Origin of the sequence: Brevibacillus sp. JB24b, assembly GCF_051713385.1 — a bacterium.
GTDB classification, from domain to species: domain Bacteria; phylum Bacillota; class Bacilli; order Brevibacillales; family Brevibacillaceae; genus Brevibacillus_B; species Brevibacillus_B laterosporus.
In genome coordinates this window covers 3,472,988-3,530,658 of sequence record NZ_JBNVQV010000001.1, presented here as the reverse complement: position 1 = coordinate 3,530,658, position 57,671 = coordinate 3,472,988, and the positions used below count along the sequence as shown (strand labels likewise).

At 39.3% G+C, this 57,671-nt stretch carries 49 protein-coding genes, 8 pseudogenes and 1 other annotated feature (2 of these 58 running past the window's edge); of the genes and pseudogenes, 37 read left to right on the top strand and 20 right to left on the bottom strand.

From position 1 onward, the window contains the following. Window positions 1–278: the 3' portion of a DeoR/GlpR family DNA-binding transcription regulator gene (locus ACQV1I_RS16445; RefSeq protein ID WP_236645704.1), read on the top strand. Its footprint begins 538 nt before the window's first position; 278 of the gene's 816 nt are visible here — the last part of the coding sequence; its start codon lies beyond the left edge, outside the window; it ends in the stop codon at window positions 276–278. 4 nt (window positions 279–282) lie between these two features. Here ACQV1I_RS16445 and ACQV1I_RS16440 read toward each other — a convergent pair whose 3' ends face one another. Next, window positions 283–1,215 carry a GNAT family N-acetyltransferase gene (locus ACQV1I_RS16440; protein ID WP_116333311.1) on the bottom strand — a complete coding sequence of 311 codons (933 nt, stop codon included), beginning with the start codon at window positions 1,213–1,215 and terminating at the stop codon, window positions 283–285. A gap of 657 nt (window positions 1,216–1,872) precedes the next feature. On the opposite strand from ACQV1I_RS16440, the pseudogene ACQV1I_RS16435 reads away from it, so the two are divergent. Continuing rightward, window positions 1,873–2,389: pseudogene (locus ACQV1I_RS16435) on the top strand (DinB family protein). 91 nt (window positions 2,390–2,480) lie between these two features. Beyond that, window positions 2,481–2,848 (top strand): annotated as a pseudogene (locus tag ACQV1I_RS16430) (IS200/IS605 family accessory protein TnpB-related protein); the annotation flags it as partial. Between the two features lie 69 nt (window positions 2,849–2,917). Here the strand turns inward: ACQV1I_RS16430 and ACQV1I_RS16425 are convergent. Continuing rightward, window positions 2,918–3,148: an FMN-binding protein gene (locus tag ACQV1I_RS16425; protein ID WP_116333310.1), complete on the bottom strand. Its 231-nt coding sequence runs from the start codon at window positions 3,146–3,148 to the stop codon at window positions 2,918–2,920. 248 nt (window positions 3,149–3,396) lie between these two features. Next, window positions 3,397–6,348, bottom strand: a complete 2,952-nt coding sequence (locus ACQV1I_RS16420) for an NTTRR-F1 domain (RefSeq protein ID WP_201747388.1) — start codon at window positions 6,346–6,348, stop codon at window positions 3,397–3,399. A 418-nt stretch (window positions 6,349–6,766) separates the two neighbouring features. On the opposite strand from ACQV1I_RS16420, the gene ACQV1I_RS16415 reads away from it, so the two are divergent. From ACQV1I_RS16415 to glnA, 9 genes are all read left to right on the top strand, one after another. Continuing rightward, on the top strand, window positions 6,767–7,588 hold the full coding sequence (locus ACQV1I_RS16415; protein WP_116333309.1) for an AraC family transcriptional regulator: 822 nt from the start codon (window positions 6,767–6,769) through the stop codon (window positions 7,586–7,588). 353 nt (window positions 7,589–7,941) lie between these two features. Then, entirely contained in the window at window positions 7,942–8,496 is a 555-nt protein-coding gene (locus tag ACQV1I_RS16410; RefSeq protein WP_026315348.1) for a sigma-70 family RNA polymerase sigma factor, read from the top strand. After that, the gene (locus ACQV1I_RS16405; protein WP_236645702.1) at window positions 8,487–9,890 is read left to right on the top strand and encodes a YcdB/YcdC domain-containing protein; all 1,404 of its coding nucleotides are present in this window, start codon (window positions 8,487–8,489) and stop codon (window positions 9,888–9,890) included. Before ACQV1I_RS16410 ends, ACQV1I_RS16405 begins: the two co-directional genes overlap by 10 nt. A gap of 266 nt (window positions 9,891–10,156) precedes the next feature. Next, window positions 10,157–11,131, top strand: coding sequence for an AAA family ATPase (locus ACQV1I_RS16400; RefSeq protein WP_018673949.1), 975 nt, complete (start codon window positions 10,157–10,159; stop codon window positions 11,129–11,131). 227 nt (window positions 11,132–11,358) lie between these two features. Continuing rightward, window positions 11,359–12,648, top strand: a complete 1,290-nt coding sequence (hflX, locus tag ACQV1I_RS16395; RefSeq protein ID WP_116333308.1) for a GTPase HflX — start codon at window positions 11,359–11,361, stop codon at window positions 12,646–12,648. A gap of 19 nt (window positions 12,649–12,667) precedes the next feature. Beyond that, a complete protein-coding gene (locus ACQV1I_RS16390) occupies window positions 12,668–13,936 on the top strand; it encodes an aminotransferase class I/II-fold pyridoxal phosphate-dependent enzyme (protein ID WP_094701869.1) in 1,269 nt (422 codons plus the stop codon). Between the two features lie 191 nt (window positions 13,937–14,127). Beyond that, window positions 14,128–16,518: a peptidoglycan D,D-transpeptidase FtsI family protein gene (locus ACQV1I_RS16385; RefSeq protein ID WP_116333307.1), complete on the top strand. Its 2,391-nt coding sequence runs from the start codon at window positions 14,128–14,130 to the stop codon at window positions 16,516–16,518. A gap of 204 nt (window positions 16,519–16,722) precedes the next feature. Next, window positions 16,723–17,130 carry a MerR family transcriptional regulator gene (locus tag ACQV1I_RS16380; protein WP_094701867.1) on the top strand — a complete coding sequence of 136 codons (408 nt, stop codon included), beginning with the start codon at window positions 16,723–16,725 and terminating at the stop codon, window positions 17,128–17,130. A 48-nt stretch (window positions 17,131–17,178) separates the two neighbouring features. Beyond that, window positions 17,179–18,513, top strand: a complete 1,335-nt coding sequence (gene glnA / locus ACQV1I_RS16375) for a type I glutamate--ammonia ligase (protein WP_094701866.1) — start codon at window positions 17,179–17,181, stop codon at window positions 18,511–18,513. Between the two features lie 112 nt (window positions 18,514–18,625). Here glnA and ACQV1I_RS16370 read toward each other — a convergent pair. After that, window positions 18,626–18,973, bottom strand: a pseudogene (locus ACQV1I_RS16370) (site-specific integrase); the annotation flags it as partial. A 152-nt stretch (window positions 18,974–19,125) separates the two neighbouring features. On the opposite strand from ACQV1I_RS16370, the gene ACQV1I_RS16365 reads away from it, so the two are divergent. The 4 genes from ACQV1I_RS16365 (at window position 19,126) to ACQV1I_RS16350 (ending at window position 22,971) form a co-directional block, all read left to right on the top strand. Next, window positions 19,126–20,106 carry an ETX/MTX2 family pore-forming toxin gene (locus ACQV1I_RS16365; protein WP_116333305.1) on the top strand — a complete coding sequence of 327 codons (981 nt, stop codon included), beginning with the start codon at window positions 19,126–19,128 and terminating at the stop codon, window positions 20,104–20,106. Between the two features lie 667 nt (window positions 20,107–20,773). Beyond that, the gene (locus tag ACQV1I_RS16360; protein WP_116333304.1) at window positions 20,774–21,211 is read left to right on the top strand and encodes an Rrf2 family transcriptional regulator; all 438 of its coding nucleotides are present in this window, start codon (window positions 20,774–20,776) and stop codon (window positions 21,209–21,211) included. A 79-nt stretch (window positions 21,212–21,290) separates the two neighbouring features. Further along, window positions 21,291–21,968, top strand: coding sequence for a DsbA family oxidoreductase (locus tag ACQV1I_RS16355; RefSeq protein ID WP_116333303.1), 678 nt, complete (start codon window positions 21,291–21,293; stop codon window positions 21,966–21,968). 73 nt (window positions 21,969–22,041) lie between these two features. Next, window positions 22,042–22,971: an MBL fold metallo-hydrolase gene (locus ACQV1I_RS16350; RefSeq protein WP_116333302.1), complete on the top strand. Its 930-nt coding sequence runs from the start codon at window positions 22,042–22,044 to the stop codon at window positions 22,969–22,971. Between the two features lie 338 nt (window positions 22,972–23,309). Here the strand turns inward: ACQV1I_RS16350 and ACQV1I_RS16345 are convergent, their stop codons facing one another. Together ACQV1I_RS16345 and ACQV1I_RS16340 are read right to left on the bottom strand one after the other, a co-directional pair. After that, on the bottom strand, window positions 23,310–23,504 hold the full coding sequence (locus tag ACQV1I_RS16345; protein ID WP_116333301.1) for a tyrosine-type recombinase/integrase: 195 nt from the start codon (window positions 23,502–23,504) through the stop codon (window positions 23,310–23,312). Between the two features lie 455 nt (window positions 23,505–23,959). Then, the gene (locus ACQV1I_RS16340) at window positions 23,960–24,235 is read right to left on the bottom strand and encodes a hypothetical protein (protein WP_116333300.1); all 276 of its coding nucleotides are present in this window, start codon (window positions 24,233–24,235) and stop codon (window positions 23,960–23,962) included. 658 nt (window positions 24,236–24,893) lie between these two features. Here ACQV1I_RS16340 and ACQV1I_RS16335 point away from each other — a divergent pair. From ACQV1I_RS16335 to ACQV1I_RS16320, 4 genes and pseudogenes are all read left to right on the top strand, one after another. Then, on the top strand, window positions 24,894–25,337 hold the full coding sequence (locus ACQV1I_RS16335) for a hypothetical protein (protein ID WP_094701860.1): 444 nt from the start codon (window positions 24,894–24,896) through the stop codon (window positions 25,335–25,337). A gap of 1,154 nt (window positions 25,338–26,491) precedes the next feature. Beyond that, window positions 26,492–26,770, top strand: a pseudogene (locus tag ACQV1I_RS16330) (phage terminase small subunit P27 family); the annotation flags it as partial. A gap of 625 nt (window positions 26,771–27,395) precedes the next feature. Beyond that, window positions 27,396–27,479, top strand: coding sequence for a putative holin-like toxin (locus tag ACQV1I_RS16325; protein ID WP_116333299.1), 84 nt, complete (start codon window positions 27,396–27,398; stop codon window positions 27,477–27,479). A 375-nt stretch (window positions 27,480–27,854) separates the two neighbouring features. Continuing rightward, window positions 27,855–28,028, top strand: a pseudogene (locus tag ACQV1I_RS16320) (YolD-like family protein); the annotation flags it as partial. 100 nt (window positions 28,029–28,128) lie between these two features. On the opposite strand, the gene ACQV1I_RS16315 reads toward ACQV1I_RS16320, so the two are convergent. Continuing rightward, window positions 28,129–28,362, bottom strand: coding sequence for a spore coat protein (locus ACQV1I_RS16315; protein WP_116333297.1), 234 nt, complete (start codon window positions 28,360–28,362; stop codon window positions 28,129–28,131). Between the two features lie 362 nt (window positions 28,363–28,724). On the opposite strand from ACQV1I_RS16315, the gene ACQV1I_RS16310 reads away from it, so the two are divergent. The 5 genes and pseudogenes from ACQV1I_RS16310 (at window position 28,725) to ACQV1I_RS16290 (ending at window position 32,185) form a co-directional block, all read left to right on the top strand. After that, on the top strand, window positions 28,725–28,898 hold the full coding sequence (locus ACQV1I_RS16310) for a DUF7667 family protein (RefSeq protein ID WP_438769532.1): 174 nt from the start codon (window positions 28,725–28,727) through the stop codon (window positions 28,896–28,898). A gap of 350 nt (window positions 28,899–29,248) precedes the next feature. Then, window positions 29,249–29,653: a DUF3221 domain-containing protein gene (locus tag ACQV1I_RS16305; RefSeq protein ID WP_116333296.1), complete on the top strand. Its 405-nt coding sequence runs from the start codon at window positions 29,249–29,251 to the stop codon at window positions 29,651–29,653. A gap of 576 nt (window positions 29,654–30,229) precedes the next feature. After that, window positions 30,230–31,363, top strand: a pseudogene (locus tag ACQV1I_RS16300) (glycerol dehydrogenase). A gap of 276 nt (window positions 31,364–31,639) precedes the next feature. After that, on the top strand, window positions 31,640–31,900 hold the full coding sequence (locus ACQV1I_RS16295) for a hypothetical protein (protein ID WP_116333295.1): 261 nt from the start codon (window positions 31,640–31,642) through the stop codon (window positions 31,898–31,900). A 147-nt stretch (window positions 31,901–32,047) separates the two neighbouring features. Then, window positions 32,048–32,185: a hypothetical protein gene (locus ACQV1I_RS16290; protein ID WP_161555059.1), complete on the top strand. Its 138-nt coding sequence runs from the start codon at window positions 32,048–32,050 to the stop codon at window positions 32,183–32,185. Window positions 32,186–32,216: 31 nt separating this feature from the next. On the opposite strand, the pseudogene ACQV1I_RS16285 reads toward ACQV1I_RS16290, so the two are convergent. Further along, window positions 32,217–32,312: pseudogene (locus ACQV1I_RS16285) on the bottom strand (DUF3221 domain-containing protein); the annotation flags it as partial. A 237-nt stretch (window positions 32,313–32,549) separates the two neighbouring features. Between ACQV1I_RS16285 and ACQV1I_RS16280 the strand changes: the two are divergent. The 3 genes from ACQV1I_RS16280 to ACQV1I_RS16270 all read left to right on the top strand — a co-directional run bounded on the left by ACQV1I_RS16280 (window position 32,550) and on the right by ACQV1I_RS16270 (window position 34,672). Further along, on the top strand, window positions 32,550–33,314 hold the full coding sequence (locus ACQV1I_RS16280; RefSeq protein ID WP_116333294.1) for an SDR family oxidoreductase: 765 nt from the start codon (window positions 32,550–32,552) through the stop codon (window positions 33,312–33,314). 224 nt (window positions 33,315–33,538) lie between these two features. Next, window positions 33,539–33,721 (top strand): hypothetical protein, encoded by a 183-nt coding sequence (locus ACQV1I_RS16275; RefSeq protein ID WP_141213077.1) that lies wholly within the window; start codon window positions 33,539–33,541, stop codon window positions 33,719–33,721. Window positions 33,722–33,910: 189 nt separating this feature from the next. Beyond that, a complete protein-coding gene (locus ACQV1I_RS16270) occupies window positions 33,911–34,672 on the top strand; it encodes a LolA family protein (protein ID WP_094701854.1) in 762 nt (253 codons plus the stop codon). A gap of 1,207 nt (window positions 34,673–35,879) precedes the next feature. Here ACQV1I_RS16270 and ACQV1I_RS16265 read toward each other — a convergent pair. After that, complete coding sequence (locus ACQV1I_RS16265; RefSeq protein ID WP_116333293.1) at window positions 35,880–36,866, bottom strand: iron-hydroxamate ABC transporter substrate-binding protein; 987 nt, start codon at window positions 36,864–36,866, stop codon at window positions 35,880–35,882. Window positions 36,867–37,284: 418 nt separating this feature from the next. After that, window positions 37,285–37,689, bottom strand: a complete 405-nt coding sequence (locus ACQV1I_RS16260) for a DUF3221 domain-containing protein (protein WP_018674162.1) — start codon at window positions 37,687–37,689, stop codon at window positions 37,285–37,287. A gap of 177 nt (window positions 37,690–37,866) precedes the next feature. On the opposite strand from ACQV1I_RS16260, the pseudogene ACQV1I_RS16255 reads away from it, so the two are divergent. After that, window positions 37,867–37,993 (top strand): annotated as a pseudogene (locus ACQV1I_RS16255) (YolD-like family protein); the annotation flags it as partial. Between the two features lie 340 nt (window positions 37,994–38,333). On the opposite strand, the gene ACQV1I_RS16250 reads toward ACQV1I_RS16255, so the two are convergent. Beyond that, window positions 38,334–38,783, bottom strand: coding sequence for a GNAT family N-acetyltransferase (locus ACQV1I_RS16250; RefSeq protein ID WP_116333292.1), 450 nt, complete (start codon window positions 38,781–38,783; stop codon window positions 38,334–38,336). An 81-nt stretch (window positions 38,784–38,864) separates the two neighbouring features. Further along, a complete protein-coding gene (locus tag ACQV1I_RS16245; RefSeq protein WP_094701851.1) occupies window positions 38,865–39,425 on the bottom strand; it encodes a TetR/AcrR family transcriptional regulator in 561 nt (186 codons plus the stop codon). A gap of 144 nt (window positions 39,426–39,569) precedes the next feature. Between ACQV1I_RS16245 and ACQV1I_RS16240 the strand changes: the two genes are divergently transcribed. Then, the gene (locus tag ACQV1I_RS16240; protein ID WP_116333291.1) at window positions 39,570–40,682 is read left to right on the top strand and encodes an alpha/beta fold hydrolase; all 1,113 of its coding nucleotides are present in this window, start codon (window positions 39,570–39,572) and stop codon (window positions 40,680–40,682) included. A gap of 321 nt (window positions 40,683–41,003) precedes the next feature. On the opposite strand, the gene ACQV1I_RS16235 is transcribed toward ACQV1I_RS16240, so the two are convergent. From ACQV1I_RS16235 to ACQV1I_RS16225, 3 genes are read right to left on the bottom strand one after another with little or no spacing between them, the layout of a single operon-like run. Further along, entirely contained in the window at window positions 41,004–41,660 is a 657-nt protein-coding gene (locus ACQV1I_RS16235; RefSeq protein ID WP_094701849.1) for an ABC-2 transporter permease, read from the bottom strand. Further along, window positions 41,650–42,516, bottom strand: coding sequence for an ABC transporter ATP-binding protein (locus ACQV1I_RS16230; RefSeq protein ID WP_094701848.1), 867 nt, complete (start codon window positions 42,514–42,516; stop codon window positions 41,650–41,652). Before ACQV1I_RS16230 ends, ACQV1I_RS16235 begins: the two co-directional genes overlap by 11 nt. Continuing rightward, window positions 42,513–42,896, bottom strand: coding sequence for a GntR family transcriptional regulator (locus ACQV1I_RS16225; protein WP_116333290.1), 384 nt, complete (start codon window positions 42,894–42,896; stop codon window positions 42,513–42,515). Before ACQV1I_RS16225 ends, ACQV1I_RS16230 begins: the two co-directional genes overlap by 4 nt. Before the next feature lie 320 nt (window positions 42,897–43,216). Here ACQV1I_RS16225 and ACQV1I_RS16220 point away from each other — a divergent pair, with 320 nt between their 5' ends. Then, window positions 43,217–44,089: a DMT family transporter gene (locus tag ACQV1I_RS16220; RefSeq protein WP_116333289.1), complete on the top strand. Its 873-nt coding sequence runs from the start codon at window positions 43,217–43,219 to the stop codon at window positions 44,087–44,089. Window positions 44,090–44,627: 538 nt separating this feature from the next. Here ACQV1I_RS16220 and ACQV1I_RS16215 read toward each other — a convergent pair. Beyond that, a complete protein-coding gene (locus ACQV1I_RS16215) occupies window positions 44,628–45,341 on the bottom strand; it encodes a hypothetical protein (protein ID WP_116333288.1) in 714 nt (237 codons plus the stop codon). A 227-nt stretch (window positions 45,342–45,568) separates the two neighbouring features. After that, window positions 45,569–45,709, bottom strand: a complete 141-nt coding sequence (locus ACQV1I_RS16210; RefSeq protein ID WP_376786032.1) for an antibiotic biosynthesis monooxygenase family protein — start codon at window positions 45,707–45,709, stop codon at window positions 45,569–45,571. Between the two features lie 186 nt (window positions 45,710–45,895). On the opposite strand from ACQV1I_RS16210, the gene ACQV1I_RS16205 reads away from it, so the two are divergent. From ACQV1I_RS16205 to ACQV1I_RS16195, 3 genes are all read left to right on the top strand, one after another. Beyond that, window positions 45,896–46,171, top strand: coding sequence for a hypothetical protein (locus ACQV1I_RS16205; RefSeq protein ID WP_201747387.1), 276 nt, complete (start codon window positions 45,896–45,898; stop codon window positions 46,169–46,171). Continuing rightward, a complete protein-coding gene (locus ACQV1I_RS16200; RefSeq protein WP_094701843.1) occupies window positions 46,164–46,394 on the top strand; it encodes an ATP-binding protein in 231 nt (76 codons plus the stop codon). Before ACQV1I_RS16205 ends, ACQV1I_RS16200 begins: the two co-directional genes overlap by 8 nt. 181 nt (window positions 46,395–46,575) lie before the next feature. Further along, complete coding sequence (locus ACQV1I_RS16195) at window positions 46,576–47,295, top strand: SDR family NAD(P)-dependent oxidoreductase (RefSeq protein ID WP_116333286.1); 720 nt, start codon at window positions 46,576–46,578, stop codon at window positions 47,293–47,295. A 377-nt stretch (window positions 47,296–47,672) separates the two neighbouring features. Here the strand turns inward: ACQV1I_RS16195 and ileS are convergent, their stop codons facing one another. Then, the gene (gene ileS / locus ACQV1I_RS16190) at window positions 47,673–50,753 is read right to left on the bottom strand and encodes an isoleucine--tRNA ligase (protein WP_116333285.1); all 3,081 of its coding nucleotides are present in this window, start codon (window positions 50,751–50,753) and stop codon (window positions 47,673–47,675) included. Between the two features lie 69 nt (window positions 50,754–50,822). Continuing rightward, window positions 50,823–51,079, bottom strand: a binding site (T-box leader). A 276-nt stretch (window positions 51,080–51,355) separates the two neighbouring features. Beyond that, on the bottom strand, window positions 51,356–51,703 hold the full coding sequence (locus tag ACQV1I_RS16185; protein WP_104150178.1) for a hypothetical protein: 348 nt from the start codon (window positions 51,701–51,703) through the stop codon (window positions 51,356–51,358). A 1,237-nt stretch (window positions 51,704–52,940) separates the two neighbouring features. Between ACQV1I_RS16185 and ACQV1I_RS16180 the strand changes: the two genes are divergently transcribed. The 3 genes from ACQV1I_RS16180 (at window position 52,941) to ACQV1I_RS16170 (ending at window position 55,563) form a co-directional block, all read left to right on the top strand. Further along, entirely contained in the window at window positions 52,941–53,792 is an 852-nt protein-coding gene (locus ACQV1I_RS16180; protein WP_236645701.1) for an alpha/beta fold hydrolase, read from the top strand. 348 nt (window positions 53,793–54,140) lie between these two features. Continuing rightward, window positions 54,141–54,767: a TetR/AcrR family transcriptional regulator gene (locus tag ACQV1I_RS16175; RefSeq protein WP_116333284.1), complete on the top strand. Its 627-nt coding sequence runs from the start codon at window positions 54,141–54,143 to the stop codon at window positions 54,765–54,767. A gap of 97 nt (window positions 54,768–54,864) precedes the next feature. Then, the gene (locus tag ACQV1I_RS16170) at window positions 54,865–55,563 is read left to right on the top strand and encodes a YqeB family protein (protein WP_116333283.1); all 699 of its coding nucleotides are present in this window, start codon (window positions 54,865–54,867) and stop codon (window positions 55,561–55,563) included. A gap of 360 nt (window positions 55,564–55,923) precedes the next feature. Here the strand turns inward: ACQV1I_RS16170 and ACQV1I_RS16165 are convergent, their stop codons facing one another. After that, window positions 55,924–57,671, bottom strand: partial view of an ADP-ribosyltransferase gene (locus ACQV1I_RS16165; RefSeq protein ID WP_116333282.1) — the 3' portion only. 145 nt of this gene lie beyond the right edge of the window; only the last 1,748 of its 1,893 coding nucleotides appear in the window; the start codon falls outside the window, past its right edge — the gene reads right to left on this strand; it ends in the stop codon at window positions 55,924–55,926.

The window sequence follows — 57,671 nt, the reverse complement described above, 5'->3', positions numbered from 1 at the left end:
CTGGAGCTATCAGTTTACAAGGTGTTAGCACTCCAACACCAGAAGTAGCCAGTTTTAGCCGTGCTGTTTTGGAGGTTTCTCGACGTCGTTTTATTTTAGCGTCTCATGAGAATATGGAGCATGATGCCTTTTCTAAAATAGGTCCCCTCAACAGCTTTCATTTACTAATCACTGACGAGGGAACACCAAAAGAGTTGCGAGATCAAATTGAAAAGCAAGGATTAGAGGTAACGGTAGCCAAAGGAAGCTACCCGGTCGCTGTTCCTGATTATTTGTGATTTTTTACATTTTTGTTTCCTGGTCACCTAACTCTTCATACGAAAGCTGAAACAAGCCCTCGAGTTGCGAAGTGGCCAGGATATAATAATCATTGGCAGTTACTTCTTTAAAACCACAACGGTTATATAGTTTAAGCGCATTTTTGTTCTTCGTCTCTACCTCTAGGACGATTGAAGGTGATTGTTCTTGGATTAATTTGTTTACCACTCTTGTCAAAATCTCTCTCCCATATCCTTTTCCTTGTAAGGCTGGCATGACTGCAAAGCCGTAAATAAAATCTATATCCTCACTTCGTTGATGACTAATTTTTCCTATAAATTCGTTATGATGAAAAGCCACTATAAGATGTCGATCAGGTTCTTCAACTCCTGTTGACGCATATTTTTTTGCATCCTCTTTCGATAACCCAAAGGACTCCATATCAATTTGGACGAGTAAGGGAAGGTCATCTTTCGTTGCTTCTCTAAGAAGAAGAGAGGGTACTATTGGCTCAGTGGGAGAGGCTTCTAATTCCATCCAATATTCTGAGAAGGAATAGGTACTTCCCAGTGCTTCTAAGAATGCCTTACCAGATGCAGATTTTTCTTGTGACATGAAAATAAGTTTTGGCAACTGACGACGTTCAATTTCTGGGTAAGCGAGTCGAAGCAAAGAAGAAAAGATGCCATTACGTCTATGAGCCGGATCTACCATTCCGCTGATTTCTACCTCCCGACTATTAAAAATATACAAGGCAAGATAGCCAATGATTCGGTTATCTTTTGCAAAATAAAAATCCTGAATTTGGTCAGTAGGTCTACAGTTAAGCATGTCCAGATTTAACTTAATTTCAATTTGGTCATATTTATTACAAACCTGTAAAAGCTCCTTTATTTGAGTAAGTTCTGTTGCTGTAAGTCCTGCAGCGGCATAAACGCCGTTTGGCTGTCTTAGCACATTTATTCACACCTTTCGAGTACTGCTAGCTACATATAAATGATTCTTGACGCTAACGTATTATAATTAATTATAAAAGAATTTGAAAATTACGCACATTAAAAATTGCGTGTTATGTAGTATAAATTGCGAACGTTGATTTTACTGTTTACACAGGCGTTTGTGCATTTGAATTTTTACCCATTATTGCAAATTTTTTTGACGCTCCCTGACAGACTCTTGGAATCCTTTTTTTGTGGATGTGTTTACCACGCATGAATAAGTGTAACAGCTGATGTGGTACGCGTGGGATGGGAGCAGATGGTACATAGGTCTATTATGAGAATTATAGGCTCTGAACTGAAGGAAAATTAGGACGTTCCCAAAAGCATAAGGAGGGGAAATGATGGGATATGACCTTTGACTATTTTCGGCTCTTTTTCTTTTCCCTACTACGCATATAATCTACTACATTATGGGGGCTGATACAATGATCTATAACATGGATTCATAGCCGGAGCAAAACACACCTACAAGACGAATTTATTAATCTACTCATTGCTGATCCTCCTTAGGGGCACTACGCTGGTTCTGGGTCTTGTTTAAATTTTTTCAGGAACATACGTTCGACTATAATTAAGTAGAAGTTATATCGAACATGAAAAGGAGAAATTTTATATGACACATCTTGCACTACAGTTGTATGAATATAACGTATGGGCAAATAAACAAATTTGTAACCGACTAAAAGAGCTTCCAAAGGAAGTTTATCGTCAAGAGGTTCAAAGTGTGTTTTCATCGATATCTAATGCATTGGCCCATATTTATCTTTCTGATCTTGGATGGATAGAAGTTTTTTCTGGTAAAAGTATGAACCATGCATTGGTGTTAGCTGAACAACTAAAAGAACAAACAGAGTTAAAAGGAATAGAGGAAATGGAAATAATGTTTTGTGAGTTAGCCGAGCATTACAAATCGTTCCTTAATCAAAAAGAAAATATAGATAAGTCTCTTGTAATTGAGCATCCGTCTGGTGACTTAATGAAAACTAGTGTATCCGATTTAGTGCTCCATGTTGTGGAATCATGGAACATATCATCGTGGCAATATCACAGCTATGTTACGACAAATAGGTTACACTTCTATCATGACAGATTATGGTTTTTATTTATATTTAAAAACAAAGGGAAAGTAACTGAGGATTAAAAGCATCAGAAAACCCAGCATTCTGTACGAGGCGGCTGTTTGTGCTGTCTGAATAACCCAAAACAGCCTTCAACTAGAAGGCTCCCGTTAGAAAAAATCCTTCTGGCAAATACTTTGTATCTGTTCTTTGCGAAACAGAGATTCAACCACTAGTAACAGCAGGAAAGACCGTAGGAATTGACCTTAAATGATCAAATACTTTGCCATTCTTTTGACAGGTGTGAAAATAGCCAATCCTGGGATTCTTCGTCAATACGAAAAGAAGCTTGCTACTTGGCAACAGAAACTGTCAACTCAACTGATTCGTGAAAATCAAACGATTTGCTTGGAAGGCTTACGTGTGGAAAACATGATCAAGAACCACAAGCTTGCGAAAAGAATTGCGGATGCGTCATGGTCAGCATTCAGAACCATGCTAGAATACAAAGCAGCTTGGTATGGAAATACCAACTAAGCCCATAACAGTTTTTTTACCCCATTTATTTTCCTCTAAGTTATACTTTAGTCTAATATGCTTTCATTCTTCATCTGCTTGCCAAAATTCAACTTCTTCTGCAATAACTCTATACAAAGTCCAAGAGGGAGACACTAAAGTTGGATTCTGACGTATACTATGGAGTTGCTTTGTTAGAGCGTCATCGAAATCACTTTGCTTTTCTAATATTGAATTTTGTTTGTCAATTAAAGTTATTGCTCGAGCTACGGTTCCGCGATTTAAGAAGTCTTTGGCATTGATTTCTTTAGCCATCTTACTTGCTTTTCCACGTATTGTAACTTGTCTTCCAATTAATGAAGAAAGTCGTCTCCCTTAATTAAGGAAACGACTTTTTCTTATGCAAACATTGCAAACCAATTTCAAGGGACGTAAATGAATATAAAGGGGAGTTGTTGACGAACTGTTGACCAAGTCCGTCAACACGCTTCGGAAATCAATCAAAATAGCACGTAAATAAGAGGAGAAAAAGTTGTTTAATCGTAATTAATCACACGATATGACTATAATAAAGCGCCAGTGAAAGTGATTCCTCCTATTGCGGTAACTGTACCACTACCAATAATTTGGCCGACTAATGTGTACGTAACATTACCGACCCCAGGAGTTAAATCAACATGATTTATACTCGTAGAGCCAAACGCACTTGTTCCAGTTCTCTGATCGTTAATACTAAAAATGACAGTAGTTCCTCGCAGAACTTGGAATTCGATTTCTGGATTACCTGCTCCATTTTGCCAACCAATTATTCCACTTAACCAAATACGGTTTGTAGCGGTACTTCCCGATACTGTGATGGTTTTTAATGTGGTTTGGGTGCTACTTATTACTATAGCGGAGCTACCACTGGTATTCGGAATGTTTTCGGAGACCTGGAAATTTAAAAAGGTTCCAGAAGAGCCCGTGGAACCAGTAGCCCCCGTAGCGCCGGTGTCACCCGTAGCGCCGGTGATTCCGGTAGTGCCAGTGATCCCTGTAGCGCCAGTAATGCCAGTAGCGCCAGTGATTCCGGTAGCGCCAGTAATCCCAGTAGCACCGGTAATACCAGTAGCACCAGTAATGCCAGTAGCGCCGGTGATTCCGGTAGTGCCAGTGATCCCAGTAGCGCCAGTAATCCCAGTAGCGCCGGTAATACCCGTAGCCCCAGTAATGCCAGTAGCGCCGGTGATTCCGGTAGTGCCAGTGATCCCTGTAGCGCCAGTAATCCCTGTAGCCCCAGTAATGCCAGTAGCGCCAGTGATCCCTGTAGCGCCAGTAATCCCTGTAGCGCCGGTAATACCAGTAGCCCCAGTAATGCCAGTAGCGCCAGTGATACCCGTAGCACCAGTAATGCCAGTAGCGCCGGTAATACCCGTAGCACCAGTAATGCCAGTAGCGCCGGTGATTCCGGTAGTGCCAGTGATCCCTGTAGCGCCAGTAATCCCTGTAGCGCCGGTAATACCCGTAGCACCAGTAATGCCAGTAGCGCCAGTGATACCCGTAGCACCAGTGTCACCAGTAGCACCGGTGTCTCCGGTAGCGCCAGTGTCTCCGGTAGCGCCAGTAATACCAGTAGTACCGGTGTCTCCGGTAGCGCCAGTATCACCCGTAGCGCCGGTAATCCCGGTAGCGCCAGTAATCCCAGTAGCGCCGGTAATACCCGTAGCACCAGTGTCACCAGTAGCGCCAGTAATACCAGTAATACCAGTAGCACCGGTGTCTCCGGTAGCGCCGATAATGCCAGTAGCACCGGTGTCTCCGGTAGCGCCAGTAATACCAGTAGTACCGGTGTCTCCGGTAGCGCCAGTAATACCAGTAGCGCCAGTAATACCAGTAGCGCCGGTAATACCCGTAGCGCCGGTAATACCCGTAGCACCAGTGTCACCAGTAGCGCCAGTAATACCAGTAGCACCAGTGTCACCAGTAGCGCCAGTAATACCAGTAGCGCCAGTGATCCCAGTAGCCCCAGTAATGCCGGTAATACCAGTGTCACCAGTAGCGCCGGTAATGCCGGTAGCGCCAGTGTCTCCTGTAGTGCCAGTTATTCCAGTAGCGCCGGTAATCCCAGTAGCACCAGTAATGCCAGTAGCGCCAGTAATCCCAGTAGCGCCGGTAATCCCAGTAGCACCAGTGTCCCCAGTAGCGCCAGTGTCCCCAGTAGCGCCGGTAGCGCCGGTGTCTCCTGTAGTGCCAGTTATTCCAGTAGCGCCGGTAATACCAGTAGCGCCGGTAATACCAGTAGCACCAGTAATACCAGTAGCGCCAGTAATACCAGTAGCACCGGTAATACCAGTAGCGCCGGTAATACCAGTAGCGCCAGTGATCCCAGTAGCACCAGTAATCCCAGTAGCACCAGTGTCACCAGTAGCGCCAGTGATACCAGTAGCGCCAGTGATACCAGTAGCGCCAGTGATCCCAGTAGCACCGGTGTCACCAGTAGCGCCAGTGATCCCAGTAGCACCAGTGTCCCCAGTAGCGCCGGTAATGCCGGTAGCGCCGGTAGCGCCAGTGTCTCCTGTAGTGCCAGTTATTCCAGTAGCGCCGGTAATACCAGTAGCGCCGGTAATACCAGTAGCGCCGGTAATACCAGTAGCGCCGGTAATACCAGTAGCACCAGTAATGCCAGTAGCGCCAGTGATTCCGGTAGCGCCAGTAATACCAATAGCGCCGGTAATACCAGTAGCACCAGTAATGCCAGTAGCGCCAGTGATTCCGGTAGCACCAGTGATGCCGGTAGCGCCAGTAATACCAGTAGTACCTGTGTCTCCGGTAGCACCAGTGATGCCGGTAGCGCCAGTAATGCCGGTAGTGCCAGTGCCACCCGTAGCGCCGGTAATACCAGTAGCACCAGTAGCGCCAGTAGCGCCAGTGATACCGGTAGCACCAGTAATGCCGGTAGCGCCAGTGTCTCCTGTAGCGCCGGTAATACCAGTAGCACCAGTAATGCCAGTAGCGCCAGTAGTACCCGTAGCCCCAGTAGCCCCGGTATTTCCTATTGTCCCTGCTCCAGTTTGTACTAATACAATGTCATCAACGACTATATCTGAAGTTGATGGAGAAGGAATCTTATGAATAATGACCATTGCATGAGTAGCCGTTGCAGGTACAACGGAAGATATTTCGTAGATGGTACTCCAGTTATTATTCAGATTATCGGGAAGATGGTCTATTGGAAGTATAATACTCATCCCAATACTGATAGGGGTAGAAGCTACATTTAAATAAATAAGGGCAATATTTACTTGCGGGCTTGGTAAATTTCCTATTTTTGCGATCGATAGAAAGAATTCAAAACTATCTCCAACTGTTACAGGTACTGCTTGAAACATTAAACTGTTAGCTGCATTTCCAAATAGTAGTGCACTATAAGAACCTGTGTGACTTTGTAGGTTACTGATTACTACATTGGAAGAACTCCATGGGATCAGGCTGCCGGTTTCAAAATTACCATTTACAATTTTGTTGCCAAAAGGCAATTAAATCACCACTTCCATAAATAGGTTTTTTAGAGCTAATGCATTATATGGTGACTCTTCTATTTTTGAAAGGGTAAATACCAGTGGCTAAAAATACAAAATTTGAATAGAATAGATCGTTATGGAGTACGAGATAGAAATACTCAATCAAACAAAAATCCAGAAAAGCAGATCCAAACGCGAGATGTGATTGAATATGTTCAGGGATGGATAGATAAATATGTTAGTACAGTGTATACAGATTAACGCTTTTCTATTTTTTTCATTATGTTAGACTATTTGTAAAAGCGTCTACTTTCCTATTATGACGTCGTTATGTCTGCTTAATTAAGTAAAGATACTTTTAAGAATCAGAAAATTGCACACATTAAAATTGTGTCTTAGTTAGCATTTATTGTGTTGGGGGAAATATGAATAAATGGATATGCTTCTAGAATGGAAAAACAGTGGTTTTCGACTGTTTACCTTGCAACAAGGTGAAAGCGATGAATTACATGATCATGGCAATTACTTGCAAGTAAGCATGCCGCTCGACAACGAGGTAGAGATTCAATGGAATAAACGATACCAAAGAGTGGCTTCTGGGCAAAGGCTGTTGGTACAACCAGATGAACAGCATCGCCATCTTGCTACTTATGGTCCTGCTACTATTATGTTAGTTAGCTTACAGTGTGATTTTTTACAAGAAGTTTGGGAAAATGAACAGCCTGCAAGAGTAAAACATTCACTTGAATACACAAGTTTATCTACAGAGATTGTCCCCCTTTTTCAGCAAACCGTCCAACGTGCTTTTCAGCGATCGTTGTTTGAGCCGATGGATGAATTGCTTCAAATGGAGCAGGAGTGGGAGGTAGCAAGACTATTCCTTACCCTTCATTCAAAAAATAATACATGCACTGAGCTTAAAGTGACCTCACTGTATGAACATCCAGGAGTCAAAAGAGCGATTGACTATATGCATGATGAATTTAAACACCCCTTAAAGCTTGAAGAGATAGCAGGTATCGCTGGTAGTAGTAAATATCATTTTATTCATCAGTTTAAAAAAAATAAAAGAATGACACCTGGACAATATCTGCAACAATTACGAATAAAAGAAGCAGCTTATTTACTACGTACAACTGATTGGGAAATCACACGAATTGCTTTTGAAGCTGGGTTTGGTAGTCTCAGCTCATTTCAACGCGTATGGAAGCAACAATATGGAGTTTCAGCTAGCGATTTTAGAAAAAATGTGTAAGTCATGTATAGAAATGTTTAATGTGGCTACACTATAATCATCGAGCTCGGTGGTCACCAATTAGAAACGCGCAACAGTCTTTATAGGAGGTTGATGTGCCGTGGACGATGAAATGATTACCCAGATTGTGGTATCCGGTTCGCTTTGATGATCTAACTCTATAATGGAGGTAGATGTGTTAAAGAACAGTACCGCTAGTACCCCAAATGACTGAGCTCGATGTGAACCGCTCTCCTATGAGGGCGGTTTTTCATGTTGAATGGAAATATTTCTATAAAAATCATTGTCACAAAAATTGGTTAGCAGAATCTAATTTTGTAGAGGAAAAAGAATACATAAAGCGGGTGAACACATTGGAAAAAGCGGAAATCGCTTTAACGATGTCTAAAGAGATTATTTTCGAGTCTCTTATGCATGAATATGGCCAAAAGATTTTAAATATGGTGTATCTCATGATAAAAGACCAAAAGATTGCAGAGGACATTACACAGGAAACGTTTATGAAGGCATACATGAATTGGGATTGTTTTAGAGGGGAATCAGAGCCTAAGACATGGTTGTATCGAATTGCGATCAATGAAACGAAGAAGTATGTCCGTTCCTGGTCGTTTCGAACGATTTTTTCAAAACTTACCTTGCAAAGTCAACAACAAGCGCAAAATAAGGTAACGGATGATACGGAAAGTGTATTTTTTAAGCAAAATCGAGCAACTGAATTAAAAAAGCTGGTAATGTCTTTGTCCCCAGATTATCGCCAAGTCATTATTTTACGTTATTATCAAGAGCTGGAAATGAAAGAAATAGCATTTATTATGCAGATGAAAGAAGAGGCAGTACGGAAAAGACTTTCGCGTGCTCGTCAACAGATCAAGCAGATGCTGGAAAGTAGGGGAGAGTCATGGGTGTAGATTCATTCGATAAAAAAATAGTACAAGAGTTTAGAGCGGCTAATTTAGATATGCTTCCCTTCACTCCTCAAATGGAATCCAAAATTTGGGAAGGGATTCGTCAGAAAAAGCTAAAAAACCGTCGTGTGTTTACTTCCCTATCTATAGCATGTGGCTTTGCTTTGGTCGTGCTAGGAACACGGTCCGCATGGATCGGGGAAACATCGCAGGTTACTTTACATCCAGTAATTATAAAGCATGAAACCGAATTAAAAGGATTGTCTCCAGAAGCGAAAAAAACGGTACAGTCACTTTATAAATTTGCGCCTTATCTGCAAAATGGCCTAGTAACAAAGCTGAGCGATAATAGTGATAGATACGATATTTATATGAAAGAAAAGAAAAAAGAAAAAGGTGAGGGATGGTCAGCAGAAATTCGGATCGATCGGACGAGTGGAGAGTTGGAAAAACTCGACGTATTAGGAGAGGAAAGGAACAGGGCAACAAAATCTGTTCTTATACAAAGGGGAACTGCCATTCTCCAAGAGATGCTAGGAGAAAAAAGTAATGAGTATAAGCAAATTGGGTTAGATAGATCAATTAGTTTCCAGCGATTTGTTAATAAAATTCCTGTATCGGGAGATTACATCGGGATTGATATTAATGAAAAAGGCGAGTTAGATGGGTATTGGAGACAGGGTAGTTTAGATTCTTTTGTAGATAAAGCAGCTTTTCCGCTTCCATCAAAAGTAATTCCTTCACATAAATTAGGGGATTATTTACAAAAATATATAAAATTAAGGTATGTAGAACATTTTGATCCGAAAAAAGACCGCCCGATTCTAGAATACACACCCGGTATCCTGGATATGTATAATTTCGACGCAATAACGGGTAAACCAATCTATCATACTTACTACGATTATGATCCTCCGACCTTGATTCAAATGAATCCACCGAATACGCCTGTAATTGCACGCAATCAACAAGAAGCAGAGCTGCTCATTAAACGGGAGTATGAAATAAAGGGGCCATTAAAAGTCTGTTCAAATAATTGGGATGATCATAAACAACGTAAGGAAGAGAACGAGGCGGTTTACCAATTTGGAGAAAGGGGTGAATATACGGTTTTCACTGAATTGAGTTCTGGGCGTGTCTTACAAATTACCAAGGATACTCCTAAAGCGAAAGGGAAAATCTCTAAAGAGAATGCTAAAGAGAAAGCGATTCGTTTTCTGGCGAAATACCTTGATCCCTGGGACAAGGAAGTACAACTCACATACAGTAATGAGGATGAATACTCATATAAATTCCGTTTCTTTAAAAGCTATCAAGGCATTCCGGTTCTACCGACGGTTATGCTATTATGTCAACGAAAGTGGGAGCTAGCGAGTGGCTTCGTCATAATCCAGTAAAGCTAGTGTATGAGTTTGTAGGTGGGGGAAAGGACCCTAGGTTGGTGTACCAACTTGTTGAAAAAAAGGTAGATAAAAATGTTTTTATTGATGCGACCACAGGTAAAGCCGTTTTTGTTGACAGATAGGAAGTATCCCGGATCACTGTAACAGGTGAGACGGGATTTTTTTATAAATCAAGCTATTTATTTTTGGATTTTCTGTACAGGATTTTAAAGCATGCTGCGTATACTGTAGAGACGATTATGGAAGGCAGGTGATGGGACATGAAACAGGCTGCGACCATGACCAAAACGGTCGTTACAGAATCGCCGGAATCACCACATCGAATTCAATTTGTGTTTCATCATCCGGTGGTACAGCCGCTAAAGGAACCAGAGCCGTTGGCAGACACGGTACGCTCTACTGCTAATGATCAAATCAAATCAGTTATTAATGAGCTAGAAAAAATGATTGGATTAGATGAGGCAAAGCTTGTCATGTACGAGATTTATGCTCTCCTTAGAACGAACCGTGAACGAGCAAAGCATCAATTAAAGACAGAACAACAAGTATATCATATGGTATTTAAAGGTAGTCCAGGAACAGGAAAGACTACTGTGGCCCGGATTTTTGGAAAGGTACTCAAAGAGATGGGAATATTAAGCAAGGGGCATTTAATTGAGGTGGAGCGAGCCGATCTGGTGGGAGAGTTCATCGGACATACAGCACAGAAAACACGAGATTTAATAAAAAAAGCTTTGGGTGGTATCCTGTTTGTGGATGAGGCTTATTCGTTAGCACGCGGAGGAGAAAAGGATTTTGGCAAGGAAGCAGTGGATTGTCTAACAAAGGCGATGGAAGATCATAAAAACGAATTTATTTGCATTTTGGCAGGGTACACAGAGGAGATGGATGAGTTTCTACACATTAATCCAGGTCTACCTTCGCGCTTTCCCATCCAGATTCATTTTACTGATTATGAGGTGGAGGAGTTAATGGAGATTGCTTCTATTATGGTCGAGGAAAAACAATATGTACTCACCTCTACGGCAAAAGAAAAAATGAAGCAACATCTGATCCATCTACTATCCGATCCTTTTTTGGAGTCATTTAGCAATGCTCGTTACATACGGAATTTGCTGGAGAAAGCAATTCGAGCACAAGCTATGCGTTTATTAAAGAGCTCTAATCCAAGCAAGGAAGAATTAATGAACATACGGTCAGAAGACTTACAGGTAAGTAATCCGTTTTTGAACTGAAAATCTGATGTTTAACGACTACAACATTTGTTTTAAAATCTGGTGAATCAAGCTTCGCATCCCTCTGGATTTCATGGTAGAAGGATGAAAGGGATGACAAATGGGTAAAAAAGAAGGTATATTGATTATTAGTTAGTAAAAGAATGAATCAGGGCATACGTTTGCTAGACACATGCGGGCGGATGCCGTTCTTTTCGTCTGGGGACGTGGGAAGGAAGGATACATATATGAGTGAATGGAATAAACAACAAACAGCTATAGTAGTCGGTTGTCTATTAGATCAACGGGATGAAGAACGAATGCGATTGTCCATGGAGGAGTTGGGAGAGCTAGCACGTACGGCCGGTGTTGAAGTGCTAGAAGTTATCACCCAAAATCGAGATCGAGTAGATTCAGCTTGGTATCTAGGAACGGGTAAAATTCAGGAAATTGCTGAATTAGCAGTAAGTCTGGATGTGGATGTTGTCATTTTTAATGATGAATTATCTTCTAGCCAAAACCGTAATTTGGAGGCTTTATTTGAATGTAGAGTAATTGACCGTACACAGTTGATACTAGATATATTTGCGAGTAGAGCTAATTCACGAGAAGGTAAAATCCAAGTAGAGCTAGCGCAATATAGCTATTTACTACCGCGACTTGCCGGACAGGGAAACCAAATGTCCCGATTGGGTGGTGGAATTGGTACACGTGGTCCTGGTGAGACCAAATTGGAAACAGACCGCCGTCATATTCGTCGTCGAATTAGTGAGTTAAAGCAACAGTTAGATGATATCGTGCGGACTCGTCAGCTTCACCGTGAACGTCGGAAGAAAAACCACGTCTACCAAATCGCGCTGGTTGGCTATACGAATGCAGGCAAATCTACCTTACTAAATAATTTAACAAAAGCAGACACATTGCAAGAGGATAAATTATTTGCTACGCTTGATCCAACCACACGTCAGTTGGTTTTGCCTAGTGGAAAGGAAGTGCTATTGACGGATACGGTTGGTTTTATTCAAGACCTGCCGACCGCTCTGATTGCAGCTTTCCGCTCAACCTTAGAAGGGGTTCAAGAGGCAAATTTAATTTTACATGTGGTCGACTGCTCTCATCCTGACTTTGAAGTTCATATGGAAGTTGTAGATAAAGTCTTAAAGGATTTAGAAGCTGAGAGTATCCCTCGATTAGTCGTATATAATAAGGCTGACTTGCTTGATTCTGACAAGTATCTACCGCATCTTGAAGATACGATTCAGATATCGGCATTGTCCGAGCAAGATTTACAACGTCTGTTAAATAGAATAGAAGGAATTGTATTGACGGGATATGAGAGTGTTGAGCTGATTATTCCGATGGAACGTGGAGATGTGATTTCCATGATGCATCGAGCTGGATTGGAAATGGAGCAGGAATTCTCCGAAGATGGCACCGCTTATCAGATTACGATACGTATTAAGCCAGATGAGCCGATGTATGGGCGTTTGATTCCATATATGGTAAATCCACCAGTTATCAACGAAGAGGAATGGTAAGAGAAAGGTGAGAAAGAACATGTTTCAACTGTTTACGCACGGAGAGCAATTACGCCCGCTCGTGGAAGAGGTAGAAGAAATGATTGCCAAGCGACATCAGGAAGTGTCTCGCTTGGTTGATTATAATCAATTAAAGGTGTTGCGCTCATTCCAAAAGCATGAAGTGAATGAATTTCATTTTTCGCCATCTACAGGATATGGCTATGATGACAGTGGTCGTACTACATTAGAATCCATTTATGCAGAGGTGTTTGGTGGAGAAGCGGCCTTAGTACGACCGCATATCATATCCGGTACGCATGCTATTGCTATTAGTTTATTTGGGATGCTGCGCCCAGGAGATCACTTATTATATATAACGGGCAAACCATACGATACGTTAGAAGAAGTGGTAGGGGTGCGTGGGGAAGGTCAAGGCTCCTTGAAGGATTATGGGATTAGTTATGACTATGTACCATTATTAGAGGATGGAAGCATTGATTTTAATGCTGTAAGGATGGCGATTCGTCCCGAAACAAAAGTGATTGGTATTCAGCGCTCACGTGGATATGCCGATCGCCCGTCGTTTACGATTGCTAAGATAGAGGAAATGATTTCTTTTGTTAAAGAAATACGTCCTGAACTAAACGTGTTTGTAGATAATTGCTATGGTGAATTTACAGAAGAAAAGGAACCACTACAGGTCGGCGCTGATATTATGGCGGGTTCGCTGATTAAAAATCCAGGTGGTGGCTTGGTCAAAACAGGCGGGTACATTGTGGGGCGTGAGGATCTGGTTACAAACGCGTCTTATCGTATGGCAGCTCCTGGGATTGGAGCGGAGGGAGGAGCGTCATTATACTCCTTATTGGAGATGTTCCAAGGATTCTTCTTAGCTCCTCATGTGGTAGGTGAAGCGTTAAAAGGAGCGATCTTCTCGTCTGCAATGTTGGAAAAGCTGGGCTTCCGTACTGATCCATTGTGGCATAAACCACGAACTGATTTAATTCAGTCGGTTGAATTTGGAAGTGCTGAACGATTAATAACCTTCTGCCAAGGTATTCAGAAGGCAGCACCTGTAGATTCACACGTAACACCTTATCCTAGTCCTATGCCAGGCTATGCCGATGAGGTGATCATGGCAGCGGGTACCTTTATTCAAGGTGCTAGTATTGAGTTTTCTGCTGATGGTCCCCTACGTGCGCCTTATTTAGGCTTTGTACAAGGTGGTCTTACTTACTCGCATGTGAAAGTGGGAATTTTAACAGCTTTAGATGGTATGATTGCAAAAGGCTTACTTGATTTATAGCATTTTACTATGATTTTTATACAATCGTGCAGACAGCTATGAATGAACATCATTTGTAGCTGTTTTTTTGTATGTGGTAATCGTGAAGGCTAGTCGAGAATTACAGGTTTTTCCGCTAATCTGATGGAATATATGGAATCTTTTGGTATATTAATAAGGAAGGGATATATGACAAGGAATGCGGTGAAGTTATGCAAATTGAACCAGACCAACAGCGACAAAAAGACCCGGAAATATTATTCCGTGTAAATATTATGTTTTTAGCTGTCTTTATCTGTTTTGTAGTTGTCATTTTACGGCTAGCATATGTTCAAGTTGTCCAAGGAGAGTTATTTGCGCAAGAATTGGAGAAATACAGTCTAAAAGAACTTCCGATCCCGGCTCCAAGAGGTCATATTTTAGATCGTAATGGCGTAGTGCTAGTTGATAACAAGCCTGTATTCACTGTGAAATTTATGGACAAACCAGAAGAGAAAATTAACAAGGAGAAAGTAGCTGAGGATCTGGCTACCTTGTTGGATTGGAAGCAAGAGGAGCGAGGTGATGATAGGAAGCTTGCTGATTTAGGGATTCAGCTACAGGCTAGCTTTCCTATCATGTTAACTCCTGAGGAACGTCAGAGATTGCGAACGCAAATACAGATAAAATTAGATGCATTACCTTCACCAGAGAGAATCGATCTATTACAACCTGTTGAATTATTCAGCATAGCAAAAGAAGTACATGTACCCATCAAGTATGTCTTTACCGATGTAGAACGAGCTCAGGCCCTAGAACTGTTACGAAAAAAAACAGGGAAGACCTTGCCGAATGAGCAAGGTTCAAATGATCGGGTATTACTTACCGAGCTTATAAAACAGCAGATTTCTTTTCCTTATCATTTTGAAAAAAAACAGGCAGATGACCTCGTTCGCAAAATAAAAAGTTCCATGGAGATTTTACGTGAGACACCTGTTACTAAGCAGAGTGATCGAAAGCTAATTGAAAATGCACGCTTCTTTTTCCTAGATGTTAAGCTAGGCCACTCTGCTTTACAACGCGAGCAGACATGGCGAAAACTGCTTGTTTTAGAGCGTATGGTAGGGATGGGTGTACCCGCCTTCATGCCAAGGCAGATAAAGCGAAATATCACAGCGTTTGAAGATGCACGGATTGAGGAGCGGTTAGTCCAATTACCTGGTGTATATGTAGAGGTAGAGCCGCTAAGGAAAGTAAAAACTGATGCGAACGGAGGGCCACTTGCGACACACATTTTAGGGTATATAAATTCAATTGATCCTCAATTTGTCAAGGAGTATAAATCTAAACAATATTCTGGGAATGAATTAGTTGGTGTAGCTGGTTTAGAAAATTATTACGAGTCGCAGCTACGGGGGAAGAATGGTGCCATGGCTGTACAGGTAAATCGGAATTCGGAATTTGTCAATGAAACCATAAAGCGTATCGCAGAGCCGGGAAATGATCTAATTCTTACTTTGGACTGGAGATTTCAAGATAAAGTAGAGGAGATTCTTCATAAAAGTCTTTTGCAGAAAAATCTGAAAGTAGGACATGCGGTGGTGATGGTTCCTAGTACGGGAGAAATATTAGCCTTGGCAAATTATCCTGACTATGATTTGAATTTATATTATGATCGAGAGACATTTAGTAAAGTGTATAAAACTGATATCTTGCCCTATGAAGATAATAAAATTACTCGAGGAGCTTATGCACCAGGCTCGACAGTAAAACCTGTATCCGTCATGCTTGCTTTACAGGAAGGGCTAGTTTCACCTTCTGAAACAATCATGGACAGAGGAGGTATTTATGTCGGTAATCGATTTAAAAATAACTGGTTACGCTCTGGACATGGTGCGGTAGATGCGAGAAGGGCCTTGCAGGTATCTAATAATACCTACATGTATGAAATGGGACTTCGTCTAGCGAGAAAGGGCAATCGTGAGGGCAAGCATTATAGCGAACAATTTGAGGTGTTAGATTACTATAACAGTCAATTTGGATTGGGTGTAAAAACGGGAATCGATCTTCCGGGAGAGAAGACAGGATATCGAGCGGACGACAAATATTTAGGGAATTTAGTAGATGCATTTATCGGTCAATATAATAATTTTACGCCCATGCAACTTTGTCAGTATGTAAGTACAATCGCAAATGGGGGTTATCGAATCAAACCCCATGTAGTCAAAGAGATACGTAAGGGAGCAAGTAATCCAGCAGATCGAACACCGTTGACTAAAGTGAAGCCATACGTCATAAATAAAGTGGATATAGATCCCAAGTGGATAAAGGTAGCTCAGGAAGGGATGGCCAAGGTAACACAGCCCAATGGTACTGCGTATCGGAATTTTAAAGATTTTCCTTTTCCTGTGGCAGCTAAAACAGGAACAGCACAAACTGGTGGAAACACAGACAATGCGTTGATTGTTGGATATGCACCTGTTAATAACCCGCAAATTGCATTTGCTGTAGTTGTACCAGGTGGGGGACATGGCGCTGATATGTCTGGACCAATTGCAAAGCAAATTTTGGAAGAGTATGTGAAAATGTATGGGATCGAGCAATCATTAAAATTGATAAGATAATACCGTAAAAGGGAGCATGTTCTCTGATTGTCTTACTGTCTACCGTGTATAAGGTAGTCAAGAGATAGTCGAGGACATGTTTTTTTCTTATATTAAAAAAGTTATGTCAGGTTATCTAACATGTATTGACAGATAATCTGCTATCAGTTAGAATTTGAACATAACAAATTTGAATAAAATTGATTGGCAGGAAGGGGAAGCAAGATGAGTGATGAAATTCGTCGCAACATGGCCCTTTTTCCCATAGGTATCGTCATGAAGTTAACAGATCTGACTGCCCGACAGATCCGGTATTATGAACAACACGGGTTAGTTACACCAGTTCGCACAGACGGAAAGCAGCGGTTATTCTCGTTTAATGATGTAGATCGTCTGTTAGAAATTAAAGAACTGATTGATAAGGGCCTAAATATCGCTGGAATTAAACAGGTGATCCAAATGAAAGAGCCTGTGGTGGAAGCGCCGATCCTACCAGGCAAAACGGCAGCTCGTCCACAAATGGAGAAGAAGGAACTATTACAATTATTGAAACAACAAGTGATAAACCCCAGTGCCAATCGCTTAGGTGAATCGGCATTGATTCGTGGAGAACTTTCTAGGTTCTTCCACTAGATAGATGGGTACAAAAAATTAATGGATTTGGTCGAGGAGGAAGAGAGAATGAGCCGTTATACGAAAGAAGACATTATGCGTTTTGCTGATGAAGAGAATGTGAAGTATATCCGTTTGCAATTTACTGATCTAATGGGTATCAGTAAGAATGTTGAGATTCCGATTTCTCAATTGCCAAAAGCGTTAGACAACAAAATGATGTTTGACGGATCTTCCATTGAGGGTTTCGTGCGCATTGAAGAGTCTGATATGTATCTTTTCCCAGATCTTGACACATGGGTAGTATTCCCGTGGGGAACTGAATTCGGAAAAGTGGCTCGTTTGATCTGTGATGTGTATATGCCGGATGGTAAGCCGTTTGAAGGTGATCCCCGCTATATTTTGAAAAAGGTAATGAAAGAAGCAGAAGAGCTAGGCTTTACGGATTTTAATGTTGGTCCAGAGCCTGAATTCTTCTTGTTTAAAATTGATGAGAAAGGCGAACCTACTCTCGATTTGAATGATCAAGGTGGATATTTTGACTTCGCACCATTAGACTTGGGTGAAAACTGTCGCCGTGATATCGTATTAACCTTGGAGAAAATGGGTTTTGAAATCGAAGCTTCTCACCATGAAGTAGCACCAGGACAACATGAAATTGATTTTAAATATGCAAATGCTTTGCAAGCAGCTGATCAAATTCTAACGTTCAAACTGGTAGTTAAAACGATTGCTCGTCAACATGGGTTGCACGCAACCTTTATGCCAAAGCCGATGTTTGGTGTAAGTGGTTCTGGTATGCATGCTCACCAATCTCTATTTATTGGTAAAGAAAATGCATTCTATGATGAATCTGATGAGCTAGGTCTAAGTCAAACAGCAAAATACTATCTAGCTGGTCTGTTGAAGCATGCAAGAGGGTTTGCGGCAATTACGAATCCACTAGTTAACTCTTACAAGCGTCTCGTGCCAGGCTATGAAGCGCCTTGCTACGTGGCATGGTCTGCAAAAAACCGTTCTCCATTAGTACGTATTCCTGCTTCACGTGGAATGGGCACTCGTTTAGAAGTGCGTAATCCTGATCCAGCAGCGAACCCATACTTGGCATTAGCTGTTATGCTAAAAGCCGGTTTGGATGGAATTAAGAACAAATTAGAATTGCAACCTGCTGTTGATCGTAACATCTATGTGATGAATGAAGCTGATCGCGAAGCAAACGGTATTGATAGCTTGCCATCTACGTTAAAAGAGGCGATCGAGTGTCTGAAAGCGGATAGTGTTATCTGTGAAGCCCTTGGTGAGCATGCATCGTTACACTTCATTGAAGCGAAAGAAATCGAATGGGATATGTTCCGCACACGTGTACACGAGTGGGAGCGTAACCAATACATGAATACGTATTAATCGTCAAAACCCTTGCACCTGTAGGTGTGAGGGTTTTTCTTGTTTGTGGGTTATACGGTTGAATAAGTCTGTACCCACATACGCACCCACAAAACACCCACATTTTTTTCAATTAGTCGTAAATATTTTGCATATACTCTTCGAATTTGCTTATCGAATCAGTTTCGATTTTTTTAGATATGTGGGCGTATACGTCTGATGTGATTCGAAGGCTGCCGTGTCCGAGACGCTCTTGAATGTATTTCATATCTACTCCTGTTTCTAAAAGCAAAACTGCGTGAGTGTGTCGTAAAGAATGTATGGGCAGTTCTAACAGGTGATAGGTTTTTGTATCACCAAATAGCTCACTTCTATCCTTGGCAGAAAAATCGAGCGTTTTGTTGATGCTGATGGTCATTTGTTTTAAATCAATGTCAGACCATTGAAGTGCAGCAGCTTCACCTTTTCGCATCCGTGTCTTGTTAAATGATTTTCTATTTAGGAATCTCTATAGTAGTATTATCAAATTATTCTTCACAAAATATTAACATTTCAAAAAAAGTGAATATAAATATTATGTTAAAATTTCCATGAAAACGTTTTCAAAAATATAATGTTAGGAGCGATTTCAAGATGAAGAAAAAAATGAACAAAAACCGATTGAAAAAACCTATAGTAGCAATTATGTTAGCCACCTCAATTGGCATACCTTGTATATCTGCATCTGGTAGTGCATTAGCAACAGAAAATACTCCAACTAGTGTTAATGAAAATGTAAAAGTTGGTGTTACAGATGTCCAATCAGAATTAAAGAAAATAGGAGAATACCATTATACTAATAACATTGCAGGTACAAAAATTGAGTCATGGCCTACACTGACTTTTGGATCAAGACCAGATAGTGTTGAAACAAAAGTTAACTTCAGTATTACGGGTACTGAAAATAAATTGAACTTTGATAGTAAAATCGTTGAATACGTAGGAGAAAATATATTTGAGAATACTACAGAGCAAAGCCAGAAGTTTTCAACAGCTAAATATACTAAGAGTGTAACAGAGTCAATAGCGACAGCGACAACAAAGGGTTTTAAAGTGGGAGGTTCGGGTGACGGTAGTAACATATTTACCATTCCACTGCTCTTAAATAACGGTATAAAAATAAATGGAGAATTCAATTCTTCTACTACAGAGACAAAAACAAAATCTGAGACAAAATCAATAGAAGCATCTGCACAATCTATAGAAGTTCCACCGCATAAAAAATATAAAGCAGACGTTGTATTGGAACAAAGAAATTTTTGGGGTGATGTTACGTTTACCGGTGTAGGTGTTAAGCCTGCGACTACAATAAAGGGAACTGCATCATATTGGGCTCCAAATGGTATGGGTGCTTGGAAACAATACACTTTTAGCGATAATACTGTGAATTATTGGAAGGGCCTAACTGCTTCTCAAAAAAATAGTATAAACGGAATCAAATTTGAAAATAATGATGTAAAGGCAGAAGGGACAGCTAAAGTCGAAGGTACATTTGGTAGTATGCTAATTGTAAAGGTTTATGATATTACAGATAAATCAAATCCTAAGTTAGTGGAAACAAGAAGTTTCAAATAATATTTTGAGAAGGTTCCATCAACTTAGAAATACACTTAAGGCTTTAGGTTATTTTTAAGTTTAATTTATAAGTCGTTACCATTTTGTTTCTGCTGGATAATGAACTTTAGTACCCAAAATCAAACACCTCCGCCAAATCGTTATTTACGATTTAGGGAGGTGTTTTTCCTTGTCTCACTTTATGGGGTCAGTTCACGTTTCGGTTGTAGGGCTCTTTATGATATTTTTTGCTCGCTATTTTGTTTCTCTGATACCATTCGCCGTAATGCTTTTGGCATAACCCTTTGGTTTTGCTAGGATACTCTTCTTCGCTATCGAGTAAACAAACATAGCAAGTGCTTTCTCTTGCTACGTCCATCATTGAGGTAATTTCGGAAAGTTTTTCAGCATCCGTTTTTTCGGACTCAAGTATGCTAGAGACTTCTGCTACTAAGGGGCAATCCCAGCGTCCGTGACACTAGGGGCAAATTTGTGTAAAATTCCGAAAAACAATCTTAGGTAGTTCCGCAAATGGTTAGAATAGGAACATTTTTGTTAAAAACAGTATATCTGAACTAAAACGAAGAAATATATCGAAGTTCCTTTTACAAAATTAACAATATCAAAAGCCCTCTTGACACTCGTTATGTGTTGTAACTATAATAGTTACATCGAGAGGGTATCAGTAATGAAAATAAGCAGCAGATTTTCCATAGCGGTTCACATTCTTTCGTTGCTTTCTACAGCCAAGGATGCACACTGCACGTCGGAATGGATTGCTGGTAGCGTCGGAACGAATCCGGTTATCATTCGGAAAATACTCGGGCAGCTAAAGAAAGCAGGATTGGCGGGCGTTCGAGCCGGCAAAGGCGGTGCTTTTTTGCTTAAAGGGCTGGAAGAAGTTACGCTGCTGGATGTTTACCAGGCGGCGGAAGTCGTGGAGGAAGGGGAGCTCTTTCATCTCCATGAACAGCCGAATCCCGACTGTCCGGTCGGTGCGAACATTCAAGCTGTTCTGGAACTGATCGTAAGACGGGCCCAAAACGCCATGGAAGCGATCCTGGCTGACATAACGCTGCATGAGTTACCTTCCGAGTTTGCCGAACATATCAACATGAGAAAGTGAACCCATTTTTTTTGGAATTATTGTAACTGAATTGGTTACAACTTCAAATCTCGAAATAAATTGAAAGGAGGTTCCCAGAATGGAAGTTGAAGTTTGGTCCGATTTTGCTTGCCCCTTCTGTTACATCGGCAAACAACGGATCGAAGAGGCGCTTGATAAATTTGCGCACAAAGACGATGTTGAGGTTGTTTTCCGAAGCTTCGAGCTTGATCCGAAAGCACAGAGAGACGTGGATTACGACGTGCATGACATGCTGGTCGCCAAGTACGGCATGGGCCGGGATCAAGCGATTGCGATGAACGAAAATCTTAGCGGTAAAGCGAAGGAAGTCGGGCTTACCTTCCAATTTGACACCTTAATTCTGACGAACACATTCGATGCCCATAGGTTGGCGAAGTACGCATTCAAGCAAGGTAAAATGAACCCGATGGCGCAGGAACTGTTCCGGGCATACTTTACCGACTCCCGGCATTTGGGCGACCACGAAACGCTGGTGGAATTAGCGGTGAAGGTCGGGTTGGATCGCGATGAAGCGCTCAAGGTGCTTGCCGGTGAAGATTATTCCGCCGAAGTCCGCGCTGACGAGGAAGAAGCAAGCCGGCTTGGCGTCAGCGGAGTGCCGTTCTTCGTCATCGACCGAAAATACGCCGTATCGGGGGCGCAGCCAACCGACATGTTTCTCAATGCTTTGCAGACGGCTTGGAAGGAATCGCAGTCGTTGAACGTATTGGACGATGCCGGAAGCGAATCTGAGTGAGCAGCTTGTGCTGACGGCGTTACGTTACTGTTTTGATAATCGTTATTAATATAAGGGAGAGGGAGATTTACCGATGTTTAGTAAGAAATCATCAATGGGAGTTATTTTGTTGCTTTGTTTCACGCTTTTGCTGAGCGCATGCTCCAGCGAGGCGAGTAAGACGAATACCGCGAGCGAAGGAACTCAGACACCGGCGGCGGATCTGAAGATCACGCCGTTCAACGCTGGAGAAAACGGCCTCTTTTCCGTCACATCGAGCCTGATCGAAGGGCCGAACGAAGTGCTGCTCGTCGATGCTCAGTTCGAAAAGAACAACGCCGAGCAACTGGTCAAGATGATCCGCGACACTGGAAAGAAGCTGACTACGGTTTATATCAGCCACAAGGATCCGGATTTCTACTTCGGCCTGTCGGCGATTCGCGAGGCATTTCCTGACGTAAAGATCGTAGCCACCCCGGCTACTGTGGAAGGGATCAAGTCAACCATCCAGCTCAAGAGTGATTACTGGAGTCCGATCATGAAAGAAAACGCCCCGACCGCGCTGATCGTCCCCGATGTCCTTGACGGGGATAAGCTGACGGTCGATGGCGAAACCGTGCAGGTGATCGGTCTCGACGGTTCGGATCCGTCTCACACCGTCCTTTGGGTTCCGTCGGAAAAGACCATCCTGGGCGGAGTGCCGATCTACGAGAACCTGCATGTCTGGATGGCAGACAACCAGACCCCGGAGAGCCGTGACCACTGGCGGGAGATTCTGGACCGGATTCTTGCCCTGAAGCCGGAGCGGGTTATCCCGGGCCATTACCTGGACAAGAGCTCCGAAGATACATCCAACGTCGCCTTCACCCGTGATTACATTGTGGAATTTGAAGCTGCGGCAAAGCAGGCCAAGAATTCCGCTGAGCTGATTGCGGCGATGCAGAAGGCCCACCCGGACTTAAAGAACACAAGTGATCTGGAACTGAGCGCCCAGGTGATCAAGGGTGAGCGTTCCTGGCCATGATATAACGCCGACTCCGACCGTTAGATGCGGAGATGGTTAACCACTGTCTGCAGTGTATGAAGGCGCCCGGGTTCAGGCCCGGGCGTTTTCAGAATTACGGTCCGCTCGGCGGATACACGTCAGTGCAGCCAAGCCCATCCTTAGTTTGAAAAACAATGATATATTCTGAAACTACAAAAACTGTGAAACATTGATTTAACGCGTATTTTTGAATTGAAAAACATTTCAGAACCCTTGCGCCTGTATGCGTGAGGGTTTTTCTTGTTTGTGGGCAAAAATCGTAGATTGTCATGAATAATTTTTCTGCCCCCTTTGAAAAAATATTTTGGGTATGTTTTTCAAAAACGGTTAATGGCATCTGTTTCGATTGTTCTACCCACATGAGAATAGACGTCAGATGTAATTTTCATAGAACTATGCCCCAAAGCTTTTTGAATAAATTTCATTTCTACTTTTGACTCTAACATTAAAACTGCATTATTGTGGCGAAGATAATGGATACTTAATTCTGGAAGATCAACCCGTTTTAATATTCTTCTAAATGCATTAAAGAGAGTTGATTTTGGTAAAGGGGTTCTCTACTAAAAATAAGATTTAGGTCATGCTTATACTGATTTTTATACCTAAGTTTGTTATCGTTCTGACGGGACCTATGATTTTGTAATTCAACCGAAAGACTACTAGTAATTGGGATTTCACGTTCGGAGTGATAGGTTTTTACGTTTGAACGATTCTTACTCTATTATTGACAAGGTCTATATTAGCTCCATTGCAATGCAAGGGCTTCACCCTTTCGTGTTCCAGTTTCTATTAAAAATCCTTAATATAAGAATGTGCGCTTTAAGCGTATAGGAAACAACCTGAACGGTTATGTGTCCTCAGGATCAAAAGAAATATAAGTAATTAAAACTAAAATGGCAAGTCATCATTACTAATGTCTCTAGGTGTATTAATAGAAAAAGGATCGGAAATTGGGTGTTTTACTACCTCATCTTTTGATGTTTCTTCTAATTAACTTCCCAAGCTTTAGTAGACCCTCTTTAAAGAATGTAGTTTTCTCACCACATTTTGTACAATAACGTGCATTTCCTTCCGCAATTTCTTCGCACTCTGGGTAGCCATTATAATCTGTTCTTGTATGTTTATTAACTATCGTAACACCAGATATTTTACAATATTCTCCACCATTAATTTGTTCATTTAAGCATCGGGGACATTTATTAGCACGTCCATTTTTATCAACATAAAATCCATTGTAGATCATTTTATAAATTCCTCTTTTCGAAAGTTTATTATTACTGCATACCGGATAAAATTTTGATTTTCTCTCACAAAAAAACAACAACAATTAATGCATAAGATTTATATATACTTCGCAACAATATGCAAGGCTGTTTGATTGGGAAATGACTCCCGATCAACGCCAAGAACATAAGATAAAAGTAAATAAATTTGAGGGACTTCTTTAATGAGCAATTAAACAAGAACCAAACAGTCACTTTTTATTAGAACTACAAAGAGAGTATCGTACAGCACTTGCATAACAAGTTGAGTATCATTCATTTCTTCACTAAAAAGGATTGGAAGATGAATTTCTAATGTTTCAAATGGAGAATACGCCTTAAATACAAATCTTGGATAAGCGTAGGGGAATAGCGATTAGTAAGCAGATATCATGGCGGAATATTGGCGGTAGAATGGCGCTCCATTTGAAGAATAAGGTGATAAAATGGAAATAGGTAAATAAAAGCAAGGGCAGGCTACTCGATCAATCGGGTGGCTATTTTTATGTCAAGCATGAATATAATTAAAATAAGTATATTGAAAATACAGAATTGACGGGGTATTATATATCCATAATCTTTTATGTAATTTTTTTACAATAAAGGTTTATTATTGAAATTAAGAGGAGGATGGTAAAAATGAAAGTTGTACGCAAGTTTTTAATTTCATTAATGGGATTGTCTCTGATGTTATCAGCAGGAGCGACAGGAGCATTAGCGAGTGAAAATGTAATCAACACCCCAAACCAATTTCCACCAAGTATTAATAAGTCTGAAAAAAGTGTTCTTTCAGCAGATGATGCCCGTGAGAATTTTGTTAAAGACACACTTTACCATGCTTTTTACCAAGTGGGTCAAGGAAAAAAGAATGTGGTGGTTTATAATTTAAATCAAAGATATTCTCATAATCTACAAGGCATTCAAACATCTTATACAGTACGTTATGGTAGCATTCTTTATGGAGTGTGGGTTTTCACAGATGGTGAATTCTGGAATAATGGGGATGGCGGATGGATTAACGGGGGGTATCAAGGTAGTTTTGATAGGTATGCAGGATATGTACGATTCCATAGAATAAGTTGAAATCCCGTTTTGTAAAGAAGATATCACTATACATGATCCTCTTTTTGGATCATGTATTTTTTTATTGGAATCAAAAAAATCTCCTAATAAAAATATGTTTGCTTATGTTTACATCATGTTGCAATAACTCTGTTTGAACTGTAGTTTCTGTAAGCAATAATTCTCATTTCTGCAACAGTAACTTTAGTTTCTGCTGCGTGATGTATGCAATTAGTACACAAAAGAAATAAATATATACAGGTCATTTTGATAGATATTTTTTCTATTAAACAAGGGGGATGAAACAATGCCTAGCAAACCATTAAAGACCTGTTTGCTGGAGATAATCTATCAATTTATTCGAGACATGATCTATATGATGGAAGGTGTTTAGTGAAGTAGTAGTCAGGAAGAAAAAATATGTTCCAGACTACCACTTTTTATTAAATTATAGATTCCTGTTATTGGAACAATATTTGTACAACATTTACGGGGTAACTCATTGTTTCTGTAACTTTTGAGTCGGAGTTCGCAAACATAACGTTAATTCAAAGCATGTCAGTTAACAATATCCACATCTATAGCAGCAGTTTAAAGAAGGTATTCCCAGTCTTCTGCATTCCCTAACACAATCATCGTCAGGAAGAAAAGAATAATAGTGGTAAGGGATAGGTGGAAGAGGTTGAGGGTTAAGAGGATAGAGATATGGCTGTGGACTGTAAGGCACTGGTTGACTCATGCCGTAAGGTGTTGAAGGCGCATATGGCATAGATTCTGTACATATTGTATACCAAGGTCTTGTTTTATACTGTCTACATACAGGCTCGCATTCTTCAACTGTACCTGGATTTTCTCCAGATGTGCACTCCTGCATACATTGCTCATAGGTATAAGGGACATTATAACAAGCCAAATACAATCACTCCTTATCTTAATCTTAATTTTCTAGATATTATATTTATCTGTATACTTTTTGGGTGATTATCCATGCATAATTGGGTGAATACCTACCAATACATAGCAAGGCCAAAATGCAGACGTTCACAGAGCCGCAGATAGGAATGGGAGGATTGAGGAGTGGGTATCGAAAACCTGCACAGTGCCAACGCTAGACCGCGTAGTAGTCTTCCGTAAAAAAGTTCCCTAAATGGATTTTCAGAAATGAAGGTGAGGAGATGGCTAGACCAAGGCAACCAGTTGACTTGTTGCTTTACAAGGGAAAGAAAAACTTAACAAAAGCAGAAATAGAACAGCGTAAAGCCCAAGAAATAAAGGCGGCAAACGACAAAGTTAAGCCACCTAGCTACCTACCGAAAGACTTGAAAAAAGAATTTAAAAAGATAGCAGGCGAGCTACTGCATATCGGCATCATGACTAATCTTGATGTAGATGCGTTGGCTCGCTTTTTATATGCCCGAAAGATGTATATAAAGGTCACAGACGCCTTACTAGAAACGGAATTGACAGTGCAAGCGAGGTCGAAAAGACGTTTGGTGATTTATGATACATGGAAAACTTACTCAAAGTTCTTTCAGCCGTAGGAAGTGCAGCAGTTACGTGTCTTTTTGGTGGATGGTCTTATTTACTCACTGTATTAATTTTTTGTATGTTTTACTACGCAAGTGGTATAGCGGCAGAAGGGGGCGATGTGATCTACGATATTTATCTTGTGTAACTCAAATGTGTTTTTACCAATGGTGTCCTTTTTATACTCATTTAGCCAAGTTATCAGATAATCGTTAAGAGAGACTTCTTCCTGTTCAGTTACACGGCTGGACAAGGATTTCATAGTTATTCCAAGCTACATCCCGAAGGAATTTGTTAAGGCAGTCAAACCAGCATTCTCTCATGGGGCAGTTATTAAACAATTATGGGCAAGAGTAGTGATGTTCAAAAGAGTGACCGGTTGGGAAAGAAAGGAGAACGTTATTCCCGTAGCCTTAGATGCTTGAGAATATATCAAGAAAAACTATATACCAAAGATTCCATTTACTGCTATAATTCACCTAATACAATAGTGCAGCTCTCAAGGGTGGTCGGCTCACTCTCTTTTATCCCGATAGGGAAGGGGGTGAGAGTATGACGGTATACGAGGCAATTTCATTAATGATAGCATTTGGATTATTGGTCATTGCCGTACTGTCTTTCCACAAAAGGAAATAGACCTCCCTTGACCTGACAAGTAGGGGAAGTCTATTCTTCTGAAAGTCTTTGAGCCGACCCTTTGCAGGGACAAACTATTGTACCGAGTTTTCAAATTTTTGTAATTAGTATTTATTTAGTATTTGACAAAAGTTTAGTTGGTGAACGAAAGTTTTCATGGCGGAAGAAGCTCTTCACGTACATTAAGTTCTATAGTCAGCAACGGTTTCAATATCGATTAAAAACCTGAGTCCGATAGAATACCAAACTCAGGTAGCCTAAATGGGGCTTGTTTAAAGTTGTCTACTTGACAGGGGTAAGATCAGTAGCCCTAGAGGGTTAACTTTATTTAAACAACTTATTAATCACCTTAAAAACATGAGAACCCCCTTCACCGAATACGCGAAAACAATTAGCTGGTGGAAAGAGACAAAAGAAGGTCGAGGAGTAATTGAATCTGCTTGGAGATCGGGAGAGAAGTTTGATTCAACGTTTAAACAGATCCAGCTAAAGAATGATGAGGATTTCTGGTGGATACCTTTAGAAGATGTAGTGAGAGTGGAATATTAACAGAACAGGTATACTAAAACGCCAAGATTGGTTAATTGGATCAACAAACAAAAATCCTTTCCCAAAAGGAAAAGGATTCGAGAGAGCTCCACACTTTATTTTAAAATATTGATTGAGATGACTCAGGAAGATTCAAGGTTGTTTTTGCGGTCTTCATATCCATTTGAATTTGCTCGTTTATATTATAAGCATGATAGTAACCTTTGCTCATCATGTAGTTTGTTATTTTTTCATGAGTAGCGATGGCATCATCTAATTGTTTGTGCAAGATTGTACGAACGTCAGGAGTAGCTACCTCAGTCAAAGCAACTGCGTAGTTCGAAAAAATGACCAAGCTCTAAAGGTTAGCAAGGGATTTTAACATAATCATTATTAATGTTTTTACTTCATTTCCTATGTTATTAGTGTAGAAGTCTAAGCAGTGCATCCTTCAACTAGCTAGAATGTATTCCCTGTGGGAACAGGGGTACAGCGACCCCCCCTCTAACGGATAACCGAAAAGGGGTTGTGCTATTTTATGTAGAATATGGTGATTACGTTTAGCAATACATAAAAAACAGGGGGGAGAAATGAGATGTCAGGTAGTCACGGACCAGAAATAGGTTCTCTAGGATCAGTTAGAAGGCAACAGAGCTTTAGAACCTATGGGACCGCCAAAAGGAAATTAATAGTTGCTAAGTTTTCGTCCATCAACGGATGGCAGAGCTTTGGTTCATCAATAAAACAAGGGAACTTACTGACTCAGAAATGACAGAAATGAGCCATTGCTTGAGTGCGAACACTAAAAGAGCTTGGGAGATAGCAAAACTCAAAAACTTATCTTTGAATGCCAGCCTAACAAATGATACCGAATGGCAGCACGAGCGTTGAGCAAGGATAGAAAAAATTCAAGGATGAAATAAAATGAAGAAAATCGTCTCCTAAGAAATAAGGAAACGATTTTTTCTTTTGTAAATTAACTTCAAGGTGCGTAAAAAATGAAAGGAAGTAATGGTATCTAAAAATTGTAAGATATGGTGTTTATGCTGACATGAATGGATCTAAAAGACATTACATAATCAAACAAAAGGCTGATGAGGATTCTCTTCAGATAACTTCACCTACATTTATTTTCGTTAATTTATGTCTTGTTTGTTAAATATTAGAAAAAATGGAGGTTTTTTGTAGTTAAAAAAGAATTTATACTATGTACAGACAAAATATAAGGAGGAGACATATTTATGAAAATGTCAAAAAACAAATTAATAGCGGCAGTAACCACTCTTACACTAGGGTTTGGATTTACGATGGGAGTAGCACCAGCTTTTGCGGATTCAAACCAATCCGTCTTACAGCATGCTTCTATCTCTTCTATTGAGAAAGAGGAACAACAGCCTTTCACTGGCTATGTTATTTCTATTGATGATATGTACATGGTTGTGGCAAATACTTCTACACAAGAAGACGCACTTTCCTATAAAGATGATTGGTGGGAATTAGCTTCTCAAAATAAAATATTAAGAGTCCCTATTTCTACTGGTGACGATTACGTTTTGGGTGAAAAGTTGAATATATATGCAACAGCATGGTCTTTGTCAATTCCACCAATAGCAATTGCTCCTACGATTGAAAAAATAGCCGATTAATATCATACTTCTGACTTGTCAGCTATGTATTACATGTTATGGCAGTTTTTATGTACGGTTCAGTTGCCCTTTGAAGACCACTTTGTTGTAAATGTCAATCAGGCCCCTTTTCAATATGAAAGGGGCTCTTTCTTTTTCAACATTGTGTCTTTTCTAACCTAGCGTACTGCTCATATTAGCTTTAATATCTTTCGTCAGGCTGGAATTTGAAATACGTTTTGGTCTGAGTGCTAACGCTAAAAGAGCTTGGGAGATAGCAAAACTTAAAAACCTATGTCTATTTGCTCAAATCCACCCATTATTTTTTTCTCAAACTTTGAGGCTGCAAGTTGAGCTTCTTTAACGTATTCACGCTGTCTTTAAGAACCCGAACCCCTTTCTATTTGAACAGTCCTTCTTCAATAAGAGTCTTTTCTCCCTGTTCCTCGTATGGCAGGACAAGATAATACCATTTTAGTACTTGAAGGATAAGATAATACGACGAGAAAGCGCTTTATTTGGAGTGGATTGTTCAATGATCTTTGTACAAGGTAGCTCTATAATGGGGGTACATTAACACAAAGGAGGATTACTCAAATGAGAAAAGCTTTTATTAGTCCAACTAAGTATGTTCAGGGTGAAAATGAAATAGTTAATTTGGGGTATTTCATCAAGACATTTGGTGATTCAGCTCTTCTTATTGCTCATCAAGATGATATAACACGTGTGAAAGATAAACTTAAGCAAACTATGGAAAAATTTGGTGTAACAATTATTGTAAGCGGTTTCAACGGAGAGTGCTCTCGAAATGAAGTTCATAGATTGCAACAGCTTGCAAAGGAACATGCTTGTTCTTGCACCATTGGATTAGGTGGGGGTAAAGCAATTGATACTGCGAAATGTGTAGCAGAAGGAGAAGCGTTAATTATTGTGCCGACAATTGCAGCGACGGACGCACCAACAAGCCATTCTGCCGTTCTTTATACGCCAGAAGGGGAGTTTGATGATTATGCTTACTTTAAGCAAAGTCCAAGTGTAGTATTAATAGATACAAACGTTATCGCTAATGCTCCTACACGCTTTCTTGTTGCGGGTATGGGGGATGCGCTTTCTACTTACTTTGAAGCAAGAGCAACCGCTAACTCTTATTCCAATGTGAATGCAGGGCTTCCTTGTGGAGCAAATGCTGGAGTCGGTCAGCCAGTCAAAGGCACGAGAGCTGCCCTTGCCCTTGCTAAGCTTTGCTAAGAAACACTGCTTGAAGACGGTCTTAAAGCTAAAATATCTTGTGATTTAAATATCGTCACGCCAGCGCTTGAAAATATTATCGAAACGAACATCCTTTTGTCAGGGATAGGGTTTGAAAGCAGTGGTCTCGCAGCAGCACATGCGATTCACAATGGCCTAACTGCGTTGGAAGGAACCCATTCGTATTATCATGGTGAGAAAGTCGCATTTTCTACACTTGTTCAATTAGTCCTTGAAAATACAAACACAGCAGAAATAAACGAGGTATTGAAATTCTGTGTAAGTGTAGGTCTTCCAGTGAGTCTTGCTGATATCGGTGTAACGAATGTCACCAGAGCCGAGCTGCACAATGTCGCCCAGAAAGCTTGTATAATTGAAGAGTCTATTCATTCTATGCCTTTCCCGATGAGTGAAGAAGATGTAGTAGCGGCTATTATCGTAGCGGATCAGATCGGGCAGGAATTTAAGAAAAAGGGTGAGTAATACTCCTGCTCTTCAAATTAATCAACCGTTTAGCCCGCTACGTGTTAACGAGATAGTTATTGGAATCCCAAGTAAATCAAAACGTTTCTTATCGATGTAGACGGATAAGAAATATGCAAAGATCGATCAGAATACCATACTCTTTACACAACCCGAAATATCTGGTTGATAAGGTGAGTGAGGTTATTATAGAGAATGAAGTTCCTATTTTTGAACTGGATTTCCATGCAGATTAAACGATAAAATAATAATAAAAGCTACTGGATCCTATACTGGATGGATGGGTATGCAAGAGAAAAAAGGGTTTACTTTGAAAAAATGTCTACTGAGCTGGCGAATGGACTAAGTGTAGATCAATACCTAGAAATAAAAAATGATGGTGTAACATTACGTTCAGGTCATGGCGAGGGAAGTTTTGAAGTAAATGGAACAGGTTCGTTTGAAGGAGTAGTTGGAGCATATTTAGAAGTAGTGACGTATGATATTACTGATTCAAATAACATTAAAAAAGTAAACACTCGAAGTATTAATATATAGGCTCTATTAAAGGTTATGGTTGATATTTTACTTAAAAATAGGACTCCCAATCGGGAGTCCTCAGTGTGTAGACAAAATACCAAAAGGTATGGGGGTCTGCACGCTTTTTTGTTGAATGTATCAATATAGTGGAAAGGGGTGAATTTCTTGTTAAAAAGACAAGATGCAGAAGCCCGTTACCAACTGTCCGTTGTTTCGTTAGATGAGCTTGTCCCTTCTGATCATTTAGTTCGTAAAATTGAGAAAGCATCACAAATGGAAATTTTAGGCCGTATTTTTTATTGAATATATAGAATGACAAGACAAAAGTATGATATTAATCGGCTATTTTTTCAATCGTAGGTGCGATTGCTATTGGTGGAATTGACAAAGGCCATGCTTTTGCAAAAACATTCCACTTTTCACCTAGAAGCCCACATTTTTTTCATTAGTCGTAAATATTCTTCATGTGTTTTCGAACTTACTCTTGTTATCTGATACACGATACCTCAATCCCGCAGCCTCATACTGTAGTTTAATGAGCACTTGTTTTCGTTAATTTAGTTTTTCGTAAGCTCATTGACGACATGAATTCTGAATAAGAGCACAACATTTCAAAATTTACCTTGTGATATAACTAAACATGAATTCCAAACAAGGAGATGAGGGCATGAGTAAGTTGAAAGGTAAAATCGCTTTAGTAACAGGTGCAAGCCGGGGGATCGGTCGTAGCATTGCGTTACGTCTGGCAAAGGATGGCGCATTAGTCGCAGTGCACTTTAGAAAAAGACAAAATGAAGCAGAGGAAGTGGTTCATAAGATTCAACAAAGTGGAGGTTCCGCATTCACGATCAGAGCTGACTTAAATACCCTTAACGGCATTCGTGATTTATATGCGGAATTGGATGAAGCCCTTCGGAAGCTGACAGGCGATAATCGGTTTGATATTCTTGTGAATAACGCTGGGGTCGGGCAAGTTGTAACCATTGAAGAGACGACGGAAGAATCTTTTGACGAAGTCATGAACATTAATGTCAAAGCACCGCTTTTTGTTATCCAGCAAGCTTTGCCGCGTATGAAGGATGAAGGTCGTATTATCAATATCTCATCGTTTGTTACACGAGTGGCCTCCCCTAATGTTTTTGCTTACAGCATATCGAAGGGTGCGGTCAACACACTTACGCACGTCTTGGCTCAGCAACTTGGGAGTCGTAATATTACGGTGAACGCTATCCTACCGGGCATTATTAATACGGAGATGAATGCTGGGACATTGCAAGATCCCAATGGACAGAAATTTGCCGCTGGTCTTTCAACCTTCAACAGGTGGGGGGAGCCTGAAGATGTGGGGGATATTGCCGCCTTTCTTGCCTCATCGGACAGCCGTTGGGTAACCGGTCAATTGATTGATGCAAGTGGCGGATCTCATCTGTAAATCAACGGTTCCGAAACCTAGCTTAAGAGCCAGATTTCACTGTATTTATCCGAGCATTGTATCCGTCATCGAGGCGATGGCTTGTCTTAGAGGATCAGTACAAGCGATAATCGGCATACTAGGGTGATTGTGGTTTTTGAAAAGAAAAAAATTGTAAGCTAACGTACGATTTTTTTCTTTTCGTGACGTGATCCCTACAGTAAGTATGAGCCTATAAAGGATACATGAAAGGACGATCTGTTGATGAAGCAGATATTGGAAGCCAACAATGCCATTCACTGCTGACCAAAAAGAGGAGTCTGGCCAACACCTCACTTACTGAAGTAGAGCGACAGATTTATTATGTAGCTCTCCACTCCAAATGTGGATCAGATCAGTACTTTTATATTCTTGGACGATTATCATGAGATTTGAAGGTTAGTCACCTACGGGTGGCTATTTTTTATGCTTACAAAATAGGGAGACATAGAGCAATGTAAGATCGATGATTTTTTATGATCTACAAAGGTAAGAACCAATACCGAAAGATGTGGTGTCACAAAATCTGTTTTGCTGGATCAAATAGGGGAATAAGAAAAAAGAAAGGTTGGTATTTCATGAAAAAACAAGTATTTCTAGCCCTAAGTATGTTCACTCTTGCTCTCTCGGCTACTTCCCCATTTTCCCATGTTTTTGCTCAAACAGTGAACGCAACAGCTATTCAGCAGAAAACCTTGAATCTGGATCAGGTGATTGCTGAAATCAATCAAAAACAACCAATTTCCACATACTCAGAAACTACCTTTACGTCTACTATCATTTTGCCCAATAATAACAAAGAAACATATACAATACAAAGTAAAATCTGGGATAATACGACAAAAAATGAGCTGCGTACAGAGGAATTTGATAAGGATAGGATAACTTATTACGTTAGTAAGGGAGGTAAGTCCAGGTCTTATAAGGCGGGGGATAAGGAAGCAGTGCTCTTCCCAGCAGGAGTAACAGCAATTGCTGATAATAAAATCAATCATACAAAACAAAAGCTGATAAGATTTAAGGAAGAAGCTATCCAAGCTGACAGTAAGATGACTTTTCATGTTGTAGAAGAATCATTCCTGAATCGACCGGTATATCATTTTTCTCGCAAACAAGAAAACGTTTTCCAGGGAAAGACTCGTGTCTACCTGACAGATTTGTGGGTTGATAAAAAAACGGGTTTTCTATTAAAGGAAACTATTAATGACAACAATGGAACACAGGCTTCAGAATATACAGTAACCAAAGTGAATTTTAATCCTACATTTAATGAAAAAGATTTTACGCTTGATTTACCTAAAGGAGTAAAACTAATAGATAGTAGTAAAAAGAAAAATTAATAGATTGTAGCTAAGCACCCAATTGCGGTGCTTTTTCTTATGTACTCCATACATTCGTCATAGGTACGAGGGACACGATAACAAACCAAATACAATCACTCCTTATCTTAATCTGATTGTTCTCGATATTATATTTAGCTGTATACTTTTTGGGTGATTATCCTTGCATAATTGGGTAAATACCTACCATACATAGCAAGGCCCAAGCACAGATGTTCACAGTGTCGCAGAAAGTGGGTGAGGTGAGTTTTTAAAAGTGTAGAAAGGTTTTGGGGGAGAGTGGGGTGTCAAAAACCTGCACAGTACCAACGCTAGACCGAGTGGAAGTCTGCTGTGAAAAAAGTTCTAAATGAATTTTCAAATGAAAGAGTACAAAAAAATGGCACATTTTTCAAAAGTGAGTTTTTATTTGTTGCCTGAAACTTTACATCATAACTATTTGTATATCGTAAAACTTGTAACTATTCCCATATGTTTCGTCATAATTTACATAGTCATACATATATGGTTCACTGGGAGGATTTTATGAAAAAAGTATTTTAGTAAGCCCGGAACCAAGGTAGAACTTTCCATGACGGTATTGATTACGTTGCTCCAAAAGGAACATCTATCGTTGTCGCAACCGTTTCCTGAATGTTTCCTTGCTTGTCGTAAATAATATACTCGCTGTACTTAAACATAACTCCTGTTTTAAAGAGTCATATCCATTTCTGAACGGACTGATGTAGCCAGGCCAATCCGTGAATTCCTGACTTGCTATTATTTTTCCAGTGGGGGATACAAGCGCGAAAAATGGGAATGGTTGACGCCCCCTAAACAGTGGGGTCGCATCCTAAATATTTCAAGATTATACTTTCTTTGTGTCTCACTTTTTTACTCGTTCCGCATGTCGTACAAGCAGAGTAACAGATCACCTCGATGAATGATGATATCCCGACAGAGAAGGAGATTTAGGTGCCACCTGGTTTGACAGAGCCATTCTTTGTTCCATTTATGAGACCGAGCTCATGGGGGATTCACCAGATTGTTTCATGGAGGGGACAATATCAGCAACAGCGACTAGTTTTACCCCCTATTTTAAAGTGAGATTATTTACTTGTTATTGAACTCCGAAATTATAGACTGATTCTCTTAAGCAAAATAGGAAACAAAAAAAGCGTGTAGCTTACTCCAATAAGGAGTAGCTACATACTCTTTTGTTTCGAACTTATTTTTTAGACATGAGGTTATTGACAATTTGATCTAGTTGGTTATTTAGGGCCATAGCATCTTTAAAGTACATGGATTGTACGTCATATTCGTAAATATGACCGGATTTAACTGAGGGGAGGTTCTTCCATATAGTTGTTTCAACGACTCGTTTTTTGCTAGCACCAGTATCACTCGTCGTCCCTACACTTGTATTGCGAACGCCAAGAAAAATATGATCAGCTTCTGTTAGATAATCTGGGATTGCTTCCAAAGAAACTTTAGCCCAGCCTGTTTCAAATACATCTGCTTCTACTTTGGCTGGTGCATGTAAACCTAATTCATCATAAAGAATATCTCCGCCACGTCCATAGGTTTTTCCATAAATAAATATATCTTTATCAGAAATTTCGACAATGGCGACTTGTTCGTTTGGATTTACTTTTTGAAAGAGTTCTTTTTTCTTCTCAGCAATTTTTTTGTCAAAGGTGGTTAGCCAATCCTTAGCTTCTGCTTCCTTATTAAGGATTTTACCCATCTCGATCAATCGATCGCGGTAAGTAGATTTGCCATACGGAATGAAAACGGTAGAAGCAATCTTAGAAAGTTGTTCATAAGATTCCTCTTGATAGGTGAGGATGAGATCTGGCTTTAAACCGATAATGGTTTCCATAGAAACACCTTGCTTATCCCCAACCTTTACAACACCATCTAGATGCCCTTTGTAGTAGGGGGTATCAAACACCCAGCCAGCAGCTCCTACGGGTTTAATCCCTAGTGCTAGTACATCACCAACATAATCCTGAACACCTACCACAACACGTTGTGGATGGGCGGGTATAGTAATATCTCCTTTTTCTGTTTTATAGATTCTGGTTTCTGCTTGTTTCTCTTGTGTTGTTTCTTTTTGTTCAATAGGAGAAGCATTATTTCCACAGGCGCTTAACACCAGCGCAAAGAATAGGAAAATGCCCCCTTTTGTACGTATTCTTTTCAGCAAATTCATGGATGTAACCTCCTAAAATGATAGCAGTAAGCTTCTTATTACTCTAAATAAATAATGAAAATGATTATCATTACTGATTATGCAATTAATAAAATACTACGTAGCCTGCATGAAGTCAAGCCGCATCAGGCAGAGTGAGGAAATAATACGGAACAATAGATAATTGATAACGTCCTACAATGTCCTGTTTTTTAACAATAAACTCACTCCTTCCTGCTTTATTCATACACTAACAAAAAAGCGTGTAGACCTTCGTACCTTACGGTACTTTGTCTACACGCTGAGCTAACTTATAAAATAAGTTAGCTTTTTACGATATGCTTTTAGGGAATTTTGTCTTGTTATTAATACATCATATCTGGAATTTTCAGGTCGTATTTTTTATTGAAATATTGAATGACAAGACAAAAGTATGATTTTAATCAGCTATTTTTTCAATCGTAGGTGCGATTGCTATTGGTGGAATTGACAAAGTCCATGCTTTTGCAAATACATTCAATTTTTCTCCTAGAACGTAATGGTCACCAGTAGATACAGGGACTCTTAATATTTTGTTTTGAGAAGCTAAATCCCACCAATTATCTTTATAGGAAAGTGCTTCTTCTTTTGTAGAAGTATTTGCCACAACCATGTATATATTATCAATAGAAATGACATAGCCAGTGAAAGGCTGTTGTTCCTCTTTCTCAACAGAAGAGATAGAAGTATGCTGTAATGATGATTGATTTGAATCCGCAAGAGCTGGTGTTACTCCCATCGTAAATCCAAAACCTAATGTAAGAGTGGTTACTGCTGTTATTACTTTGTTTTTTGAAAATAACATAATCACATTTCCTCCCTTTATTTTATCCGTACATAGTAGGGGTTCTATTTTTACATAGCAAAACCTTTGTATATTCAAATAATTAACAAATATGTCAAAAATTAAATTAAAAATTAGCTTGGTTGGATTTATCTGAAGAGAATCCATGAGGATAAGAAACTGATTGAGAAACTGATCATGGAAGAGGACGAGCTAGCCGAGTTTTGTTGCAGGATATTTGACTCTCGACAGTATGACTATGCGCTTACCAAGTAGCTGGTGGAAAGCAACGAAAGAAGATCGAGGCGTGATTGAATCCGGATGGAGAGGGGGGATAATTTTGATAGAACATGTAGGAGGAAACGGGTGTTTCAAATATTGTGGTCAAATTGTCCGGTTTATATTGAGACTATGAAATATGCCCGTTTATTCTGGAAATAAGTCCAACACGGAGTTATTGCGTTTAATTTGTACTACAGAAGGTTTGTATTTACGTTAAATTTTTTGTATACCTCGCTAAAGCTAGGAGATGGTACAGATGTGAATCGTCCACCAACGCATGGTAGAGCTTTGGCTTATTAAAAAACAAGGGAACTAACTGATTCAGAAATGATAGAAATGAGTCATTGCCTACGTGCAAACGCCGCGCTCTTTAGCTGGACGTATTAGTATCCTTTGGTTTTGATCAGTTGAGTATTTCCCACAACCTCAAACCCTAATCTTGTGTAATAGTTACATACCCTCTTATTGGAAGGATTTGTTTCTAGTTGAAGGGCAACGATATTATCCATTTTCTCTATATAATTAAGAAAATAAGTACCTATCCCTCTACCTCTGGAATCTTCTTTAACGTATAACTCATCTATGAATAGAATGTTTCCACCAAACTCGTTACTCCAAAAGAAAACCAGTATTGAATATCCAATAATCTCGTTGTTGTGTAATAAAATGAATATCCGAATCTTTTGTGGATTTTTTTTACACTCGTTAATAGTAGAGTTTACTTTCGTACGGGTCATTGGTTGACCTTCAAGATCCTCGCTATAGAGGGATTTTACCATTTCAAGAAATTCATTATAGTCAGCATCCAAATAATCTCTTACCTTTATATCCATTACTATATCACCTGTCTATTTATAAAAAAATTGTGACACTACGCTGGTACTATCCTTAATCAATAAGTCTGGCTGACATGCTTATTTATGGATCTGATTAAAAATATACTGTTGCATTTTGTCGGCCAGGTCAATCGCACTCGTGTCTTTATCATTTTTTAAAGTCCAGTTCATAAGCACCATAGCATTTGCCACATATAGTTGGGCTAGATAATCAATCGAGACGGTTGGTGTGGTCAGTTCTTTTTTCAGATAAGAAAAGCAGGCATTGTATAAAATCGTCTCAAATTCTACACGTAAATCTGCTAAAGACACGTGCACGTTTAACAGTGTAGCGATCTCGGTTTTATTTGCTGATGTCTGATCTATAATCATTTCAATGACTTCAGCCACATTACCTTGGTCCATGGATTCAAAGCGCAGGGCAATTTCTTTTTTAAAAGAGCTGGCATGCTTTTTTACTATTTTTTCCAAAAGATCATACTTGTCTACAAAATGACTGTAAAAAGTAGATTTGCTGGTTAAAGAGCAGGTGCAAATATCTTTTATCGTAATTTGACTGAAATCTTTTTCATTCAGCAGATTGATTAGTGCTTCTGAAATGCTTTTTTTGGTTTTATATACGCGAACATCTACTTCCATATAATCAATACCCTTCTACATGTCTCTTTTCGAACCAATGGTATATACATCGTTCGATTTCCTACGTCTTGTACTTTCTTGCTTATTGTTAGACCGGATAAATCCCTTTACCATGGTTTTGTAATCAATTGAAGGAGGGATACGATGTTTAAACAATATGTTGCCAATGAACAATTTAACTTGCAAATTAATCGTTTTTTAAATGACGATTATCAGGAAGATGAACGGGCAAACAGTGATTTGAAAGGCATTGTTCCAAGACTGACAGATACAGAAGGCTGGTTTGAAGCTTGGCTGGAATATGCCGTTATGCGCGATGAACAGCAGGATTATGATCTTGCTTCTGTCTATTATCAAGCTGCCGAATTTTATCTAGCTCCGTCAGATCCCAACAAAGAGAAAATGTATCAAAAATATCGCGAGACTTTCTATAAAGGTTTTCATGATTTTGTCTATGAATCCTATCAAATTCCCTATGATAATTCCTATCTTCCAGCGATTAAATTACTTACACCAGGTGCCGATAAAACCTTGCTGGTATTTGGTGGCTATGATTCCTATATGGAAGAAATAGTAAAGATGATGAATTTCATCAGAGGGATTAATTATCATATTATTGTCTTTGATGGTCCTGGACAAGGGACAGCGCTAAAAAATGGTTTGAAATTCATTCATAACTGGGAAAAACCGGTTTCTGCAGTAATTGATTACTTTAAACTTGACCGTGTTAGTATTATGGGAGCTTCATGGGGCGGTTATTTGGCGATGCGTGCTGCTGCTTTTGAAAAACGGATTGACAAAGTGATTGCATTTAATATTTTCTACAGCGGTCTTGATGCGCTAAAAATTCGGATGCCGGAGGATGTTTGGAATAAACTGACTTCTCTTTTGGCTGCGAATGAAGCTGATAAAGTCAATGCAATGATTCAAAAAATGATGGCCTCCAATATTGACTTAAACTGGAAGGTTACAAAAGGCATGGAAAATACGGGTGAGAAAACACCATTTACGTTGATTAAAAATCTTGAGAAACATACAATGTCTGGGATCAGTCAGTTTATCAACCAGGATGTATTGCTGCTAGCTGGAGAGGATGATCAGTACGTTCCAATCAGTCGTCTGCCGCAAATCCAGCATGAACTCTGCAATGCAGGGTCAATTACTACAAAAGTCTTTACCAAAGAAACGGGCGGTGAACAACACTGTCAGGCTGGTCATCGTGATTTGGCTTTTCATGAAATAAAAAAAATTCTGTAAATGTTATCTCTAGCGTTGCGTATCAAGCTGAAAAACAAGAATTTGTTAATGAATTAGTCAAAAAGGCAAAAAACTGGGCTTTAAAAAGAAATTCTTATTGAAGTAGCGGGTGCAAGAATAATAAAAGGGAAGAATATAGTAAACATGACTAATAAGTTCTTCCCTTTATTTTTCGAGCATTTCAGATTCTAGGTATTGATAACCCACGCAAAGACATTTTTGAGGCAGAAGTTTGATTGGCAGGATGCTTTAACGTTGTATAAATACAATCTCCTTACACTAACCCTTGATAAGGCAGGCTATATGCTACAATCTTGTATTCTACAGATTTTTTTTCGAATAAATATTTGATGAAATGTACATTGATACGAAACCAATTAATAACGCAATACCTAAAGGAAGCCAATCCATAATTATTTCAGGGATTAATTCAAAAAATGAATAATCAAAGGATAGGTTTGACGATTGCATCCATTTTAAAACAGTAGGAAGTACAAAAGGTGTTAAAAAAATTGTGAAGAATGAAATATATCTTGTTTTCTCATAACCTAGATGAATTTGAATTGGTATTAATATTCCAAAGAAAATAGAAACGACCAATAATGCTATGCCGATGTTTAAAGGAGTTAACCGTTCTAAGCCAACGGATGATCCAATTACAGTTGCTAGGTTATATAACAAAAAACAGCCCATAAAGATCAAAAGAACAAATAGGTATTTTCCTTTAATGATACCATTTCTTGTATAAGGGGTTGTACATAGAAGTGCTGCACCTTTATATTTCTCTTCTGACATTGAAACCATATTAAATAAAATAAATTCTGCGAATATCACAGTAATAAGAAAGCTTACAAAACTACCGCCACTAAATTCTAACTTCGAATAGAGATAGATTGGACCTATAACTGCAAAAAGTAGCATGGGTATCATATATTTTTTGGCAAGAATTAAATCCTTTTTTACAAGATTAATAACCATTTCCATTCCCTCCTATATAGGCTAACATTATTTTTTCAATCGATGGTCTCTCTATAATGACATCTTTCATTTGTTCTAGGATCACCTCCTGTTTATCTGTGATACCCTCAAACCCATATGCTGTTTGATGCAACCTTAAGAATAATTTTTCAGTATGTTGATTAATGAATTGATTGTCGCCTTTTATTAAAGCATGACGGTCTAATAATTCATCTTTACTTTCATTTAATATAATTCGACCATTATCAATGAGGATAAGAACATCAGCAATTTTATCTAAATCAGAAGTTATATGAGTTGAAAAAAATACACTTTTTCCTTCCTCATTCATAAATTCTGACAGTATCTCCATTAACTCACTTCGAACAAGTGGATCTAGGCCACTTGTTGGTTCGTCCATTATTAATAAATCAGCATGATGAGAAAGAGCTAACGTAATGGCAAACTTCATGCGCATACCTTTTGATAAATGGGAAATTTTTTGATCCAATCTTAAATCAAATCGATTGATGTTTTTTGAAAATACGGATTCATCCCAGTTACTATAAGCAGGTGCGATTATACTTTTCATTTCTAGTAATGTCATTTCTTCATAGAAATAACCTTCATCCAATACGACACCTATCTGATTTTTTATTTCTTGTTCATGTTTTTCTAACTCTTTTCCCTTGAAACGTATATTCCCAGAATCCTTTCTATAGAGCCCGAGTATCGTTTTAATAGTGCTCGTTTTCCCAGATCCATTAGTACCAATAAAACCAGTAATACAATCTTCCTTTAAAGAAAAATTGATATTATCTAAACGAAAGCTACCTAATTTTTTATGTAAATGCTTCACTTCTAAAACATTCTTCATTGTTCATCATCCTCTTCAAAAAGTATATCCATCATTAAATAGAGTTCTTCTCTCTGAATACCTAGGTTTTTAGCCATTTGCCATACTTCTGATAATTTTTTTTCTACTAAGTGCTTTTTAGTCTCCATTAATATATCTACATTTTCTGATGCTACGAAGGATCCTCTACCTGCTTTCGTAACAACAAATCCCTCTTTTTCTAACTCCTCATACACCCTTTTTGTTGTGAGTACGCTAACCTTAAGATCATTTGCTAATGAACGAATAGAAGGTAGCTGTTCTCCTGCCTTTAATTCTTCACGAAGAATTGCTGATTTAATTTGGTCCTTTATTTGCTGATATAATGGTTGGCCTGAATTATTCTTAATAATAATTTTCATGATATGTACCCCTCGTTATTCTAACTGTATATTATATTAATACACAGTATGCACAGAGTCAACAAACAATACACTCTTAAAGAATCAATCACATCAGCAAATTTTTGAACCATACAAGTAGTCGAAACGTTGAATAGTTATATACCAAATTCAATACAATTATTGTACGATGAAGTAAACAAAATGAAAGTGAGCTGAAAGCCGATGATGTGGTCACCATTATTTGAAAACGATGTACCTGAAGTTATTCTTCCTTAACGGTGGAATAACTACATCTCCGTTAAGGACAGGAATTGTCTATATAAAACGGAGGGTACAAAATGAAAAACACCTTATTAGGTTCTTTATATTTATCACTCGCTGCTAGTATTTGGGGCGGGATGTACGTTGTGGTAAAAGTTGTGGTAGACTTTGTACCACCACTTGAATTAGTTTGGTTTCGCTATGTAATTGCCATTTTTGCATTGCTAATGATTGGCGTTATAACAAAACAATCATGGCGTATTAAAAAACGAGACTGGCTATTAATTTTCATCATTGGGCTTATTGGAAATACAATTTCTATCGTAACCCAAGAAGTTGGTACGATGCTTTCTACTGCACAAATGGGTGCCATTATCACTTCAACGACACCTGCATTTATGGTGCTATTTGCGCGTATTATTTTAAAAGAAAAAATCACCTATAAAAAGGCAATTTCTATTATTTTAGCAACACTCGGTGTCTGTATTATTGTTGGAAATGCGCATATCGATTCGTCTCATCAACTTGGAGGTGTATCACTCTTTATTGCAGCACTGACATGGTCACTTATGTCTGTTCTGATTAAACGTGTACCGGAGCAATATTCACAAATTGTCGTAACGAGCTATGCTATTCTTGTTGCAATTGCTTTACTGACACCTTTTACAATTGGTCGGCTAGCTAAGCTCGATTTTCAAGCTATGATGCATCCATCTATTTGGGGCGGTCTTTTATACTTGGGAGTTATTTCGACAGCATGTGCCTTTTTACTGTGGAATCGTGGATTACAAATGCTCAATGCTTCAAGTGGCGGATTATTTTTCTTTTTCCAACCAATAGTCGGTACCTTTTTAGGCTGGTTATTACTAGGTGAACAAATTGGCTTCTCTTTTTGGATAGGTACCACATTAATCTTTATTGGTGTACTATTAGTCATTCGAGAAGAATAAACATCAGGAAAAAAGCTGATTGGTGTCATTTGCCGATCAGCTTTTAACATATAACGAACTTTTCTGCCATTAGGTTTAAATTTAAAGCATTTTTTATATGTTAAGTGACTTTATTGTAAAGTTTACAACTTTAGTGATCTTTAACATTATGATTAAAACAGGAGAGCTGACCAAATCGGAAATGACAGAAATGAACCAGTGTCTTAGTGGCGGGTTGATGAAAAGGATCAGAAATAGGCTTGCCAAAATTGTGGTTCAGGTGAACTATATTCTGCTTAACACATAATGTATAAGCGAGAGGTAAGCTGAGGAAGTGCTACTTTATAAGTTGTAAAAAGGAAACCACAACAGATGGGGGGATTCATTAAAAATACAGACGGTGGCGTGGAGATTTCAGCGTAGGTGTAAGCGTATGACAAACATAAAATGAGTCTAGATTCTTTTAAAACACCAGACTTCACAAATCATTATAAAAGAAAAAGGGGCCATCGAGATTTCTCGACAGCCTTCACAGAGTAGTGACTGATTGTTTTGTATGTTAGGCAAGCTTTTCAATTACTATTGAGGCACTTACAACTAAAGGACCTGCACCTGATACACTATTTTGTATTGTAGTACCCCCATCAATGTTACGTAAGGTAAGAATATCGCCTGCTGCAAAAGTTGTGATAACTTGCCCACTGTAAGTTTGGTTACCTGAACCAGATCCAAAATTTGAGCCTGGTATTTGTGCTGCGCCATTGAATAAAGCAAATGCGGAAGTACCCTGTTGAGGAAATACCTCATAAGTAATGAGGTAAGTACCTGCTTGATTTATCGTGATGGGGGCAGTGCCTGGAATGTGGGTAACAAAACCTGGAGGCGTGATGTTTCCATTTGTATTAAAAGTGACCGCAGCATTTGCTGCTAAGGTTTGCGCTGTTGTATCATATATATTTGCGAAACCTGAAATACCTGCACCGGTAGAACCAGTAGAACCAGTAGCGCCAGTAGCGCCAGTAGCGCCAGTAGCGCCAGTAGCGCCGGTAGCGCCAGTAGCACCAGCACCGCCAGCACCGCCAGTAGCACCGGTAGCGCCAGTAGCGCCGGTAGCACCAGTAGCGCCGGTAGCGCCAGTAACCGTAGGTACATTGATTTTAATTTTATTCTTTACTTTGCACTTGCATTCTTTAGTCCCACAGCTTGAACAACGTGTTCTCTTACATCTGCATTTTCTATGTCCGCATTCCCGACAGACTTCATGATGACTCAAAATGACATTCCTCCTTTAAACAATGGTTTATATATTAATATGGTTACGGAATAATGTTGATTGGACTATTTATGCACAATTATTACTTGTAAGAAGAGCGGAAACAGTATGAAATGACAAGTGGATCAGAATTATAAATCCTCGTAAGGATATTGTTGAGTTGATCATGTGTAAAGATCCCGAAATAAGACCCTAGTTCAAGAAACAATAAAAAACGGAAATGATTGTCAGATTATACAGGCTCCAACCAAAAGCAAAAATTTACCTTCTACTTCCATACAACGCTGTAATTCGTGTGATATATAACCATTCATAGATGAGATAATTTCAGATGCTATTCGAAATGTTTTTTCGAATTCCTGTTCCATTCCTGATTTAACTTATAGCAGTGAACGATTACATTACAAAGCCGTTTGAAGGAATCGAATTGATCGCAAGGATTGAAAATGCATTAAGGCAAGTATCGCTTCTGTTGCTTTCGATCACCATTATGCTAAGCAAATGGATCATCAAGCCGATAAACAGGTTGATCCAATCGACCCAACGAATCGCGGGTGGACATTTATGCCGATTACTTGCGGACCACGCGCTACGATGAAGAGATTTTTATCAATTCACTAAGCTATATTTACGAAGAGGGAAAGCGTCTGGAAAAGTTAGCGATTAATCTCATGGATTTAATTGTTTTAAGAAAAGAAGATTTTTCTACAAAGCCGGGAAACGCAAATGACCTGTTGACCGAAATGAAAATCTCTTTTGTGCCCAACTTAGAAGGAAAGGGAATCCGATTAGAAATAGAGGCAGAGAATATCAGTATTTTCGATGGATAAAGATCTGCTAAAAATATTGCTGACAAACCTGATTGATAATGCCATTAAGGCATCAAGGACTGGTGATGTCATTTTTGTGCGTGCCTACAAAAATGCTGCTGCCAATGTCATCCTACAGATTCAGGATCAGGGCGTGGGAATTTCACAAGAGGACTTGCCAAAGGTATTTGAGCCATTTTTTGTGGCAGATAAGTCCAGAGCAAAAGAGCCCCTTTCATATTGAAAAGGGACTGACAACTGACAACCAAATTGGCATTGACGTTCATTTCATTATTTTTTTATGGACGAGTTTTTATAAAAAAGCTCAATCATTTTCTACTTCTTGAACGAACACAACTTGAATTAAATAACCAAAGGGTTATAATTTTTGAAATAGCCAAAAAAGGGGAGGTAGGATTCGTTCGATGAAAAAATATTTAATATTTGGAGCTAGCAAAGGTTTAGGAGACGCATTTGTCAAAGGTTTACCCAATTCTGGAGATCAGGTATGGATTGTCTCCAGAAGCAGACCCAATAGTTTAGACATAGATGACGGAGTTCAGCGAATATGGCTGGAAGTAGATTTATCGCAGCAAAATAAAATAAACATGATTACGGAAACCCTCCAAAATGAAAGAATAGATGTGCTTATATATAATGTTGGAGTTTGGGAAAAAGAGGGGTTTGAAGATCATTATGACTTCGAACATGACGATCCAGAAGATATTGCTACTATAATTAATATAAACATAACATCCACAATCACCTATATTCAAGCCTTGTTACCAAATCTAAGAAAGTCCGAAAGCGGTAAAATAGTCTTGATTGGATCAACTGCTGGGTTAGATAATACAAATAATTCTCAGGTATCTTTCGTGACTTCTAAATTCGGGCTACGTGGTATAACAAATGCTTTGCGAGAACATGTTAGGAAAGATGGAATTGCTGTTACTTGCATCAATCCAGGTGAACTAGCGGCGGAAATCCCATATGAGGCTGGTGCTGAGAAAGCCATTGCTGAATATAACGGCACACGAATACCAGTTCAAGATATTGTCTCTCTAGTCAAATGTGTTGTGAGCTTGTCAAAAGTTTCTTGTGTCAAAGAGATTCATGTACCAGCCATAACAGATCTAAATGCTTGACGTACATATAACACTGTAATGAAGGACTAAATTAGTCTAGCGTTTTTTTAGATAAAAAACTCTCTCTTTGGATGATTATCCAAGAAATAAAGTAGCAGTACTTTTTCAAACAGTGACAATATTCTCGTTCAGAAAAAAGGTAATAACCTGAATATAAGGTAAAATTCTATGAACCGATAGTAGGCTCGGTAGCCAAATAAATCAATAATTACATCGAATCTCTTATAATTATGATTCGACAAGATCATTAGAATACTGATGTACTTCTGTAATGAAACAAAAACCAGTCCAAAACACGAAAAAAAAGCGTTAGACTGGTTTTTGAATGTTTGATTATTGAACTATTTTCCAGAACAAGTTGTAAATATCATTTCTTGTTACTCAATTAGTAATCTGAAGTTTTTATCTCCAATTGAAACTGTCTCCATGCCTATTTCTTTAGCATATCTGACATCTGAAAGTAATATGTTGTTCTGCAATACATGATTAAAACGCTCCAGCGCTTCTTTCAACTGGGCATCGACATCAAGCGTAAGGATCACGCGTTTATCAATCGGTAGATCCATTTTTTTGCGGAAATCTTGAATCACGCGAATGACTTCACGTACAGTCCCTTCCTGTTCTAGTTCTTCCGTTATTGTCGTATTCAAAGCAACATTGATTTGGTAACCAGAAGCGGAAGCGAAGCCTTGCTTACCATGTTTTTCCACAAGAAGCTCATCAAGTGTAATACGGAGGGTTTCGTCTAATAGAGTGACATCTAAGAAGCCGCTGTCCACAGCTTGTTTTGTCTCGGCTGTAGAGAGCTGCTTTAAATGATTTTGAATCGGTCCGACGAGTTTTCCGTATTTTTTTCCGGCAGCTTTTAAATTCAGTTTAAAGTGATAGGTAGTGAAGCTGCTATCACTCTGCTCTACTCGAATTTCTTTTACGTTTATTTCATCTTTAATGATGTTTTCAAACCTGCTCATGCTAAACGGACGATCTATGGAGACGATAAGCTCCGACAGAGGCTGGCGGGTCTTTACACCGGTTTCGTTTCGGATATTTCGAGCAAGCTCAACGATTTGATGGGCGGTTTTCATGTCGCTTTCAAGAGTTTTGCCGATAGCTACTGTGTTCGCCTTCGGATAATCTGTCAGATGTACGCTTCCCTCGCCGTCAAGATTACTATAGATGTCCTCAGCAATGAGCGGGGCATACGGCGCAATCATTCGGGCCAATGTTAAAAGTACTTCGTGTAGTGTTTGGTATGCGGATACCTTATCGTCCGTCATCCCGCTGCTCCAAAAACGATTACGTGAGCGACGGATATACCAATTACTCAATTCGTCGACGAATGTTTCAATGTGCTTCGCCGGATTCATAAAGTCGTATGTTTCAAGTCCTTTTTCGACGTTTTGCAGAGTGGAATTCAACCTCGAAAGGACCCATTGGTCTAACTGGTTTACAACCATTTGCTGTGGATAGTCCTCAGGCTTGTATTGATCGATCGTCGCATAGAGTGAATAAAAAGCATGTGTGTTATGAATCGTATCAATCACTTTAAACTTCGCATCGGCTACAATCCGTTTTGAAAATCGCTTGCTACTCCACGGAGCACTGTCAGAAAGCAGGGCCCAGCGGAATGCATCTGCTCCAAATTCTTCGATGACTTCCCAGGGGTCAATGCCATTTCCTTTGCTCTTGGACATCTTTTGACCGTTTTCATCCAGCACGTGTCCAGTTGAAATTACCGCTTTGTATGGGGATTTTCCGTTATAAAGTGTAGATACCGCAAGCAAGCTGAAGAACCAGCCTCTCGTTTGGTCGATACCTTCGGAGATGATGTCAGCAGGATACTGCTCGTGGAATCGTTTCTCGTCACCAAAGGGATGGTGGTACTGGGCAAACGGCATCGAGCCGCTGTCAAACCATACATCAATCACTTCGGGTGTTCTTTCCATTGTGCCGCCGCACGAGCACCGTAATTTTACATCATCCACAAACGGTCTATGCAGTTCCAAGTTCTCATCAATTTTCTCTACCGATTTTTCACGTAATTCGTTCAAGCTTCCTGGGGCATACTCGGACCCGCAATCTTTACAAAGCCAGATATTAAGCGGAGTTCCCCAGTAGCGGTTTCGGCTGATATTCCAATCGACGAGCTCTTCTAAGAATTTTCCGAAACGTCCTTCGCGTAAATGGGAAGGGTACCAATCGATTTTACTGTTGTTTTCGATTAGCTGATCTTTAATCGCTGTTGTTTTAATGAACCAGCTTTCCATGGCATAGTAGAGAAGAGGAGATTTACAGCGCCAGCAAAAAGGATAGCTATGCTCATAACGTTCTTTGGAGAACAACAGATTTCGATGCGACAAGTTTCTTACAATATCGACATCGCAATCTTTGACGAAGCGATCAGCATAATCTGTGACTTGATCCGTGTATCGTCCAGCCAGATTTACTACATTGACGAAATCTAATCCGTGCTGACGACTTGTGCGATAATCATCTTCTCCGTGAGCAGGTGCCGTATGAACGATACCGGTACCACTTGTATCACTAACATAGTCAGCATCTACGACGATATGCCCTTTTTTCACACTGATATAACCAAAAGGTGGCTCATAAGCTGTTCCTACGAATTCCGAGCCTTTGTGAGTAGACAAGATCTCGTATTCCTCTTTGAACACTTTTTCTACAAGATTTTTTGCAACCACGTATACTTCATCATTTTGTTTAACGCGCGCATAGTCGATATCTTTATTGATTGCTAAAGCTACATTGGCTGGAAGTGTCCATGGCGTTGTTGTCCACGCTAGAAAAATTTCATCCCCATTTTTGCTTTTGAATTTCACAGTGGCACTCAGGTCTTTAACGTCTTCATAACCCTGCGCTACTTCATGTGAACTTAACGTTGTTTGGCAGTCAGGACAATATGGACTGACACGGTGACCTTTATACAATAGTTCTTTTTTATGGATTTCGGACAAGATGTGCCAGACACTTTCGATATAATTATTGGTTAGTGTGACGTAAGGGTCGTCCATATCTGTCCAATAGGCAATTCCTTCTGTAAGTTCGCGCCATTGCTTTTCATATTCGAACACACTACTTTTGCACTGTTCCACGAACTTAGCTACTCCGTAATCTTCAATCTCCGGTTTTCCCGATATGCCCAACTGCTTTTGCACGCCAAGCTCTACTGGGAGGCCATGAGTGTCCCATCCGGCTTTGCGGACGACTCTGTACCCAGACATCGTTTTATAACGGCCGATGAAATCCTTAATGACGCGTCCGAGTACATGACCGATATGAGGCTGCCCATTGGCAGTAGGAGGACCTTCATAAAATACAAAGTTCGGCTTGCCTACCCGATTATCAATTGATTTTCGAAACGTATCGTCTTGTTTCCATTGATTCAAGACCCGCAATTCTCTATCCCTGGCTTTTTCTTTTACATCCACTTTTCTCATGTCTTCCATCCCTTCTCTATCTAGATAACGATTGGGGTAATGCCAAGAAAAACAAAAAAATCCCGCCCCCTAAGGGACGAGATTTCATCTCGCGATACCACCCTTGTTCCGAAATAATCATGAAAAAATGATCTCTCGGCACCTCATACTACGTACCATCATACGCGTCCCTTTTAACGGCGGGATCCCGGGGTAGCTTACTCACTATCTTCAGCGCTCCTTCTCGGAGAGGATTTTCGGCTAAGTCTTGAACGTTGGCTTTCAGCACTAGGCCAACTCTCTGGGGAACAAGGGAATAGCTTACTCTTTCTCGTCAATGAATTTACTCAAATCATTCTGTTACATTCTTTTTACACCTCTTTCAACAAAATGTCAAATAGATTAACTCCGTCATTCATTTTTCGTAAAAAGGAAATTACCGGTTATACGGCAGAAATGGCAACAAGAAGTATGCACTACGATGTAGCTGGTTGAAAGCGAAAAAAAGATGGAGGCGTGATTATATTTGCATGTATTCCTTCACGAGGGGGGAGAGTTCCTCATTTAAACAGGGTGAATATAAAAGAAGCTCTCCTTCATTATGTAGGAGAGCTTTCCAAGGCCTATCTTCTATGAACTTTATACAATACTTCATCTTCTCCATCGAGAAGCAATTTGACATAAGCACCGTTAAACTGGGAATCAGCTCTCATGTACCAAGTTTGATTATAGGGATTCTTATAAACCTCGAAATGAGAGTTACCTGATATAACCACATACGAAATATTGCGCATAGAATACAAAGGTACTGGTGGTCCACCTGGCACTACAAAAAGATTACCGGTTTTCATTTGTGCTTTAACAACCGGCTGTGCTTGTGCAGAATCTAATGTAGCCGCAGAGGCGGAACCAACGCCCATTCCACTTGCAAGTCCTAACGCTAGGGCACCAACAACAAATTTTTTAAACATTTGCCTCAACTCCCTAAAAAATATTTTTTGTTACGACATAGTTTGTCGATTCCTTTCCGTACAGGAAATCGGCTTTTTTAGCTAGTTTTTTATAAAAGTGCAAGAATCTCTTTTTTTGTCCGTCAATTGGTTGTCTATGTTTGACACAACCTAATGAATGAAGGAGGAACTATAAGATGAAAAATTCTTATTATGCAGGAATAGTAGCATTTTTACTCGCAACCAGTGCTCTGGTTCAGACATCTGTATGTGCCGAGGAATGAGCTCCAAAACCACTTCCAATAACAAATGGAGAAAAACGAACACCTGTCGATTACGACTATAAAGTAAACATGAAAGATTTGAATAAACCAGTTGTCGAAAAGGTAATAAAACAAGTAGAGAGCCTCTATCCACAAATAAAAACGTTTGTTCCTAATGGTGCTAGTAGAAATGATCCACTTACCAACGAAATGTTCTTGAGAAATCCAACTGTTAAACAAGATAGCATACAGATAAAGTAATTTCCAAAAGAGACGGTAACCGATCCTGATACCGGGATAACATCGGTAAACGAATATAGCTTTACATATTGTGTTATCTTTCAAAAGAAGCAAGCGAAGCATCTCAATGAATATTCTATGGATATGCAAATGGATGGGTATGGTAATTTCAAAACACTAAAAGTATTTCCTCAGCAACAAGTTATTCGTTAATAGTCTTTGATTTATGTCAAGCTTTGCTAATCGATGCTTTAGATTGACGAGAGAAGTCACCTTTGGTGCAAACGATTGGCGAGTTAGTCAAGCGTCAGCTAAATATCACCCTTTTAATCAAACTAGCTATGGGTTATACTTACGCTTGAAGGGACGTTTAGAATTTCTAATGGATAATGTTAGGTCAGCTGTAGCTGCTATCCTTACTAGTAGGGAAGCGTTTCGTACCATCAGGTCGGGAATTAAATTCATAAAATTTAAAAAATAATTCATGCATGCACATTGAGATATTCTTCAAGTGCATCAAGCCATTATTGCGGTTTCAAAAAGAGTTCCAAGGCCAATTTTATGATTTTCTAATCAGGTCATATAACGATTGTCTTCCTATGTTACATCTACTGGAATGGCAAGATGGACAAAGCATCGATCCTCGACGGGTGGGTGGGAACTTATAAATCAGCTTGATGACGCGAGGATACAATCGAGAATAGGTGAAGAAACGTGAGAAAATTTTATTTCATTGGTACATAGGAGAAGGTTGTATGTCTAACAGAAGGAAATGTGGTTCAAAACAAAAAACAAAAGAAATGGTTAAAGATTTTGAGCAAAAAACGATAGAGTTTGTCCGTTCAGAATCCAGCGGTTATTACATTGAAAGCTTCCATACCTGCGCTAACAGGAGGCTGTACAGCAAATACTCACAAAAAAGTACACCGTGCGTCATCTTCATTGCCGGATTAGGCGATAGCTGCGAGACATGGAACGAGGTCCAAGACCGGATATCGCAGGAAACGTCAACTTTTTCCTATGACAGAGCGGGTGTCGGCAGGAGCCAAGGAGCGCTAGGACCCCGGACTTGTCATCATCTGGTCGAGGAGCTTTGTGAACTGTTGCTGGCACTTGACGTGGAACCGCCTTATATCTTAGTGGGACATTCTTTTGGTGGTTTAATCGCCAGACTGTATGCAAGTCTTTATCCACAGCTCATTTCTGGCATGGTTCTGGTTGACTCTGCGCCCGAATATAAAGAACTCGAGTATGAAAAAGTGTTGCCAGAAAAGTTAGTTGCAGAGAATAGGGAATATTTCGATAATCCTATGCTAAATAGTGAGAAGATTGATAAGGCACAGAGCTATAAGCAAATCGTTGATCATTGTCGACAAAGTAACATTCCTCTTTCAATTATTACGAGAGGATTACCGGATATGGATGACGGGGAGTGGCCATGTCAGGAAATACTAGAAATGGAGCAAAGGCTGCAAGTCGATTTCCAGCGGCTGTCAACGTCTAGTAAGCACCGGATTGCCAGTTATAGCGGGCATTATATTCATCATGATGAACCAGAAATTGTGATAGAGGAAATTATGGTAATGTTGAAGGAGATGAGAAAGTGAACGATACAAGGACGAAGTTCATGATGGATCTGCATAGAATTGAGGAGGAGAAATATCAGATGAGATATAAAACGGTGTAAATAAAGATACTGCACTTATGTTGAAAAGATAAGCCTTTTCGGTTTTTTTATTGGCGCCATATTAATAAATTCATTGAAATTTATTCGAGGTTGTCCATATCGTCTTCATTCTTCTTTACATAGAATGTAGCATGCTTTCGGAAAGAAGGTGAAAACATGGGAAGCTATGTGTAGTGTATTGACCACAATATTTTTTTGCGCTAAAATTTGATTGATCGTTCAAATTAAAAATTAAACGTTCAATCAAAGATGGAAGGAGTGCTTTTATATGAGCAGCAACAGTGGAGAAGAGAAACAATCTTTCATCGCTGAAGCAAGACGTGAACAAATTATTGAAGCAGCGATCAAAACTCTTGATGAAATCGGATATGTAAAAGCTAGCCTTTCCCAGATTGCACAAAGGGCAGGTATAAGTACGGCGTTAATCTCTTATCATTTCTCAGATAAAAATGATTTGATGAATCATTTGCTAACGAAACTTTTAGATAGCTCTACTTCATATATTTTGGAGAAAGTAAGGAAGGAAGATACACCTAAGAGAAAATTGGATACATTTATAGGAGCAAGCTTAGCTTATCAAGGTTCACATCCTACGCGTAATTCGGCTCTATTAGAAATTATCTTTAATGCCAGAACGCCTGATAACATTCCCTACTACAAATTAGGTGATGATGATGAAGATCAAATCATGTATGAGCTTCAACAAATATTACGAGATGGTCAGGAAAAAGGGGAATTTGGAGCGTTTCATGTAGAGGTCATGGCTAACACGATCCAAGGCGCTATTGGAGAGTATATGGGAAATGCTGCTATAACCAAAAAGGTTGATCTAGAAACATATACTAATGAACTCATAGATATTGTTGGTAAAGCAACAAAAGGTATGATTGAATGATATCATACCTTTTAATGAATTATTCATTTGCTTCTAAAGTCATGTAGAAACGTAAAAAATGGAATCCAATCGATCATAAACAAGAAGGTGAAAATAGATGACACCATCTAAATTATCATTACATCAACCAAAAACAGTCGTAGGATATTCCAAAATAACGGGAATCATTCTGTACGGAGGATTCGGAATAGTAGGAACTATCCTTGGTTTTTTTCTTCCACGAATAGCAGCATGGGCTGTAACACTTCCTTGGGTCCCATTTCAAGGACCTCTAAAACTCATCAATTCACTACAGGGACCATGGGTAGCTATCATTATGGCAGTTTTGGGCTTACTAGCTGGTCTAGTGCTTGCTTATATAGCCGTTAAAGAAAGTCTCATCATAACGATTACCGATCAAGAAGTACAATTGGAAAAGGATGAGAATACGCATACGATAGCATTAAAAGATATTGATATGGTGTTCCTTGATGGAAAACAGATTGTGCTCCTCGGGAAATCAGGATTTGAACTTGTACGGGAGAAAAATGATCAATCAGCTATACAAGTGAGCAATGCTTTCAAGAAGCATGGTTATCCCTGGTCATCAGAAGGAGACCCGTTTAAAGATGAGTATCGACGCTGGGTGCAAGATATTCCAGATATATCACCAGCTGCTAATGCGTTAATGAAGGCCCGAGAGATTGCATTGCAAGAGAAAGAAGAGGAAGATATAAAAGACCTTCGGCGTGAACTTGCAAAGCTCGGATACATCGTACGTGAGGAAGGAACACGTCAATATTGGCGAAAAATATAAAGACATAAAAAACGAGTGAGAGCTTCTATCTCTTTATTCATGTACTAAGCTCAACTAAAGACCCGTTTTAATTATTTCAGCGGAAAAAGAAAGATAGAGTGTAGAGGATGGTCGTATTGGGATAAGTACTCCAAAGATAGAAAGGAATATTTGTCCTGTTTTTTGTAAGATTTGGTATTATATAAGCTACTATAGCTATCAGTTAACCATTTCGACTATTAAATAAAATACACCCCTTCAGTTAGCATGGGAAAAACCTTTTGGGTTTACCGATGAACGATAGGGGTGCATTCTTACAGAAGTCTGAACGGAGGAGGAAACTCTCTAAGGCTTAGATATAGAAAAGCATTTTGGATTCTATCAATTGTTATTAGAATCTAATTTAGTCTTTAATGTTTTTAGGTATTCAAATATTTCTTCGTTGCTTAATTTTTGTATCGTTTCAATATGCCCATACATTGTTTTTACATCTTCTAACCAAGTAGTAAATTCTGTATTTTCTTTGCTATTCGTTAATAATGTGTTTAGGATAGTAGCATCATGTTCATTTACATGACTGACATTATCAACAATTGCTTTAAAATATTCTAGCGTTTGTTCTTCATTCTTTTCATTCGATTTTTTTAATAGTCGGTCTAGATCAGATAAAGACTCATCTAAATCAATCAATTTTTCCACTATATTATCTTGCTCTTCTTTCAAACCCTGCTTTTCCAGCTCTTTTGCCACCGTATTGATATTTTCTGCAAGATCACTTGGAAGTAATGTTGCTTCCACTAGTAAATTTGTTTGTTTAACTCCAGATTTTTTCGTGTATTCATACGTATTAATTTTATCAATCCTGTAAGAAGAGCCTTTATCTATGATTAGTTCGGATTCTCCTTGGTAGGTAGCAAGGTCTCCGAAAATATAAGCAGCATGTGTTCCTTCTGGTATATTCACTTTAAATAAAACTGTTTTCGCATCAAACGATTCACTAAAGTGGTTCGCTACTGAAGTACTAAGAAAGGCTTTCTCTTCTCGAATTGAACCTTCTAGCTCATTCTTCAATTTCTTTACAACATTTTGGTCTTTAAAATTAGTCGTTATGTCAATTCCTAGCGCATCTTTCCCTACTTTTCTATACACAGTTCCTGCTTCTGAAATGGGGGATTTGGCTAATGCTTTTGACATGTCTCTTACTTCTTTTATCTTGTCTACAGGCAGATTATCCTCTCGTAATCCTTTATTGATCGTTTTATAATTTTGAGTGGTATATAATTGGATGGCTGCTTTTTGCTCAGGTTTGAGCTTCTGACTATATTGCTTAAACATTTCCCTATACCACTTGTCAGCTGCTGATACATCTTCTTTGAAGTCTTTTCGTTCTGTTTTTTGTGTTTCATTTGAACTCTTATTTATTTCCTCAAATCCTTTTTTGCTCATGTCATCCATGTACCTAAACATTTCCGGTGAATAAGCTTTTAACACAGGTTTATAACTAGGTTCATAATAATACGCAAAGGCCTGTGCAAACACCTCTCGAAATTCATTGATATGTTCTTTCACATATGTGGTATCATACTCACCTTCATGAGTAGGTAGATGTGAAAGGAGTAACGCGCTTGCATCTTCGTCTGCTTTTGCTTGATGTAGCGCATCTAAAAACGCTTCATTTGCAAAGGTACTTTCACCTAACGTGTCACGAGCGATTGCTTTTCCTACCTCATAATATACCTCTTTACTTTTGCTGTGGCTTTCCGAATACTCTTCTGTATGGATAATCAGAGCTGGGTTTTTACCACCTATTGAAAAGACAAAATGAGAATCGAAGGAAACTTCATTTCCTTCGCTATCTTTTATTTGTTTATCTTTTTCACTGATATCCCGGAGAGTAGGATTTTCTGCAATACTTTTATCTGTCAGATGAATTTTTCCTCCCACCTTTTCATACATCTCCAATACTTCAGGTGAAAGTTTTTTTAGTAGTTCTTGGGTATCTTGTAATCGTTGTTTTTCCTCACTGTTAACCTCTGTTGTTACAATTCCTTTTATAATTTCTTTCATTCTTTCTTCTCTGGATTTTTTCTCTCGTTCTTTCTTTTCTTTATCTTCTTTCTCTTTTTTTT

Coding starts and splice junctions, on each gene's coding strand:
- ACQV1I_RS16425 (WP_116333310.1), bottom strand. CDS start 3,148: ATGGCTAAAGAAATCAATGCCAAAGACTTCTTAAATCGCGGAACCGTA.
- ACQV1I_RS16415 (WP_116333309.1), top strand. CDS start 6,767: ATGGATATGCTTCTAGAATGGAAAAACAGTGGTTTTCGACTGTTTACC.
- ACQV1I_RS16405 (WP_236645702.1), top strand. CDS start 8,487: ATGGGTGTAGATTCATTCGATAAAAAAATAGTACAAGAGTTTAGAGCG.
- ACQV1I_RS16400 (WP_018673949.1), top strand. CDS start 10,157: ATGAAACAGGCTGCGACCATGACCAAAACGGTCGTTACAGAATCGCCG.
- hflX (WP_116333308.1), top strand. CDS start 11,359: ATGAGTGAATGGAATAAACAACAAACAGCTATAGTAGTCGGTTGTCTA.
- ACQV1I_RS16390 (WP_094701869.1), top strand. CDS start 12,668: ATGTTTCAACTGTTTACGCACGGAGAGCAATTACGCCCGCTCGTGGAA.
- ACQV1I_RS16385 (WP_116333307.1), top strand. CDS start 14,128: ATGCAAATTGAACCAGACCAACAGCGACAAAAAGACCCGGAAATATTA.
- ACQV1I_RS16380 (WP_094701867.1), top strand. CDS start 16,723: ATGAGTGATGAAATTCGTCGCAACATGGCCCTTTTTCCCATAGGTATC.
- glnA (WP_094701866.1), top strand. CDS start 17,179: ATGAGCCGTTATACGAAAGAAGACATTATGCGTTTTGCTGATGAAGAG.
- ACQV1I_RS16365 (WP_116333305.1), top strand. CDS start 19,126: ATGAAGAAAAAAATGAACAAAAACCGATTGAAAAAACCTATAGTAGCA.
- ACQV1I_RS16360 (WP_116333304.1), top strand. CDS start 20,774: ATGAAAATAAGCAGCAGATTTTCCATAGCGGTTCACATTCTTTCGTTG.
- ACQV1I_RS16355 (WP_116333303.1), top strand. CDS start 21,291: ATGGAAGTTGAAGTTTGGTCCGATTTTGCTTGCCCCTTCTGTTACATC.
- ACQV1I_RS16350 (WP_116333302.1), top strand. CDS start 22,042: ATGTTTAGTAAGAAATCATCAATGGGAGTTATTTTGTTGCTTTGTTTC.
- ACQV1I_RS16340 (WP_116333300.1), bottom strand. CDS start 24,235: ATGATCTACAATGGATTTTATGTTGATAAAAATGGACGTGCTAATAAA.
- ACQV1I_RS16335 (WP_094701860.1), top strand. CDS start 24,894: ATGAAAGTTGTACGCAAGTTTTTAATTTCATTAATGGGATTGTCTCTG.
- ACQV1I_RS16325 (WP_116333299.1), top strand. CDS start 27,396: ATGACGGTATACGAGGCAATTTCATTAATGATAGCATTTGGATTATTG.
- ACQV1I_RS16310 (WP_438769532.1), top strand. CDS start 28,725: ATGGCAGAGCTTTGGTTCATCAATAAAACAAGGGAACTTACTGACTCA.
- ACQV1I_RS16305 (WP_116333296.1), top strand. CDS start 29,249: ATGAAAATGTCAAAAAACAAATTAATAGCGGCAGTAACCACTCTTACA.
- ACQV1I_RS16295 (WP_116333295.1), top strand. CDS start 31,640: ATGGATGGGTATGCAAGAGAAAAAAGGGTTTACTTTGAAAAAATGTCT.
- ACQV1I_RS16280 (WP_116333294.1), top strand. CDS start 32,550: ATGAGTAAGTTGAAAGGTAAAATCGCTTTAGTAACAGGTGCAAGCCGG.
- ACQV1I_RS16275 (WP_141213077.1), top strand. CDS start 33,539: ATGAAAGGACGATCTGTTGATGAAGCAGATATTGGAAGCCAACAATGC.
- ACQV1I_RS16270 (WP_094701854.1), top strand. CDS start 33,911: ATGAAAAAACAAGTATTTCTAGCCCTAAGTATGTTCACTCTTGCTCTC.
- ACQV1I_RS16265 (WP_116333293.1), bottom strand. CDS start 36,866: ATGAATTTGCTGAAAAGAATACGTACAAAAGGGGGCATTTTCCTATTC.
- ACQV1I_RS16260 (WP_018674162.1), bottom strand. CDS start 37,689: ATGTTATTTTCAAAAAACAAAGTAATAACAGCAGTAACCACTCTTACA.
- ACQV1I_RS16250 (WP_116333292.1), bottom strand. CDS start 38,783: ATGGATATAAAGGTAAGAGATTATTTGGATGCTGACTATAATGAATTT.
- ACQV1I_RS16245 (WP_094701851.1), bottom strand. CDS start 39,425: ATGGAAGTAGATGTTCGCGTATATAAAACCAAAAAAAGCATTTCAGAA.
- ACQV1I_RS16240 (WP_116333291.1), top strand. CDS start 39,570: ATGTTTAAACAATATGTTGCCAATGAACAATTTAACTTGCAAATTAAT.
- ACQV1I_RS16235 (WP_094701849.1), bottom strand. CDS start 41,660: ATGGTTATTAATCTTGTAAAAAAGGATTTAATTCTTGCCAAAAAATAT.
- ACQV1I_RS16230 (WP_094701848.1), bottom strand. CDS start 42,516: ATGAAGAATGTTTTAGAAGTGAAGCATTTACATAAAAAATTAGGTAGC.
- ACQV1I_RS16225 (WP_116333290.1), bottom strand. CDS start 42,896: ATGAAAATTATTATTAAGAATAATTCAGGCCAACCATTATATCAGCAA.
- ACQV1I_RS16220 (WP_116333289.1), top strand. CDS start 43,217: ATGAAAAACACCTTATTAGGTTCTTTATATTTATCACTCGCTGCTAGT.
- ACQV1I_RS16210 (WP_376786032.1), bottom strand. CDS start 45,709: ATGGAACAGGAATTCGAAAAAACATTTCGAATAGCATCTGAAATTATC.
- ACQV1I_RS16200 (WP_094701843.1), top strand. CDS start 46,164: ATGGATAAAGATCTGCTAAAAATATTGCTGACAAACCTGATTGATAAT.
- ACQV1I_RS16195 (WP_116333286.1), top strand. CDS start 46,576: ATGAAAAAATATTTAATATTTGGAGCTAGCAAAGGTTTAGGAGACGCA.
- ileS (WP_116333285.1), bottom strand. CDS start 50,753: ATGAGAAAAGTGGATGTAAAAGAAAAAGCCAGGGATAGAGAATTGCGG.
- ACQV1I_RS16185 (WP_104150178.1), bottom strand. CDS start 51,703: ATGTTTAAAAAATTTGTTGTTGGTGCCCTAGCGTTAGGACTTGCAAGT.
- ACQV1I_RS16180 (WP_236645701.1), top strand. CDS start 52,941: ATGTCTAACAGAAGGAAATGTGGTTCAAAACAAAAAACAAAAGAAATG.
- ACQV1I_RS16175 (WP_116333284.1), top strand. CDS start 54,141: ATGAGCAGCAACAGTGGAGAAGAGAAACAATCTTTCATCGCTGAAGCA.
- ACQV1I_RS16170 (WP_116333283.1), top strand. CDS start 54,865: ATGACACCATCTAAATTATCATTACATCAACCAAAAACAGTCGTAGGA.